This is a genomic window from Saccharopolyspora taberi, assembly GCF_039534165.1.
Classification (GTDB): domain Bacteria; phylum Actinomycetota; class Actinomycetes; order Mycobacteriales; family Pseudonocardiaceae; genus Saccharopolyspora_D; species Saccharopolyspora_D taberi.
In genome coordinates this window covers 1-53,211 of record NZ_BAAAUX010000034.1, presented here as the reverse complement: position 1 = coordinate 53,211, position 53,211 = coordinate 1, and the positions used below count along the sequence as shown (strand labels likewise).

Below are 53,211 nucleotides of genomic sequence, written 5' to 3'. Positions count from 1 at the left end.
GGTGGCGGCGCGGGGTGGCGGCGGTGCGGCGGGGGGCAGCGGCAGCGCGGGGGGTTCGGCGGCGCGGCCGGGGCAGCGGGAGCGCAGGGTCAGCGGCGGCGCAGCAGGAGGTAGGTGGGCAGCAGGACGACCCAGATCCCGGCCAGGGTGCCGCCCACGGGCAGCAGCGAGAGCACGGCGGTGCGGCCCATGACGCGAACCAGGTCCGGGTTCCGCGAGTCGTACTCGACGCGCACCAGCTGCCCCTGCTGGAGGCCGGACGGGTAGAGCACGCCTGCCGGCGGGATGTAGACCCGGCCCTCGGCGTCGGAGAAGCGAACGACCGTTCGCGTCAGCGAGGCGTCGAGCACCTCGGCCACCGCCTGGCCGCGGGACTCCGCGATGGTGCGGTCGTTGATGAAGCAGCCGATGACGATCGACACGCACAGTCCGCTGAGCAGGAGCGCGAGCGCGAGCACGCCCCGCGCGGCCAGAGCGCGCGGGCTGCGGCGGGGCCGCCGAGTGCCCGGTTCGTCACCTTCCGTGCTCGAACCTGTCACCGAGTCGGCCGCGTCCTCGGTCACCGCGTCGCTCGCCACGGTGACCGATTGTAGGTACCGCACCGGCCGTCATCGGCACTGCATCGGTCACCGCCACCCGCACGGACAAGCGCCTTACCCTCCAAGGGTGGCCATTAGCTCGCGTCTGCTGACCGCGCGTACACGAAGAATCCATGCAGGTGATCCCCTGCATGATCGTCGACTGCTCGAACTGCTACCGCCGGGCCCGTCGGTGAGCTGGGTCCGAGCGGGCGACGGGCTCGTCGGCTGGGGCTGCGCGGCCCGGCTGGACACCTCGGGAACCGAGCGGTTCACCGAGGCCGACACCTGGTGGCAGGACTGGGTCGCCCAGGTCGACGTCGACGACGAGGTGGGACTGCCCGGCACCGGCCCGGTGGCCTTCGCCAGCATGGCGTTCGCCGAGCAGCCGGGGCGGTCGGTGGTGATCGTGCCGGAGGTGGTCATCGGCCAGCGCGACGGCGTCCGCTGGCTCACGACCATCGGCGAGCCGCCCGAGGCGGTCGCGCCGGTCGCGGCGGACCCCGGCACGACCCGCGCGGGCAGCCCCGTCGAGCCGCTCGCAGCGGGAGCTGCCGAGCGGCTCGCGGCGGGAGCGGTCGAGCCGGTCCGGCACCCCGGGACCGTCCGCTACAGCGACGGGACGCTCACCGCCACGGGCTACCGGCAGGCGGTGGCCGACGCGGTCCGCCGGATGCGCGAGGTCGGCGACCTGGACAAGATCGTGCTCGCGCACGACCTGCTCGCCACCACGTCCGAACCGCTCGACAGCCGGTTCCTGCTGCGCAACCTCGCGGCCCGCTACGAGAACTGCTGGACGTTCGCCGTCGACGGACTGGTCGGAGCGACCCCGGAACTGCTGCTGGAGCGCAGCGGGCGGCTGGTGCGTTCGCGGGTGCTCGCGGGAACTGTTTGGCCGCGCGGGGATCGCGGCTTCGACGAGCTCGAAGCGGAGCTGCTCATGTCGGGCAAGAACCGCAGCGAGCACGAATACGCGACGCAGTCGCTCGCGGACTCGCTCCGCCCGTTCTGCGACGAGCTGTTCGTCCCCGGCGAGCCCGAAGTGCTGCGGCTGCGCAACGTCATGCACCTGGCGTCGAACGTGACCGGACAGCTCGGCGAGGACCGGGCGACCTTACTGCGGATGACCGAAGCCGTGCACCCCACGGCCGCTGTCGGCGGCACGCCGACGCCGCAGGCGGTCAAGCTGATCGGCGAGCTGGAGGGGATGGACCGGGGCCGCTACGCGGGACCGGTCGGCTGGACGGACAGCCGGGGAGACGGCGAGGTCGGAATCGCCTTGCGCTGCGCGCAGATCCAGCCCGAGGCCGGAGAAAACGGCCAGGTGCGGCTGTTCGCCGGGTGCGGCATCGTCGCCGACTCCGACCCGGACCTGGAGGTGGCCGAGGCGGAGGCGAAGTTCCTGCCGGTGCGCGAAGCGCTCGAGGGGATCGAGTGATCCCGGGTGGTCGTGGAGCTTCCGCGGAACCTCCACGACCACCCGCTGCGGCGGTGATCAGTGCGCGTGCGCGCGCTCGTGCGTGGCGTCGATCTCCGCGACCGCCGGCGGCGGCGTGGCGGACGCGAGGAGCGCGCTCTGCGGAACACCGGTCGCCTCGCCCACGGCGGGCTTTCCGGGCGTGAACAGCCAAGCCTTGAAGAACTCGTCGAGCTGCTTGCCCGACTTCTGTTCCGCCAGCTCGATGAACTGCTCGATCGTCCCGGTCGAGTAGCGCTTCTCGGACACCCAGGTGCGGGTGATGTCCACCAGCGCCTGGTCGCCGATGACGTTGCGCAGCGCGTGCAGCGTCATCGCACCGCGGTCGTAGACCGCGTCGTGGAACACGTTCTCCGCGCCCGGGTCACCCGGGAGCACCTGCCAGAACGGGTCGTCGGCGGGAGTGGCCGAGTAGTAGTGGTCGAACAGCTCCTGCGCGGTGCCGGTCCCCTGCTTCTCCGACCACAGCCACTCGGAGTACGACGCGAAGCCCTCGTTGAGCCAGATGTTGCGCCAGGTGTCCACCGACACCGAGTCGCCGAACCACTGGTGCGCGTTCTCGTGCACCACCACCGAGGTGTTGGCGCCCCGGCTGAAGAACTTGTGGCTGTAGGTCGGCCGGGTCTGGTTCTCCAGCGCGAAGTTCATGCCCTCCGAGGACACGACGCCGCCCTGCGCCTCGAACGGGTACTCGCCGAACAGGCCGCTCAGGAACTCGACGACCTCCGGCGTCCGCTCGACGCTCGCCTTCGCCGCCCCCTCCAGCTCGCCGAGCTGGTCGGAGTAGGCGGTGACGAACGGCTGGCCGTTCGCACCGGTCTTGGTGCTGATCTCGTACTGGCCCAGGGCGAGGAACGCAAGGTAGCTGGCGGTCGGCTTGGTCGTCCGCCACTTCCAGGTGGTCCAGCCCGCCAAGCTCGACGTGCCGGTGTTCACCCCGTTCGACAGCACCTCGGTGCCGTCCGGCACCGCGACGGCGATGTCGAAGGTCGCCTTGTCCCGCGGGTGGTCGTTGCCCGGGAACCACCACGACGAGATCTCCGGCTGGCCGATCGCCAGCGCCCCGTCGGCGGTGCGGATCCACGGGTTGACGCCGCCGACCTCCACCGTGGACGGAACGCCGTCGTACTCGACCACGAACGTCGCCAGGCTGCCCTCCGGCAGCGTTTCCTGTGGGGTGACGGTCAGTTCCAGGCCGTCGTGCTTGACCTCCGCAGGTTTTCCGTTGACCCGCACCGACTTCACGTTCAGCGCGAAGTCCAGGTTGAACGCGGTGAGGTTCTGGGTCGGCTTGGCCACGATCGTCGTGGTGCCGCTCAGGAAATCGTCGTTGGGCTGGTACCGGAGCTGGATGTCGTAGTGCGAGACGTCGTAGCCGCCGTTGCCGTAGCCGGGGAAGTAGTCGTCCCCCGCTCCGGGTGCACCGGGTCCGTCGTTGCCGGCGAGCGCCGGGGTCGCGAGGAAGACTGCCGCACAGCAGGCAGCAGCCGCCACTCGCAGGCCCTGTCGTCGAAACACCTGCTACCTCCTTGGATTGCAGGCCACCAGGCGTGGCCTGCAAGGAGGCTAAGTACGCGGCCTGGCTGCGCGGGGAGGAATCGGCAAACAGGTTTTTCCCATCTCACAAGGAAAAACGGGAAGATCAGCCGTGTAACGCCGATCGTACGGCAGCGTGCAGGCGCTCGTGCACCCCGCGGAGTTCGGCCCGGTCCGCCTGCACCTCGACAACGCGCAGCCCGGGTCTCCACCGCAGCGCTTCGAGGAAGTCGGAGCGCTGCCGGACCAGGGTGTGCGGCACGCCGTGCGCGCCGCAGAGCTGCGCGAGATCGGTACCGTGCGGAGTGCCGAAGACCCGCTCGAACGACGAGCTGTGTTCTGGATTTCCCTGCTCCAGCAAGGAGAATATGCCGCCACCGTCGTCGTTGAGGACCACGATCGTCAGGTCCGGGCGCTCTTCGGCCGGTCCCAGCGCGAGCCCGTTGCTGTCGTGCAGGAAGGTCAGATCGCCGAGCAGCGCGTAGGACGGACCCTCGTGCGCGAGAGCCGAACCGATCGCAGTGGACACCGTGCCGTCGATCCCGGCCACACCGCGGTTTCGGTGCACCGCCACGTCCGGACGGTGGCGCGCGGCGAGCGCGACGTCCCGCGTCGGGTTCGACGAACCGAGCACGAGCAGCGAACTCCGCGGCAGTGCGTCGACGAGGTCACGCGCGATGATCGGGCCGTTCGGCCAGCGTTCGAGGTCGAGCGCCGCGTGCAGCGCTGCCGAGGCCTTGTGGTCGGCCTGCTGCCACCCGAGCAGCCAGTCGTGGTCGGCCGGGCCCGGCGCGGAACCGAAGGTCTCGGCGACCTCTCGCACGTTGTGCGCCGGCGCCGGCCAGTCGACACCGCCGTGCGCGAGCAGCACCTCCACACCGGTGTCGGCCAGCAACCGCTGCACCTGCCGGAACACGGTGTTGCGGCCGACGCAGAGCACCTGCTCGGGACGGTGCCGCCGGACGAACTCCGGCAGGTTCAGCAACCACATGCCGGTGCTGATCGCGGCCTTCCCGGACAGCCCCACACCGCCGGTCTCCGACAGCACCGGCCAGCCGTAGCGCTCGCCCCAGGCGCTCGCGCCCTCGGCGGCCCCGCCGGCGACCAGCACCAGACCCCGGCTCGCCCCCAGCCGCGAGAGCGCGCTGGGACCGTCGCCGAGATCGGACACCTCGGTCCACCGCCCGCCTTCCGGACGACCGGCCAGCGGCTCGCACCAGTCGGCGTCGCCGGTGGGCACCAGCGGCTCCCGGAACGGGAGGTTGAGGTGCACCGGCCCGTTCCCGGCGGCGTCCCACGCACGGCACGCCTGGCTGCGCCAGTAGGCGTTCTGCCCGGGCCGGTTCTCGGCGACCGCCAGCTCGTCGAACAGCCGGGTCTCCGAGCCGTACAGCCGGTACTGGTCGATCGTCTGGTTCGCGCCCGCCGCGCGCAGTTCCGGTGGCCGGTCCGCGGTGAGCACGATCATCGGGATCCCGGAGTGAAAAGCCTCACTCACCGCCGGATGCAGGTTGGTCGCCGCCGTACCGGACGTGCACACCACGACGACCGGACGCTTCGTGCGCGCCGCGACACCCAGTGCGAGGAAACCGGCGCTGCGCTCGTCGATGCGGACGTGCAGCCGCAGCCGGTCCGCTTCGGCGGCGCGGTGCAGCGCGAAGGCCAGGGGTGCGTTGCGGGAACCCGGGGACAACACCGCCTCGCGCAGTCCGTTTCGGACCAGCTCGTCGATGATGACCTCGGCCTGGGCCGTGGACGGATTCAACCCATCACCCCTGAAAAATCGCTTGCGGACCGCGATCAGTGGTCGCCCCGGCCACCGGCTCGGCAGGCGCCGCGGTGGTGCGAACGGCCCGCCCACCCGACGCTTGCTGGGCCTATTGTCCCAGGTGTGCAGAATCCACGTGTCTCTGAGCTGTTCGATCCGGTGATGTGGGAGCCCGTGGACGGCTTCGACTTCACCGACATCACCTACCACCGCTGCGTCGAGGACGGGCCCGGAAAGGGCACCGTACGCATCGCCTTCGACCGGCCGGAAGTCCGCAACGCCTTCCGTCCGCACACGGTGGACGAGCTGTTCCGCGCGCTCGACCACGCCCGGATGACCAGCGATGTCGGGTGCGTGCTGCTCACCGGCAACGGTCCGTCGCCAAAGGACGGCGGCTGGGCCTTCTGCTCCGGCGGTGATCAGCGGATCCGGGGCCGCTCCGGCTACCAGTACGCCAGCGGTGAGACCTCCGACACGGTCGATCCGGCGCGGGCCGGGCGGCTGCACGTCCTGGAGGTGCAGCGGCTGATCCGGTTCATGCCCAAGATCGTGATCGCGGTCGTGCCGGGCTGGGCCGCGGGTGGCGGGCACAGCCTGCACGTGGTGTGCGATCTCACCCTGGCCAGCGCCGAGCACGCCAGGTTCAAGCAGACCGACGCCGACGTCGGCAGCTTCGACGGCGGGTTCGGTTCGGCCTACCTGGCGCGCCAGGTGGGCCAGAAGTTCGCCCGCGAGATCTTCTTCCTGGGCCGTCCCTACAGCGCCGAACAGGCGTTTCGGATGGGCATGGTCAACGAGGCCGTTCCGCACGACGAGCTCGAAGCGACCGCGCTGCAGTGGGCCCGCGAGATCAACGGCAAGTCGCCGACCGCGCAGCGGATGCTCAAGTACGCGTTCAACGCCATCGACGACGGGCTGGTGGGCCAGCAGCTGTTCGCCGGGGAGACGACGCGGCTGGCGTACATGACCGACGAGGCGGTCGAGGGCAGGGACTCGTTCCTGCAGAAGCGGGAACCGGACTGGAGCTCGTTCCCCTGGTACTACTGACCCGGCCCCGCCGCCCTCGGACGACCCGTCGGCGGCGGCTCCGGCCTCGCGGCGGGGTTGCCTGCGCCGGATGACGCGGGCACCCCGCACCGCCGGGACCGGATGCGGCGGGATCCGCAGGGGCACCGGGCGGGGACGCTGCATCGAGCGCGCCGCCCTGGCCTGCACCTGCGCTCTCCACTGGAGCATCAGCAGCCGTGTCCCGCCCGCACGTCGAACGATCCGCAACCGCCACGACGGCCTACGGCTCCGCCAGCGGGCGCTCGCCTGGAAACTGGTCCCGTTCATCATCTGCCTCCTTCAACCGGACTCACGACCACCATCGTCACCCCACTTCGAACACTTGAGCGACGACACTCGAACGTGTGATCGACTTAGTCCACGAAGGTCAGATCCAGGCCCTCCAGCCCGGTGTAGGTGTCGAACGCCGTGATCCGGTCCCCCACGACCTCGAACACCGCGACCGAGATCTCCCGGCCCTTCGACACCGCCACCGCCGCGACCATCCCGTCCACCAGCGCGGGCCGGGTGGACTCGGCCAGCTTCGCGAAGGTGCTCGCGGCCTTCGCCACGGTCTCGGCCCCGCGCAGCACACCGCTCTCGAACCGCACCACGACGTCCGGATCGAGCACGGTCAGCAGCGCCTCGAAGTCACCGCCGCGGGATGCCTCCAGGAAGGCGTCGACGACTTCGCGCTGGTGGACGAGGTCGGCTTCGGAGGGCGGCGAAGCGCCCTGCACCCGGCGACGGGCCCGGCTGGCGAGCTGGCGGGTCGCCGCCGGGGTGCGGCCGACTATCGGGGCGATCTCGTCGAAGGGCACGGCGAACAGGTCGTGCAGGACGAAGGCCAGGCGTTCGGCCGGGCCGAGGGTGTCGAGGACGACCAGCAGTGCCAGGCCGACCGAGTCGCCCAGCACCGCCTGGTCCGCCGGATCAGCGCCGTGCGCAGGGGGTTCGGGCACGTGCTCGCCCAGCGGCTCCTCCCGCCGGGTGGTGCGCGAGCGGAGCATGTTCAGGCACACCCGGCTGACCACGGTGGTCAGCCAGCCGCGCAGGTTCTCCACGTCCTCGGTGTCGGCGCCGCTGAGCCGGATCCAGGTCTCCTGCACCGCGTCGTCGGCCTCGCTCGCCGAGCCGAGCATCCGGTAGGCGACCGCCCGCAGGTGGTCCCGGTGGGCCTCGAACTGCTCGGCGCGAATCGCGTTGTCATCCATCGGTCACGTCCTCCGTCCGACCGTGTCACCGTGATGAACCGCGAAACCCGGCCGATGTGACATCGGCCCACTTTTCCAGGCGCCCCGCGGACCGGCCAGGCCCACCGCGGGTTCGGCCGGGGCGCACAATGCCCGCATGCCGAGCCCACGTCTCCTCCAGCCGCTGGCCGTCCCCGCAGGAAAGCGGGCGCTCGACGTCCTGCCCGCGCTCCGCCGCGCGCTCGACGGCGCCGGCCCGGCGCTGCTTCCGATCCCGGAGGACGCCGCGCCCGCCGACGCGCTCGGCGTCGGGACGCCGGTGGAGGACGATCCGGCCGACCCGACCGCCCTGGTCATCGCCACTTCGGGCTCGACCGGCACTCCCAAGGGCGTGCTGCTGTCCGTCTCGGCGCTGCGCGCCTCCGCCGAGGCGACCCATGCGCACCTCGGCGGTCCGGGCCGCTGGCTGCTGACCATGCCCGCTCAGCACATCGCCGGAATCCAAGTGCTGGTCCGCTCCCTCGTCGCGGGCACCGAGCCGTTGGCCGTCGACACGGCGGACGGCTTCCGCCCCGACCGCTTCGCCGAAGCCGCCGAAGCGCTCGCGACCGCCGGACCGCGCTACACGGCGATGGTGCCGACGCAGTTGAGCCGCCTGCTCGGTGATGCCGGAAAGGGCCTCGCTGAGCTGCGGAAATTCGACGCGGTGCTGCTCGGGGGCGCCGCCACGCCGCCCGCTCTGCTCCGCCGTGCGGTCGACGAAGGCGTGCGCGTCGTCACGACTTACGGCATGAGCGAGACCGCCGGTGGCTGCGTCTACGACGGCGTTCCGCTCCCCGGCGCGCAGGTGCGGATCGACGACGGCAGGATCCTGCTCTCCGGTCCGATGCTGGCGAGGGGCTACCGAGGTCGTCCGGATTCGCCCGCGTTCGCGAATGGCTGGTTTCACACCGGTGACCTCGGGCGATGGGCCGACGGCAGGCTGGAGGTGCTGGGGCGCGCCGACGACGTGATCATCACGGGCGGGGTGAACGTGGCCCCGCTCCCGGTGGAGCGGATCATCGCCGAGCAGGACGGGGTGCGCGAGGTGTGCGTGCTCGGCGTGCCCGATCCCGAGTGGGGGCAGGCCGTGGTTGCCGCCGTGGTCCCGGCGGATCCGGGTCAGCCGCCTTCGGCCGAGGCGCTGCGGGCCGAGGTCCGGCGGCTGGCCGGTGCCGCCGCCACCCCCAAGGACCTGGTCTTCCTCGACGAGCTCCCGCTGCGCGGCCCGGGCAAACCGGACCGCCGCCTGCTCGCCGAGCGCTTCGCCCGCTGAGTCCCGGAGGCCGCGGCCGGTCGGCCATGAGCGAAGATGAAAGTCATGGCGACTGTCGCACAGTGGATCGAAGGCGCACGCATTCGGACTTTCCCGAACGCGATCGCACCCGTCCTGGCCGGGACCGGTGCCGCGGCGGGCATCGACCGGTTCGATCCGGTCGTGGCGGTGCTGGCGCTGGCGGTCGCGCTGCTGCTGATCCTCGGCGTGAACTTCGCCAACGACTACTCCGACGGCATCCGCGGCACCGATACCGACCGGGTCGGGCCGTTCCGCCTGGTCGGGTCGGGTGCGGCGAGGCCGGCGGCGGTGCGGGGGGCGGCGTTCGGCTGCTTCGGACTGGCCGCACTGGCCGGCATCGGCGTGGTCGTCCTCAGCGGACAGTGGTGGATGCTGGCAGTCGGCGCGCTGTGCATCGCCGGGGCGTGGTTCTACACCGGCGGCAGCAAGCCCTACGGGTACGCGGGCCTGGGCGAGATCGCGGTCTTCCTGTTCTTCGGCCTGATCGCGGTGCTCGGCACGCAGTACGTGCAGGCCGGCACGGTGTCCGGGTTCGGCATCGGATCGGCGGTGGCGGTGGGATCGTTCTCCAGCGCGGTGCTGGTCGCCAACAACCTGCGGGACATCCCGACCGACCGCACCACCGGCAAGCGCACGCTCGCGGTCCTGCTCGGCGACCGCGACACCCGCACGCTCTACGTGATGCTGGCGCTGGTGCCGTTCCTGATCACCACGCTGATGGGGTTGCGCAACACCTGGATGCTGCTCGCTTTCCTCGCGCTGCCGCTGCTGATCACGTCGTTGCGCAACATCCTCAGCGGAGCGAAGGGGCGCAGGCTGATCCCGGCGCTGCGCGACACCGGGTTCGCGATGCTGGCCTGGTCGGTCATCACCGCGCTCGCGCTCGCGTTCGGACAGAGCTGAACTCGCGTCGGACAGAGCAAAAGGGCACCGGATCGCGACGATCCGGTGCCCTTTCACCGAGAACTCAGGCGTTCGCCTTCTTCTTGCCCAGCCCGAAGACGAGGACCACGGCGAACGGACCGGCACCGATCACCGCGGCGGCGATCTGGGCGACCCGGTTCTTCGTGGCGAGCTCGTACATCGTGACCTGCGATCCGGTGCGGATGCGGGCCTTCTCCTGGCACGTCACGGTCGCGCTGCCGGAGAACCACGGCTGGATCCGGGTGACGCCGTAGCGCGACTCGGAGCGGTACGAGCTGACGTCCCGCGGTTCACCCCGGTCCGGGGCGACCTTGCAGTGGGCGGTCTTGCCGTTGCGCGCGGCCGGGGTGATCAGCATCGGCTGGCCGTTCCAGCGGTACTGCTCGGTGACGCGGGTGGAGCTGGAGTTCGGGGCGGTCTCGTCGAGCACCGTTCCGCTGAAGATCGCGACGCCGAGGAATACCGCCGCGACCACGCCGACCAGGATCCCCCAGGCGGCCGTGACAGTGATCAGTGCCTTGCGGCTCATGCGTGCTCACTCACCGTTTCCCTCACCGCAGGAACGAATCCGGCGGATCGTCGTCGTAGCTGTCGTCGGAAGGCCGGTTCGGGTCCGCGCTGATGACGGTCGCCACGTCGTGGCCCTCGTCGAGCAGTTCCTTGGCCTTCTGCATGTTCGCCACGCTGGCGCTGAAGGCGGCCTGGACCGACTCGTCGCGCAACGCGGTGCCGTCGGCGACATCGTTCCAGGTGAACTCCCCGGCGTCGATGCGCGCCTGGAGTTCGGTCAGCTCCGCCGGGGCCTTGCCCGCGCGGATGAGCTCCTCGATCTCGCGGATCTTGTCCTCGGTCAGCTTGACCTCCGGCAGCGACGCGCTGAGCCGGTCGGCCTTGTCCAGGGCCTCCTCGACCTTGCGCATCTTCTCCTCGAGCGCGGCCTCCGCGTCCCGGACCGCCTGGGTCTTCCAGTCCTCGCTCACGTCGTTTCCTTCCCGGGGATTCAGAGGGTGCCCGAAGCCAGCGTCTGGTACCCGGACGAGCCGCTGCCCGACGACGCCCCGCCCGAGCCGCTGCCGCCGGAACCGCCGCCGGCACCACCACCGGAACCGCCGGACGCGTTGGACGCGTTGGACGCGTTGGAGAAAGCCGTCCTGGTGTTGTTCGCCGCGTCCCGGACGCCGGTGGCGCTGTCGCGGACCTCGATGGCGTTGTCCTTGAGCTCCATGCCGAGGTTGACCGCGTCGCCGAGGCTGCGCACGTCCTGGATCTTCGACAGGTTGGTGCCCGCGCTCTGCACGCTTTCGACGAGCGCGACCACGGAGTTGTACATCTCCTCCAGCGCCGTGTAGATCTCGTACACGGTGGTCACGATGTCGATGCACCGCTCGACCTGCCGGACCGCGTTCGCCCAGCCCGCGACCGGGATCCAGCCGGTGGCCGCGGTCTCGATCAGCCGGTCGACCAGCTTCTTGATCAGCTCCAGCGCCTTGTCGGTCATCCGCCGCGACATGTCGGCGGCCTTCTGGAAGCCCTGGCCGACCAGCCCGGCCAGCAGCGCGTCGCCTTCCAGCGCGACCGTCCAGGTGCCCACGAGCAGGGTCTCGAAGGCCATCGCGCCCTCGCCGTCCCAGCTCTCCCGGAGTTCGCTGACGCCCGCGTTGAGGTTCTTCCGGACCGACGACAGCGACTCGCCGACCTGGTTCCACGCCTCCGCGTTGGTCTCGATCTTGGAGAAGTCGCCGACGATCGGCGCGATCAGCGCCTCGATCAGGTTCTCGCCGGTGACCTTCTCGTACACCCAGTTGACCGCCTGGACCTGCCAGCCGGCCTCTTCCACCGCCGCCTGGAGGGATTCGGCGTTGCTCTTCGTGGGATCCGCTTCGAGCTTGCTCAGCGGGTCCTCTTCGTCCGCGAACGCGCCCATCAGATCTTCATCTTGTCGAGGTCGGCTTCGATCTTCTTGAGCATCTCGATCGTCTTCTTCTCGCGCTCCTCGTACTCGGCCGAGACGTTGCCGAGTTCGTCCTTCACCTTCATCAGCGCCGAGTGCGCGAAGTCCAGCGTTTCCCCGTACAGCGCGGTGACCGCTTCGACGGCGGGGATCAACGCCATCATCAGGCCGGTGAAACCGCTCGTGTTGGACGCGGTGCTCTCCGCCCATTCATCGATTTTCTTGAAGTAGTTGGCATTCCGTTCGAGGAGCCCTTCGAAACCCTTCAACTCCTCGGGAATGGCCTTGAGGTTCCCGGCCATCGCGCCTCCCGACCGCGTCGCTGTGCATGACGGCCCCCAGTCGGTTCCGCCGACCGTATGACAGCAGGAGGCGTACCAGCGGTTCCGCCGAATGCGGTCACCGTGGCCAACCTGTGATGGTTCGCCGGTAAAACGACCGGAATGCCCAGAAACGTCAGCGCGCGAGTCCACCGAGGACGTACTGTGCGACCGCCTGCGCGGTCTCGCACTGGTCCGAGTCGGACTCCCCGGCGCGGACCGCGATCTGCAGGGTCGCGCCGGGAACTCCGGCGAACACCGTGCAGTCGTTGGCGTGCAGGGTCTGGCTGCCCGGCACCGATCCGAGGCTCACCTCGGTGGTGCCGAGATCGGCGTAGCCCTCGGGCTGGACGCCGACCAGCACCGAGCGGTCGCCGGGGCGGGCGTCGTAGGCGCAGCCGCGGGCGGGCGGGTCGAAGCCGACCTCCCGGGGCCTGCCGGGTTCCACCGGAAAGGCCAGCTGCGCCAGCTCGTCCGGGCTCACCAGCTCGCACAGCCGGTCGGTCGGCACCTCCGCCAACCGCCTGCGCTGCTCCGGCGGCAGGTCACGGGTGATCGACGGGGTCACCGAGGACTCGCTCGTGGTGGCCGTCGTCGGTGAGGGCGGCTCGGTCGGCGGGGCGGGTTCCTGGCCGCCGGGAACGCATCCCGCCAGCAGCAGGGCCAGTCCGAGTCCCAGCGGGGCAACCGCACGACACCGCATCGATCCTCCAGCCGACGACTACCCGGTCAGTCTGCCGGGAACTCGCCGGTGGCGTGGAAGCGGTCCAGGATCCGGTGCGGTTCGTCCAGCTCCAGACCGTGCTCGGCGACCCAGGCGTCGTCGTAGTAGGTGTTGGCGTAGCGCTCGCCGCCGTCGCAGAGCAGCGTGACGATGCTGCCGCGCTCGCCCCGGCGGCGCATCTGCGCCACCAGCCCGAACACGCCCCACAGGTTGGTCCCGGTGGAGCCTCCGACGCGGTGGCCCAGCACCCGCTCGGCGAAGCGGACGGTGGCGACCGACGCCGAGTCCGGCACCTTGATCATCCGGTCGATGGCCTGGCCGATGAACGACGGCTCCACCCGCGGCCTGCCGATGCCCTCGATCAGCGAACCGCGCTCGCCGGTGCGGGCCGCGTCACCGTCGCACCACGCGTCGAAGAACACCGAGTGCGTCGGGTCGACGACCGCCAGCCTGGTCTGCTGCCTGCGGTAGCGGACGTAGCGGCCGATCGTCGCGCTGGTGCCGCCGGTGCCCGCCCCGACGACGATCCAGGCCGGTTCCGGGTGCGGTTCCATCCCCATCTGCTCGAAGATCGACTCGGCGATGTTGTTGTTGCCGCGCCAGTCGGTCGCGCGCTCGGCGTGGGTGAACTGGTCCATGAAGTGGCCGTCGAGCTCGGCGGCGAGCCTGCGGGACTCGTCGTAGATCGCGCCCGGCACGTCCACGAAGTGGCAGCGACCGCCCTGCCGCTCGATCAGCGCGACCTTCTCCCGGCTGGTCGACTTCGGCATGACCGCGATGAACGGCAGCCCCAGCAACCGGGCGAAGTACGCCTCGGAAACCGCCGTCGAACCGGACGACGCCTCGATCACGGGCGTGTTCTCGGTCACCCAGCCGTTGCAGATGGCGTAGAGGAACAGCGATCGGGCCAGCCGGTGCTTGAGCGAACCGGTCGGATGTGTTGACTCGTCCTTGAGGTAGAGGTCGACGCCCCACTCCGGCGGCAGCGGGTACCGGAGGAGGTGGGTGTCGGCGCTGCGGTTGGCGTCGGCCTCGATGATCCGGATGGCTTCGTTGGTCCAGCGCCGGGTCCGCTCCGACGAGCGGTCCACGCTGCTACCGGTCACTGCTCGTCCTCGCGGTCGCCGCGCAGCTGCGCGCGCAGCTCCTCGCGGCGGGCCCGCCGCTCGGCGGCGCGCTCGGCCATCCCGACCGCTACCCGGCGGCGCAGCGTCCCGAACACCAGCATCGACAGCGGCATCACCAGCACCACCGCGACCGCCGCCGCGACCAGCAACGGGACGCCGAACAGCATCAACGCCCCGGTGGCCGCGACCAGCATGGCGAGCCTGGCCACCGTGTACAGGGCCACGTCCCTGGCCAGGGTGGAGCCCGCGGTCACCTGGTCCTCTTGCTGTTCCAGCACGTCAACAGCGTAGAGCACCGCCCGCCCGATCTTCGGCGCGGTCGCCGGGGCCGCGCCGGTTTCGTCCCTTACCTTCCCTTTACCTAAAGCCAAATGTTCGAGTACCTGACCTCCCTGGTGCCAGGATGCGACCGGAATGCCCGAAACCGTCCTCACAACGTGGAGGCCCCTGTGACCGCGACGCCCCAGCCGACCCGCCAGCCCGGCCAGGAGCAGCTGCTGACCCCCGGTGAGGTCGCCTCGCTGTTCCGCGTCGACCCGAAGACCGTGACCCGCTGGGCGACCGCGGGCCGCATCGGCTCCATCCGCACCCCGGGCGGGCACCGCCGCTTCCGGGAGTCGGAGGTCCGCGCGCTGCTCGCCGAGCTGACCAACGACGTCAGCCGCAGCGCCTGACCCCGCTGCCCCGGATGCCCGATTTTGGCTAACCTCGACGGTGGAGAGCGGAGGTGGCCAAGATGATCTACGTGCTGGCTGCGATCGGTGCGCTGACCGTCGCGGTGCTGCTGTGGAAGGCGTTCGGGCCGGACACCACGGCGACGCGCGAGAAGCCGCAGGTCGCGCCCGACGACGACCCCGAGTTCCTGCGGCGGCTCGGCGAGCAGCAGCGCAAGCAGGGCGACGAGGGCTGAGTCAGCGCCGGAGTCCGAGCGCGCAACCGGCGGCGACGACAGCGGTCCCGAGCACCGAAGCCGCGGTCGGCCGCTGCGCGCCGAGCAGCAGCGAGACCGCGAACCCGGACACCGGCATCAGCCCGATCAGCACCCCGACGCGGTCGGCGCCCAGCACTGACAGGCCGTGATACCAGAGGCAGAACGCTACCGCTGTCACCACGACCGCCATCACCAGCAGCGCGAGGAGTTCGGCCGGTCCTGGCATCCGCCAGCCGTCGACCGCGGTACCTGCGGCGAGGCCGATGCCACCCGCGAGCAGGCAGGCCCAGGTGGACGCGGCCAGCCCGCCGAGCCGCGCGACCACGCCGACCGCGAACAGCGTGAACGACGTCTCGCACAGCAGCGTCAGCACCGAGAGCACGAGCCCCGGGCCGTGCCAGGCGCCGCCGCCGGAGAGCACCGCGATCCCGGCCAGGACCAGGACCGCGCCCAGCAGGACGGCGGGCCGGGGGCGGCGCCGGTCGAGCAGCGGAGCGGCGAGCCCGAGCAGCAGCGGGCTGGCGCCGATCACGGCGGCGACGAAGCCGGGATCGGCGTGGCGCTGCGCGTGGATCTGGAGGAGGGCGAAGCCCAGCATTCCCGCGAGGGCGAGCACCGCGAGCGCGGGCAGGTCGCGCGGCCGGGGCGGTGGCAGCCGCTTCCCGCGGCAGCGGGCCCAGCCGAGCAGCAGGAGGCCGGCCAGGGCGTAGCGGAGGCCCTGGGCCGTCCACATCGGATAGTCCCGCAGCAGGCCGTTGACCGGTACCGATCCGCCTACCGCGATCGCCCCCAGGGCGGCTGCCGCGATGGCGCCGCGTTCCGTCCGAGTGATGAGCACGCGGCCATCGTCGATCGCGACCGGACCAGGGTTAAGCGCCATTCGACGGCCTGAGTTCTGGTCCACTTCCGCCGTCCGGTACGCCGAATCCCGTTGCGGCGGACCGGACGTAGGCTGGGGTGCGATGGCTCACGAGTGGTCCACCCTGCACGAGCTGCTGCTGCCCGCGGTGTCGGACGCGACGCGGGGCAAGCGCGGCAGGGCGGTGGAGAACGAGCTGCGCCGGGCGATCCGCGACGGCAGGCTGGCGCCCGGCAGCCGGGTGCCGTCCAGCCGCGATCTCGCCGGTCAGCTCGGCCTCGCGCGCGGCACCGTCTCGGCCGCGTACGCGCAGCTCGTCGGCGAGGGCTACCTGGTCGCCGAGCGCGGTTCCGGAACCCGCGTCGCCAACCGCGTCGGCCGTGCGCAGACCACCCCGCCGCCCCGGCGTACCCGGGTCGACCTGCATCCGGGGCTGCCGTCGCTGAGCTCGTTCCCGCGCGCCGAGTGGCTGGCCGCGCACCGCGCGGCGCTCGCAGACCTCCCGCACGAGGCGCTGGGCTACCCGGACCCGGCCGGGCTGACCTCGCTGCGCGGTGAGCTCGCCGGCTACCTCGGCCGGGTCCGGGCGGCGCAGGTCGATCCGGAATCGCTGGTGATCACCAACGGCGCGGCCGAGGGGCTGGCGCTGATCGCCAGGGAGCTGCACCGGCGCGGGCACCGCACGGTCGCCGTCGAGGACCCCAGCCACCTGGGCCAGGCCGAACTGCTCGCCTCGCACGGCCTCCGCCCGGTCCCGGTGCCGGTCGACGACCACGGCATCCGCGTCGACCGGCTCGCCGCGTCCGGCAGCCGGGCGGTGCTGGTCACCGCGGCGCACCAGTTCCCGCTCGGGGTCGTGCTGCACCCGGACCGGCGGCACCGGCTGCTGGACTGGGCGGGCGAGCACGACGGCCTGGTTATCGAGGACGACTACGACGCCGAACACCGCTACGACCGGCCCGCGCTCGGTGCGATGCAGGCGCTCGACCCGGCGCGGGTGATCTACCAGGGCAGCGTGAGCAAGGTGCTCGCCCCCGCGCTGCGGCTGGGCTGGCTGGTGCTACCGCCCGCGCTGCTGCCGGAGGTCGTCGAGCGCAAGCGGCTCGACGACCTCGGCTCGGCCACGCTGCCGCAGGCGGCGTTCGCCCAGCTGCTGCGCAGCGGCGGCTACGACCGGCACCTGCGGCGCACCCGGGCGCTGTACCGGCGGCGACGGGACGCGCTGCTCGCCGGTCTGGCCACAGTGGACGGTTGCGAGCCGGTGGGGATCGCCGCCGGGCTGCACGTGGTGCTGCGGCTGCCCGCCGGGACCGACGACCGGCAGGTGCAGCGGATGCTCGCCGACGAGGGCGTGTCCGCGCCGGCGCTGTCCGGCTACGCGCACGCGGCGACGACGTTCCCGGGCCTGGTCATCGGCTACGCCGCGCTGACCACCGAGCAGATCGACGACGCCGTAACAGCCCTGGCCCGGGTTCTGACGTCCGTAGCCACCCGTCCTTGAAGCGGCGAAGCCGCTTAGCCCACCAAAGCAACCGGCACCGCCACCCGCACCGCCAAGCAAAACGACCATGCAGGGGCCGCAGAGATCAGCCCTGTTGCTGGCGGCTGACTGCGTGCGGAAAGTCATCGGCCACGACCGCGGCCAACTCCAGCAGCGCCAAGCGGGTCGGCGCCGCGAGCTGGTCCAGCTCGACCTCGGCGCCCTCCTCCAGGTGCGGGTCGAACGGGATCCGCGACACCGCGCGGCAGCGCGAGCCGAAGTGCGCGATCAGCTTGTCCACATCGACCTTGCCCGAGCCCGGCCGCACCGAGTTGATCACCGCGACGGAGCGGGCGACCAGCGCGCCGTACCCGTGGGCGTCGAGCCAGTCCAGGGTGGCCGAGGCGCTGCGGGCGCCGTCGATCGAGCTGGACGAGACGATCACCAGCGAGTCCGCGAGGTCGAGGACGCCCTTCATCGCCGAGTGCATCAGGCCGGTGCCGCAGTCGGTGAGCACGATGTTGTAGAAGTGCTCCAGCAGCGTCACGGTGCGGCGGTAGTCCTCCTCGCTGAACGCCTCCGAGACCGCCGGATCCTGTTCGCTGGCAAGGATTTCCAGCCTGCTCGGACCCTGCGAGGTGTACGAGCGCACGTCGCTGTACTTGCGGATGCGCTGGGAGTCGCGCAGCAGGTGCCGGACCGTCGCCGTGGTCTCCAGCGGGATCTTCTGGCTCAGCGTGCCGCGGTCGGGATTCGCGTCGACCGCGATCACCCGGTCACCGCGCAGCGAGGAGAACGTCGAGCCCAGGGTCGCGGTGGTCGTCGTCTTGCCGACCCCGCCCTTGAGGCTGAGCATCGCGATCTTGTAGCAGCCCTGCAGCGGCTGGTTGATCCGGGAGATCAGCTCCCGCCTGCGCAGGTCGGCCGTGCTCTCGCCGAGGTTGATCGACCGGCCGCTGACGTTGTAGAGCGCCTTGCGCCAGCCGGACTGCGGGGGCCGCTTGGACTGGCGGAGCAGCTGGGCCGACGACAGGTCGGTGGGGTGCTGCGGCTGCTGCTGGTTCGGCGCGGGCTGCTGCGGGTACGGGGGCTGTCCATTCTGGACGGTGTAGGGGCCGGACTGCTGGCCCTGCGCCGGGTAGGGCCCCTGTGGCTGCCCCTGGACCGTGTACGGACCGGATTGCTGACCCTGCACCGTGTACGGCCCCGATTGCTGACCTTGCACCGTGTACGGCCCGGACTGCTGACCCGAAACCGGGTACGGGCCCGACTGCTGACCGGGAGCCGGGTACGGCCCGGACTGCTGGCCGGACACCGGATAAGGGCCGGATTGCTGTCCCTGCACCGAATGCGGGCCGGACTGCTGACCCGACACCGGATGAGGCCCCGATTGCTGGCCCTGCACCGGATGCGGACCGGACTGCTGACCCGACACCGGTCCCGCCGGCTGGACCTGCTGCGGCCCGGAAGGATCGCTGAACTGCTGCGGGAACTGCTGCGCCTCCGGACCCGGCTGCGGGGACGGTCCGCTCGGGTAGTACGGCCGCGGTGCTTCCCCCGCCTGCGATGGATCCACGTACGACGGCGTGGGATGTCCCGGCGACGGGCGCGCCTGCGCCGCCGGGTCGGAAAAGGCGTCCTGCTGCGCCGAGTCCCCGTAATCGGGCGTGGCGTGCTCGATCGCCGCGCTGTCGGCCGGACCTGCGGCGCCCGTGTCTCGCTGCGTGTCGGGCTCTTCGTACCGTCCGGTCACCGTTGCCGTCCCTCCAAGACTTGAATCGACCCGTCCAGGACCGAATCGAGACCTCCGACCCCGCCTGGGACCGTAGTCCCCGGAATCCCCCCACGTCATCGGGGGTGGCGGTCGGCACCGGTCCGCCCGACCGCGGCTGTCGGTCCCGCGCGCGAACGGTGGGTGAAGGTCACCGGAGGCCGATCACGCGCTCACAGCCCAGCGTACGAGTGAAGTCCGGCGACGACGATGTTGATGAAGAACAAGTTGAAGATCATCACCGCCAGGCCGAAGATGTTGATCCACGCCGCGCGCACGCCCCGCCAGCCCGCGGTCGCGCGGGCGTGCAGGTAGGCGGCGTAGACGATCCAGGCGATGAACGAGCAGGTCTCCTTCGGGTCCCAGCCCCAGAACCGGCCCCACGCGGCCTCGGCCCAGATCGCGCCCGCGATGATCGCGAACGTCCACACCGGGAAGATGATCACCGTGGCGCGGTAGGCCATCCGGTCCAGCGCCTGCGTCGTCGGCAGCCGGGCGCCCAGCCGCGCCAGCTTCAGCGGGTTGTTCTCGTGCCGGGCCCGCAGCATGTAGAGCACGCTGGCGACGCCGGCGAACAGCAGCACACCGCTGGAGACGATCGCGGCCGAGACGTGGATGACGATCCAGTACGACTGCAGGGACGGCTGGAGCGGCGCGGCCTGCGCGTAGAGCACGGTGCCGGACAGGAACAGCAGCAGGATCGTCGGCAGCAGCACGAAACCGCCGAGGCCGCGCAGCTGCGCGGGGGTGGCGTCCCGCCGCGCGGCGCGCAGCTGGCGCACCACCACGACGAGCCAGGCGACGACCGCGGCGAGGCAGATGGCCGAGCCGAACTCGTACATGTTGCCCCACGGCACGCGACCGGTGGCGAACCCGCGCAGCGCCAGCGAAGCCGCGTGCACCAGCGCGCCGAGCACCGTCATCGACACCGCCATGCCGCCGAAGCGCTCCGACAGCGGGCGCTTCGCGGGCTGCTCCACCCGTCCGACCGCGGGCGCGTCACCGGCGGCGCCCACCAGCGCCGACTCGCGCTTGACCGCGGCCTTCGCCGGGCGGTAGGCGAATTCGGCGAAGTAGAGCAACATCGCGAGGATGTAGACCACCACGGAGGTGGCGTAGGCCATGTCGCTGTAGCTCGACAGCGTTTCGTTGACCGGCATCAGCTCTTCCTTCCGCGCACCGGACCGCTGTCCGTGCGTGCTTGCCCTGCGGGCTCGCCGGAACCGGCGAGCAGGTCGGCGGCCAGCCTGGTGAACTCCTCGCCGTAGCCGGCCTGGTCGGTGCGGGCGAGACCACCGAGCTCGACCAGGGTCCCATCGCCCTGCGGGCGCACCCGCACCCACACCCGGCGCCGCCGGATGGCCAGCGAGGAACCGATCCCGAAGATCACCGCGATCGAGAAGCCCAGCACCCACGGCTGGAACGGGTCGTGCGACACCTGCAGGTTGGCCCAGCGCTCGACGCCGTCGAAGTGGACCGTGGTGCCGTCGTCGAGGCGGATCTCCTCACCCACGCGCAGGTTCTGCCGGGCCACCCGGTTCAGCCTGCCCTGGTCGACCATCCCCTGGTCGACGCCGAAGATCGACTGCCCGCGGCCGGAGTCCAGCCCGAGGTCACCGCGCATCACGTCGACCGCGGCGGTCGGGTCGAGGGTGTCCGGGAACCGCGACGACAGCAGGGAACCGTCGAACGCCGCGGTGGGCGCGAACAGGCCGGTGATCGCCAGCTGGTTCTGCCGCCGCTGCACCTCGTCGGTAACCCCTGGGCGGTCGAACTTGGTCGCGCCCTGCGACAGCATCGTCAGGACGTCCATCGGCTGCCACTGGGTCACGCCGGTGCGCTTCTGCCCGTCCGGGAAGGTCACGGTGAACTTCGGCGCGTACCCGTTGCCGGTCAGGTAGACCCGGTCGCCCGCGGTCCGCAGCGGGTGGTTGACCTCCAGGATGTGCGGCTTCCAGGCGCCGGTTTCGAGGTCGTCCTCGGACTGGTACTCCAGGTCCACCCGGAAGCTGTCCACCTGGCCGGTGTGCAGGTACTTCACGTCGAAGTCGTTGACCCGCACGCAGAACGGCGACAGCTGAGTCCCGTCGACGGTCAGGCCCGCGGTGAACGAGTCGTAGTTGTAGGTGCCGGAGTTGCAGAACTCCGAACCGTCGGCGACCACGATGACCTGGCCCTCGTAGCCGTAGAGCTTGCCGCCCGCGACCCCGATCAGCAGGCCCACCAGTCCGAAGTGGAACAGCAGGTTGCCCACCTCGCGCAGGTAACCGCGCTCGGCGCTGATCGAGCGGACGCCCTTGCCCTCGTCCCGCTCCTCGATCCGCCAGCCGCGCAACCGCTTCCGCGCGCTCGCCAGCACCTCGTCGGGGGAGGCGTCCAGCTCGCCCTTGTCGTGGTGCGGCATCCGGGCCAGGTTGCGCGGGGTGCGGACCGGGCGGGCGCGCACCTGCCGGTAGTACTCCAGGCAGCGCGGCAGCAGGCAGCCGATCAGCGAGACGAACAGCAGCACGTAGATCGAGGCGAACCACACCGAGGCGAACACCTCGAACGCGCCGACCTTGTCCAGCAGCGGCGCCAGCGTCGGGTACTCGGCGAAGTACTTGTCCACCTCGCGCTGGTTCAGCGACCGCTGCGGGATCAGCGCGCCCGGCAGCGCGGCCATCGCCAGCAGGAACAGCAGCACCAGCGCGGTGCGCATCGACGTCAGCCCGCGCCAGGTGTTGCGCAGGAAGGCGAGGGTCGTCTTGACGGGACCAGGCATCACAGCAGCGTCTCAAATCCTGAGATCGGCCCGCGCAGGACCGCGATCAACTCACCCCAGAGGCCCGTGACCAGCAGCAGGCCCACCAACACCAGCAACGCGCCTCCGGCCAGCTGGATAGCCCGGCCGCGCTCGCGCAGCCATCCGGTGCTGCGGATCGCCCAGCGCGCTCCGAGCGCGAGCACGACGAACGGGAGCCCCAGGCCCAGGCAGTAGGCCGCGACGAGCAGGATCCCCCGGACCGCTGTCCCGCCGTCGACGTCCGTGCCCGCGGCGACGGAGATGACGCCGATCAGCGTCGGGCCCAGGCAGGGCGTCCAGCCCAGGCCGAATACCGCGCCCAGCAGCGGCGCGCCCCAGACGCCCGCCTTCGGCACCCGGTGCACCCGCACGTCCCGCTGCAACGCGGGCACGAAGCCGAGGAACACCAGGCCCATCGCCACGGTGATCACGCCGCCGACGCGTTGCAGCAGCAGCTCGTTGGCCAGCAGCACGTCGGACAGGCCGAGCAGGAGCAGCGCACCGGCGGAGAAGACGACGGTGAACCCGGCCACGAACAGCAGCGCGGCTCCGGCGACCCGCCAGCGGCCCCGGCGGGCCTCCCGGGCCTCGGCCTCGTCCACCGCAGGGGCCTCGGCGCCGACGACACCGGCCAGGTAGGCCAGGTAGCCCGGGACCAGCGGCACCACGCAGGGGGAAGCGAAGCTGAAGGCCCCGGCGAGCACGGCGACACCGGCCGCGAGCAGCAGCGGGCCGGACGCGGCGAGCTCTGTGGGGTCCACGCTTCGAGGGTAGGGAAGCCTCAGCGGTCACCCGTCACCGGGCCTGGTGAGACCGACCACAGTCGCCGCAGGTGAGACCGCGTGCCGCGATTCCCGGACGGTGGACCAGTGCCATAGGTCCCGAGAAGATCAGGACCCTGCCGGACTTGCCCGGCGGTGATCAGGGCTTCGGCGGACGGGGGTGCGATCAGACCCGGGCGGTGGTGATCAGCGGCGCGCGGGGCGCGGCGGCTGTGATCAGCAGCTCGGCGCGGTGGTCCGGATCCGCTGGATGCGGACCGCGGTGGTCCGGACCCGGCGGACACGGACCGCTGTGAGCAGGATCCGCTGGACGTGGACCGCTGTGGTCCGGACCCGGCAGACGTGCGGTGCGCGGTCCAAGACTCCGGAGGCGGCTCGCCGCCTCCGGCTCCGTAGGCGGCTAGCCGCCTACGGCAGCTCAGCGGCGATCTTCTGCACCTCCGGCAGCAGGTCGCCTTCCAGCAGCTCGGTCAGGTAGATCGCGGCGACCCGGTGCTGCCGGTCCAGCACGATCGTGGCCGGGACCGTGCTGCGCGGGAAGTTCTTCAGCGCCAGCAGGGAGCGCCCGGACGGGTCGAAGATCGACGGGTAGGACAGCCCCCGGTCGGAGTGGAAGTCCGCGGCGGCCGAGCGGCTGTCCCGCACGTTGATGCCGAGCAGCTGGACGCCCTGGGCGGCCGTCTTGTCCTGCACCGCCTGGAGGTCGTCGGACTCCGAGCGGCACGGCCCGCACCACGAGCCCCAGATGTTGAGCACCACGACCTTGCCCTGGAAGTCGTCCAGGCCGACGCGCTTGCCCTCCGACACCAGGTCATCGCCGGACAGGCCGGTGACCCGGCCGCGCTCTTCGGGCGGGTAGAAGATGCGGGTCTGCCCGCCGGGGGAGACGAACGAGAACTCCCCGCCCTTGCTCACCGCCTGGTCACCGGCCGTCGCGCAGCCGCCGACGAGCAGCAGCGCCGAGGCGGCCACCGCCGCGAACAGCCGCCTCATGCCCCGGTCACCCTCGGGTCGGTGCCGCCTGCCGGCTCGACGTAGGCGACCTTGACCAGCTGCTCGCCCCGGAAGACCAGGCTGGTCAGCGACGCCAGCGCGCACTGCCTGCGACGGGGGTCGTGCCACATCGGCTTGCCCTCCACGAATCGGCGCAACGTCCAGATCGGCAGCTGGTGCGACACGCACACCGCTTCCCGGCCCTCCGCCGCGGCGCGGGCGCGGTGCGCCGCTGCCAGCATCCGGTGCGCGATCTCCAGGTACGGCTCGCCCCAGGAGGGGCGGAACGGGTTCCAAAGCTTCGGCCAGTGCCGCGGTGAGCGCAGCGCGCCGTCGCCGACCGAGACCTTCAGGCCCTCGAAGCGGTTGTCGGCCTCGATCAGCCGGTCGTCGGTGGCGACGTCGAGGTGGAACATCGAGCCGATCGGCTCCGCGGTCTGCTGCGCCCGCTGCAACGGCGAGGCCACCACGTGCGCGACCCCGCGACCGGCGAGGAACTCGGCGACCAGCTTCGCCTGCTGCTCGCCACGGTCGGAGAGCCGGTAGCCGGGCAGCCTGCCATAGAGCACGCCCTCCGGGTTGTGGACCTCGCCGTGCCGCAGGAAATGCACGACCGTCCTGGTGTCGCTCATGACGCCTCCGCCGCGGCGGCGGCCTTCGCCGCGTGCGGCGCCGCCTCGGCGATCACCTCGAACGCGGCCTCGTCCATCGCGGCGTTGACGAACCACGACTCGAACGCGCTCGGCGGCGGGTAGACCCCGCGCTGGAGCAGCGCGTGGAAGAAGGCCGGGAAGCGCCACGACTGCTGGGCCTGCGCCTCGGCGTAGTTCCGCACCGGGGTCTCGGAGAAGAACACGCTCACCAGGTTCCCGGCGAAGGCCACCTGGTGCGGGACGCCCTCGGCGGTCAGCGCCGCGCCCAGCAGCTCGCCGAGGCGGCCGGCGTTGCGGTCCAGCGCCGCGTACACCTCGGCGTCGGCGGCGCGCAGGTTCGCCAGGCCCGCCGCGACCGCGACCGGGTTCCCGGACAGGGTGCCCGCCTGGTACACCGGGCCGGACGGCGCGAGCCGCTCCATGACCTCGGCCCGGCCGCCGAAGGCCGCCGCGGGCAGACCGCCGGACATGACCTTGCCGAAGGTGTAGAGGTCGCCGGCGACGCCGTCGACGCCGTACCAGCCCGCCGACGAGACGCGGAAGCCGGTCATCACCTCGTCCATGATCAGCAGTGCCCCCGCCGCGCTGGTGATCTCGCGCAGGCCGGCGTTGAAGCCCGGCTGCGGGGCGACCGCTCCCATGTTGCCCGCCGCAGCCTCGGTGATCACGCAGGCGATCTCGTCGCCGAGCTCGGCGAAGGTCGCGCGGACCGCTTCCAGGTCGTTGTAGGGCAGGACGATCGTGTCGGCCGCCTGCGCGCCGGTGACACCGGGCGTGGTGGGCAGGCCGAGGGTGGCGACGCCGGAACCCGCGCTGGCCAGCAGCGAGTCGACGTGGCCGTGGTAGCAGCCCGCGAACTTGACGACCTTGCGGCGGCCGGTGAACCCGCGCGCGAGCCGCACCGCGCTCATCGTCGCCTCGGTGCCGGAGTTGACCAGGCGGACCTGCTCGACCGGCCCCACCCGGTCGATGATCTCCTGCGCGAGCTCGACCTCGCCCTCGCCGGGCGTGCCGAACGACAGCCCGCCGCTCGCCGCCTCCTGCACCGCCCGCACGACGTCCGGGTGCGCGTGCCCGTTGATCATCGGCCCCCACGACGACACCAGGTCGACGTAGCGGTTGTCGTCGGCGTCCCAGAGGAAGGCGCCCTGGCCGCGGACCATGAACCGCGGGGTGCCGCCGACCGAGTGGAACGCGCGCACCGGCGAGTTGACGCCGCCGGGGGTCACCGCGAGTGCGCGGTCGAACAGCTCACGCGAACGCGGAGCGGGATCCGGAGTCGATGCGGAGTTCGCAGCAGTCACGAGCCCAGTCTGACAGGCATCGGCGGGTGTCCGGCGTCACCCCGGGATCAGCGCCGGGTGCGCGCGGCCAGCACCGCCTGCCGGATCGCGTCGATCGCGAGCAGCCCGGCGAGGGCCACCGCGGCGACCGACAGCGCCAGCCTGCTGCCCACCAGCCGGTAGGTCGGATCGGCGCCGGGCACGTGGATCGGCTCGTGCCCGATCCCCCACAACCACCACGCGGTCAGCGCCAGCACCGCCACGACCACCACTTCGACACCGGCGACCGCGGCGCGCCACGCCTGGTTCAGCGGGGCCGGGTCGGACGCCGCCTCCAGTTCGTCCTCGGTGAACTTGGGGCCGTCCGCGGGCCAGGGTTCCGCAACCGTCACGGCGAAAGGCTCTCACGAACCGGCCGCCGGTCTCACTCCCCGGTCGGGTCCTCGCGGAGCAGGCGGCGCAGGGCGGCAGCGAGGGCTTCGGGATCGCGGGCCCAGGCCAGGACCACCTTGTCGTCGGTCAGCCGCAGCGGGACCTCGCCGCAGCCCTTCGGCGCGGTCCAGCCGCCGCCGAGGACGCGGGCGCCGACCGGGGCGCCGACGTCGGTGGCCGTGCCGATCCGCTCGACCTCCAGCGACTCCCGGCCCACGGACAGCGTCGACGGCGTCAGCCGCACCGCGCACACCTTGCGCCTGCCGTAGACCCACACGGTCGCCGCGACCGCGAGCGCGCCCGCCACCAGCGCCCAGGAGACCAGGTGCTTCGGCCCTGGGGTCAGCAGTTCGACGCCGATGCCGAGCAGGGCGAACGCCGGGCCCCACAGGACCGGCCACCAGCTCGCGCCGGGTTCGGAGTACAGGACCGGTTCAGCCATGCTCACCCGCGATCCACCGGCTGCTCGCGGGCCACCAGGTGAGCACCAGCGCGAGCACCAGGACGGCCGCCAGCAGGAAGTTCGACGTGCCCGCACCCATCGTCCGGACCAGGTCCAGCAGGCCGAACGCGGTCAGCACCATCCGGGCCCACGGGAGGCGGCGGTAGGTCAGCACGCTCATCGCGAAGTACGCGAGGGCGACGAGCGCGTCGAGCGAGGTGTTGAGCACCAGCAGCGACTGCGCCCTGGACTCGGCGTCCGGCCGGGAAGCGCCCTGCTCGACGAGCAGCCCGACCAGGCCGTCCCTGCTCGTCCACATCGCGACCACGTGCAGCGCCGCCAGCACGGCCGCCGCCCACCACGCGCACACCGCGGCGAGCAGCTGCCGCGGCGGCCGGTCGGGTCCGGCGGATGAATCCATGCCCATTCCTTACCAGTGCCGCTGACGGCGGCGGCGCGGCGGTTCGGCGAACCACCGCGCCGCGTGCGACCGGCTCAGTACCGGTACTTGGCCGCCTGGAAGAAGTTGTTCGACGGTTTGAGGAACACCAGCGTGATGAAACCGGCCATCGCCAGCAGGCCGAGCCCGGAGTTCACGTACCCCAGCACCAGGTAGCTGGACGGGATGTTCATGCCCTCCAGGCTGCTGCCGGTGGACACGTTGCCGGTGCCGGTGGCCAGCCCGCTGATCGACGACAGCAACCAGATCCCGGCGAAAACGGTCAGCGTGACGCGCGCCCAGTTGCGGCCCGCGCGCATCTTGAACCCGAACAGGATCCACAGCGCGGAAAGGATCGCGTACAGGATCGCGGTGCCGATGAAGATCGCCATGATGAATCCGGTGGCGAAGCTGCGCATCGAATCGTTGAACTCCGGCCCCAGTTCCTCGTCCTGCGGCAGGCTTGTGTTGATCAGGTCGTTGATCGAGCTGTTGAGCACGAGGAACATCACGACCGTGAGCACCGTCGTGAGCAACGGCATGACCATCGCGATCCAGAACGCGGTGTTGACCGTCTGCGGTGCGGCGGGCGGTCCCGCGAGTTCGTGCGCAGGCACCTGCGGCGCGGCGTAGGGATTGCCGTACCCCTGCGGCTGGTTTGATGCCGGGAATCCGCCAGACGGCGTCCCGAACTGCTGTCCCCCTTGCGGATACTGCTGGTATCCGCCCTGCTGCCAAGGATCCTGCGGAGTTGTCACCCGGCGACAGTAGGAATGGCGCGTCACCGTTGTCCACCGGATTGGGTCAACCGTTATGGCGGTGGCGAGAAATGTGCATCCGTCAACGCCGGCCCGCCGCGAAGTACTCATTGGACGGTGCGAGGAATGCGGCCACGACCGTCGCACCGATTGCCGCCAACTGGACCAGTGCGAGCAGCACGACCACCGGGCCGCCCTGGACCGCCGGAACGGTGAGCGCGAACCAGGCCACGCCGACCGCGGTGATGACGATCCGCGCCCAGTTCCGCCCGGAGCGCATGAAGAACAGGAACATGATCCACAAAGCCGCCACGACCGCCATCACGCCGAACGTCGCGACCACGACCACGGAGTAGAGCGCGCGCACGTCCTGCTCGGTCAGCTGCTGCCCCTGCGCCCGCAGCGAGTCGGCGACCATCCGCACGTCGTCGTCTCCGCCGACCGCGAACGACACCGCCAGCAGCGCGAAACCGACCACGACGCTGGCGATCCCCGTCCAGAACGACAGGGTCACCGAGTCCGGCCGCCGGGGCGCGCCTTCCGGCGGTGGCATGTTCGGAGTGGTCACACCCCAACGGTAGGAACCCCCGCCACCGGCGCAAACGGATCAACGGCCGCGCAGCTGGCGGACCTCGCGCAGGTAGCGGTTCGACTCCGGGTGGAACATCGCGGCGATCGCTGCCGCCTCGATCAGCGTGACCACCACCGAGAACACCGCCTCCCAGCCGGTCAGGGCGGTCCGGGCGACCCGGTTGATCAGCTCCAGCCCGATCGTGCCCATCAGGAGCAGCAGGAGCACGGTGCCGAGCGCGTTCAGGCCGCCGAGCACCGTCAGCACGATGCGCGCCCAGTTCCGGCCCTGCAGCACCCGCGTCGACAGCAGCAGGTAGAGCCCGAGACCGAGCAGCGACATCAGCACCGACGACATGATGCTGTCGCTGACCGTCGAGTCGACCTGGTCCTGCCGGAGCTCCGGCAGGCGCTGCCGCAGCTGCTCGCTCAGGCCCGCCCGGTCGCTGAGCATGATCAGCGAGTGCGCGAAGTTCACCAGCACCCCGGCCATCCACAGCCGCCGGGCCAGGTACAGCCACCGCGGGGCGGTCGGCGCCTCCGGCTGCACCGGGCGGCCGAAGGCGTCGACCCGCGGCTCGGTCACCGGTGCCCGGCCCGGAGCCAGCGGGCCGCCTCGACCGCCCAGTAGGTGAGCACGACGTCGGCGCCCGCGCGCCGGATCGAGGTCAGCGTCTCCAGCACGGTGCGCTGCCGGTCCAGCCAGCCGTTGGCGGCCGCGGCCTCGACCATCGCGTACTCGCCCGAGACCTGGTAGGCCGCGACCGGGACGTCGGCGACACCGGCGATGTCGCGCACCACGTCGAGGTAGGACAGGGCGGGCTTGACCATGACCATGTCCGCGCCCTCGGCGAGGTCGAGGTCGGCCTCCCGCAGCGACTCGCGGCCGTTGGCCGGGTCCTGCTGGTAGGTCTTGCGGTCGCCCTTCAGCTGCGAGTCGACGGCCTCGCGGAACGGGCCGAAGAACGCCGAGGCGTACTTCGCCGAGTAGGCCAGGATCGAGGTGTCGGCGAAGCCGGTCGCGTCCAGTGACTCGCGGATGACGCCGACCTGGCCGTCCATCATGCCGCTGGGGCCGACGACGTCGGCGCCGGACTCGGCCTGCACCACCGCCATCTCGCCGTAGATCTGGAGCGTGCGGTCGTTGTCGACCGAGCCGTCCTCGTCCAGCACGCCGCAGTGGCCGTGGTCGGTGAACTCGTCGAGGCACAGGTCGGCCATCAGGACGGTGTCGGACCCGACCTCGGAGGACAGGTCGCGCAGCGCCACGTTCAGGATGCCGTCGGGGTCGGTCGCGCCGGAGCCGACGGCGTCGTGCTTGTCCGGAACGCCGAAGAGCATCAGCCCGCCGACGCCCGCCTCGACGGCCTCCACGGCCGCCTTGCGCAGCGAGTCGCGGCTGTGCTGCACCACGCCCGGCATCGAGGCGATCGGCGCCGGCTCGGTGATGCCTTCCCGGACGAACATCGGCAGCACGAGGTGCCGCGGTTCCACGGAGGTCTCCGCCACCAGACGGCGCAGCGCGGGGTTGCGGCGGAGCCGGCGCGGACGGTGCGAGGGATACATGAGGACTGCTCCCCAAACAGACTCGGCGGGGTGACACCCCGAGCCTAGCCACTCGCCTCGACCGGCCGGGGCGGGGTTCAGGAGTGGAGGAACGCGAAGTGCCCCCGGCCCTGTGGGGGCGGGGGCACTTCGGCGGGGCGCGTCCGCGGGGGCGCGGCTTTCAGGCGCGTCCGCGGGGGATGTTCCTTCAAGGCGCATCCGGAGGGGATGCGGCTCTAGGACGCATCCGCGCGAGCGCGGATGGTGCTTCGCACCCTCTTAAGGTCCATCTGGACCTTAAGAACGCCGAGCCCGCTTGGCCTTCTTCGGCGGCGGCAGCGCGCCCTCGGCGCGGAGCCGGGCCGCGTGCTCGGCCAGTGCGTCCACCAGGACCGGGATCTGCGGGACCTCGGGCTGGACGTCCACCCGCAAGCCGAACTCCCTGGCGGTCTCGGCCGTGCTCGGCCCGATGCAGGCGACCAGGGTCCGGGCGTGCGGCTTGCCCGCGATGCCGACCAGGTTGCGCACCGTCGAGGCGGAGGTGAAGCAGACCGCGTCGAACCCGCCGGTCTTGATCATCTCGCGGGTCTCGGCCGGCGGCGGGGCGGCGCGGACGGTCCGGTAGGCCGTCACGTCGTCGATCTCCCAGCCGCGTTCGCGCAGCCCGGCCGCCAGCGTCTCGGTGGCGATGTCGGCGCGCGGCAGCAGCACCCGGTCGACCGGGTCCAGGATGTCGTCGTGCGGCGGGAAGTCCTGCAGCAGCCCCTCGCTGGACTGCTCCCCGGAGGGCACCAGCTCGGGGTTGATGCCGAACGAGCGGACCTTCTCCGCGGTCGCCTCGCCGACGCACGCGATCTTGACGCCGGAGAACGCCCGGGCGTCCAGGCCGAACTCGCGGAACTTCTCCCACACCGCGCGGACGGCGTTGGTCGAGGTGAACACCACCCACTGGTAGCGGCCGTCGACCAGGCCCTTGACCGCGCGCTCCATCTGCGCCGGGCTGCGCGGTGGCTCGACGGAGATCGTCGGCACCTCGTGCGAGACCGCGCCGTGCGACCAGAGCCGCTCGCTCATCGAGCCGGCCTGCTCCTTGGTGCGCGGCACCAGGACCTTCCAGCCGTACAGCGCGCGCGACTCCCACCAGGACAGGCCGCTGCGCTCCGACACCACGTCGCCGATCGTGACGACCAGGTGGCCCTGCAGCTCACCGGCGTCGGCGGCCAGCGAAGCCAGCGTGGTGTCGATGGTGCGCTGCTGGACCGTGGTGCCCGAAGCGGTCACCGCGACCGGGGTCTGCGCGGCCATGCCGTGCTCGACCAGCGCCGAGGCGGCCTCGGCCAGGTGGCTGCCCGCGGTGTGCAGGACCAGCGCGCCGGGCACCTTGGCCAGCGACGCCCAGTCCACGTCACCCCGGACGTCGACCTCGGCGTGCACCGCGCCCAGCGCGACACCCGCGTAGGCGGGCACCGCGGAGCCGGCCGGAACGCCGGGGATGACGTCGAAGGCGACGTCGGTCTTGGCCACCGACTGCACCTCGCGGACCACCGCGTCGGCGGTCAGCGGGTCGCCGGCGACCAGGCGGACGACCGAACGGCCGGTCCCGGCCTCGTTGGCCAGGTCCTGCGCCACGTCGGCCGGATCCCCGACCGCCGGGCGCACCTCGGCGCCGTCGGCCGCCAGGCCGACGATGTCGGCGGGAACGTCGGGATCGGTGACCACCAGCGATGCGCCGGTGATCACGTGCTTGGCCCGGACGGTGAGCAGTCCAGCATCACCGGGGCCTGAGCCCACGAAAGCAATCCGTCCGGGGGTCTTGCGTGCTCGGGTCATCAGGGCACTCCCCATCAACTACTGCCCAGGGCCGCTGAGCAGGGCGGCCCTGGCATCGAGCAGCTGGGCGGCCAGATCGCGGCCCAGCTGTTCAGCGGCGGTCGTCTCACCAGTGACGGAGGCACGCAGCAACTCACCATCGTCGGTTGCCACCACCCCGCGCACGAACAGCCGCTGCGCCACGCGACCGTCTGCGTCGAGGTCCTCCACCACTTCGGCCAGCGCGCCGACAGGCGCATTGCAGCCCGCTTCGAGCGCGGCCAGCATGGCGCGCTCGGCGGCCACCGCGACGCGGCTGGCCTCATCGTCCAGAACGGACTGCAGCAGGTGCTCGGTGTCCACGTCTGCGACGCGGCATTCCACTGCCAGCGCGCCCTGGGCGGGCGCGGGCAGCATCTGCAGTGGATCGAGCGTTTCCGTGATCACCGCGAGCCGGCCCACGCGGGCCAGGCCGGCGCGGGCGAGGACGACGGCGTCCAGCTCGCCGTCGGTCACCTTGCGCATACGGGTGTCCACGTTGCCGCGGATGTCGCGCACCTCCAGCCCGAGGCCCAGGGCCCTGAGCTGGCTGGCACGACGCGGCGAACCGGTTCCCACGAGGGAGCCCGGGGGTAGTTCGCCGAGGGTCAGACCGTCGCGGGCCACCAGGGCGTCCCGCGGGTCCTCGCGAACCGGGACCGCGGCAAGCGACAGCCGCGGGTCCGGTGCGGTCGGCAGGTCCTTGTAGGAGTGCACCGCGACGTCGACCTCGTCGTCGGCGAGCGCCTCGCGCAACGCGGAGGTGAAGACGCCGACGCCGATCTCGGCGATCGGTGCCATCGAGCGGTCACCGGGCGTGGTGACCTGCACCAGCTCGGTGCGGTACCCGGCCTGCTCCAGCTGCTCGGCCACCCATCCCGTCTGCGCCATCGCCAGGGCGCTGCCTCGGGTGCCGATGCGGAGGGTCTTGTTCAACGGTGCTCACCGTCCTGTTCCGGTCGGTCGCGCAGCGCTTCGCGGCCGGTCTGGGGCAGCCGGGCCTGCGACACCTGGGCGGAGCCGCCCTGCCTGCTGTCGCCTGCGGCGGGCGCACCCAGCACCGCGGTGGTCTGCGGATCGAGTTCGAAGAGTTCGCGGAGGGCGTCGGCGTAGCCGGATCCGCCCGGCGTCGACGCGAGTTGCTTGACCCGGACCGTCGGCGCGTGCAGCAGCTTGTCGACGACGCGGCGCACGGTGCGCGCGAGCTCGTCGCGCACGTCGCCCTCCAGCTCGGGCAGCTTGGAGTCGAGCCGGAGCAGCTCGGCGTCGACGACCTCGGCGGCGCGCCTGCGCAGCGCGGTCACCGTCGGGGTCACCTCGGCGGAGCGCTGCGCGGCGAGGTAGCCGCGCACCTCCTCCGCGACGATCCTCGCGGCGCGCTCGGACTCGCCGCCGCCCTGCTGCTCGGAGAGCCTGCGCTGGAGGGTTTCCAGGTCGACCACGGTCACGCCGGGCAGCTCGGCCACCTCGGGCGCGGTGTCGCGGGGCAGACCGAGGTCGCAGAACACCAGCGGGCCGCGGTCGGCGGTGTCGACCAGGTCGGCGGTGACCACGGCGCCGATCGCGCCGGTGCAGGTCACCACCAGGTCAGCGGCGGAGATCGCCGACCGCAGGCCGGAGAGGTCGACCGCGCTCGCGGTGACGCCTTCGGTGCGCAGCGACTCGGCGAGCCGTTCGCCGTTGGTCGCGGTGCGGTTGGCGATCACGACCTCGCCGATCCCGGCGCGGCGCAGCTGCGCGGCGGCCAGGCCGCCCATCGAGCCCGCGCCGACCAGCAGCGCGCTGCGGCCCGCCAGGCCGCCCAGCGCGGCCTCGGCGTCGGCGAGCCCTTCGGAGACCACCGAAGCGCCCTCGGCGTCGATGCCGGTCTCGGCGTGCACCCGCTTGCCGACGCGCAGGGCCTGCTGCGCCAGCTCGTGCAGCGTCCTGCCGACGGTGCCCGACTCGTCGGCGACGCCGTAGGACTGGCGGATCTGGCCGAGGATCTGCGCCTCGCCGACCACCATCGAGTCCAGCCCGGCGGCGACCGAGAACAGGTGCTCGACGGCGGCGCCTGCGTAGTAGACGTACAGGTGGTCGGTGAGGTCGGCGACCTCGGAACCGGAGTGCCGGGCCAGCACGGAGGTCACGTCGTCGAGTCCACCGTGGAACGTTTCGGCGACCGCGTGGACCTCCACGCGGTTGCAGGTGGACACCACGAAGGCTTCGGCGACGTGGTCGCGCTGGATGAGCTCGTGCAGGACCTTGCCGAGTTCGTCCGCGCCGACGGCCACCCGTTCCAGCACCCGCACCGGGGCGCTGTGGTGCGACAGCCCGACAGTGAGCAGGTTCACAGCCGTTCCACCATCCCGTTCATCGGGTCGATCTCCTTGCCCCCAGAACCGGTTGCCCCGGCCCCGCCCGAACCGTTGCGCCCCGACGCGTCGAGCGCCCGCGCGCCGACGCCGTCGACCGCGGCAGCCTCCTGCTGCCTGCGGGCGACGTGGAAGGACAGGATCTGCATCTCCACCGCCAGGTCGACCTTGCGCACCTCGACCTCCTCCGGCACCTGGAGGACGACGGGCGCGAAGTTCAGGATGCACGTAACGCCCCCTGCGACCAAACGATCACAGACGTCCTGGGCGCCCTGCACCGGCGTGGCGATCACCCCGATCGTCACCTCCCGCTCGGAGCACACCTCGGCGATGTCGTCGACGTGGCTGACCGGGATTCCTCCGACCGGAATGCCCACCAGATCCGGGTCGAGGTCGAACAGCGCGGAGACCGGAAATCCACGGCTCGGGAAGCCCCCGTAGTTGGCCAGCGCGTGACCAAGATTACCTATTCCGACCACCGCGACGCTGTGCTTGCGGGTGAGCCCGAGGATCCGCTCGATCTGGCCGACGAGGACCGAGACCTCGTAGCCGACACCGCGGGTGCCGTAGGAGCCGATGTAGGAGAGGTCCTTGCGGAGCTTGGCGGAGTTGACGCCGGCCGCGGCGGCGAGCTCCTCGCTGGAGACCGTGCTCACGCCCTGGTCTCCGAGCCCCGACAGCGCCCGCAGGTACACCGCCAGCCGCGCCACCGCGGCCTCCGGGATCGCCCTGGCCCGCTCCCGGGCCGCGGGCACCTCGATGTCGGACGTCTGGCTGGGCCGGGACGCACCGTCGCTCCCGGCACCGTCCCGCACGCCCTCTTCGTGGGCCGTCACTGGCTCTCCCTTGCCCTGCCTGCGTTCCACTGCGGCGCGTCCGGACGGGCGCGCGGCCGGGTCCGCCCGGACCCGGATCAGCCGCGCCGGAACACCCGGTACACCCCGGGTGGTTCCACTGCCGATTGCACGCTGCCCGCGCACTCGACGGCTGCCCGGGATCCGTCCGGAGCACCGCCGACGCGCTGTTCGGCTGCACGACCCCCTACACCGTAGCCATTTGTGAACGCATGCACAAAGTCACCGGCGAAGGGGCGCAGGCAGCCCGCAGCCTCCCCCGACATCATCGCCGATCGCCCCCCGACGTGCCAAAACGTGTGGTGGCGGGCACGTCCGGGGTCAGCGGGACAGCGCCGCGCGCAGCCGCGGCTCCTCGACCTTCCAGTACCCGTGCTCGACGTTATCGATCAAGATCACCGGCACCCGGTCGCCGTACTCGGCGCGCAGCTCCGGGTCGGAGTCGACGTCCTCGGACGTCCACCGGACGCCGAGCTCGCCGCAGATCCGGTCCACGTCGGCGACCGCCTGCTCGCAGGCGTGGCAGTCCTCCCGGACCATCACGGTGACGGTCCGCCCGGACGTCGCGGTCATTGCTGCGCCTCCACGGTTTCCCGGCTCCGGCGGCCGGATGGGTCCATTAAACGCCGCGCGTGTTCACGAGCGGAGGGAGCGGCGGGCGAGCTTGCCGGTGGGCGAGTGCGGGAGCGAGTCGGCGAACTCCACGACCGTCGGGATCTTGAACCGGGCCAGCCTGCCCGCGCAGTGCGCGCGGACGGCGTCCGCGGTCGGGCCGGTGCCCGGCTCGGCGACCAGCACCGCCTTGACCGCCTCGCCGGTGGTCTCGTCCGGGATGCCGACCACGGCGGCCTCGGCGACGCCGTCGAGTTCCAGCAGGGCGCGCTCGACCTCGTGCGGGTAGACGTTGAAGCCGTTGACGATGATCAGGTCGGTCGCGCGGTCGACCAGGTGCAGGTCGCCGTCCGCGTCGAGGTAGCCGACGTCGCCGGTGCGGAACCAGCCGTCGGCGTCCGGGCCGTGGTCGCCGTCGGGCCAGTAGCCGCTGAACAGGTTCGGGCCGCGCACCGCGACCCGGCCGGTGTCGCCCTCGTCCTCGTCGGCCAGCGGCGTGCCGTCCGAGTCGACCAGCCGGAGCTCGACGCCGGGCAGCGGCCTGCCGACCGAGCCGGGCTTGGCGACACCGCCGGCGAGCGTGGTGGTCAGCACCGGGCCGGTCTCGGTCAGGCCGTAGCCCTCGAACACGTCCAGGCCGGTCGCCGCGCGCACCGCGGCCGACACCTCGCCGCCCAGCGGGGCCGCACCGGACGTGAGCAGCCGGACGGTGGCCATGCCCTCGCGCAGCCGCGCGGGCGGCAGCCGCAGCCAGGCGCTGTACATCGGCGGCACGCCGACCACGGTCGTGACCCGCAGCCGGGCGATCGCGTCGAGCGCCTCCTCCGGGTCGAAGCGCGGCAGCAGCACCGCGGTCGCTCCGACGGCCGCGACCTGGAGCAGGCCGGGTCCGAGGCCGTAGACGTGGAACAGCGGCAGCGCGAGCAGCACCCGGTCGGCAGCGTTGACCGGCATCGGGCGCAGCCGCGCGCACTGGCGGACGTTTGCCAGCAGCGCGCCGTGCGGCAGCATCGCCGCGCGCGGCGGCCCGGAGGTTCCCGAGGTGTAGGACAGGATCGCCAGCTCGCTCCCGCCGGTGCGCGGGAGCACCGGATCCGGTTTGGCACTGGGTGTCAGTTCAGGCGCGGGCAGGACGCTCACATCCGCGGACACCGGCACCCCGCCGTCGGCCACCAGGACCCGGGAACCGCTGTCGGCGATGATCCGCTCCAGCTCCGCGGGCGGCGACGAGGTCGGCAGCGGGACCGCCGCGCCGCCCGCGCGCAGCGCGCCGAACAGCGCGACGCAGAAAGCCGCTCCGGTCGGCAGGTGCACGGCCACCCGGTCGCCCGGCCCGACCCCGGCGTCGACCAGCCTGTGCGCTTCGGCGTCCACCGCCGCGTCAAGCTCCGACCAGGTCAGCTGTTGCGCGGTGGGACCGTCGACGAGCGCGGGGTGCTGCGCGCCGCGCTGGGCGGCCGACCGCACGAGGTCGGCGACGTTGCCCGCCTCGGCCCTGGACCCGCCTGCGGCGTCACCGCTCGCGGCCGGGGACGTCTTCGCCGACATGACGACCTCCTCGCATCCAGCCGTGCTGTCGGCCGCAGTCTTCCACGAGTGTCCGAAATCACCCAGCGATCCGGCCGGATCCGGCGCACCCGATGGCCCTCGGTGCCGAACCGATCCGCTCCGCGCACTACCTACTTATGAGTAGCAACACGTATGCTGCTCCTCCAACGCCCCCACAACTGACGTCGGCAAGGCCAGCAAGGCCGCCACCGGAGACGCCTCTCGGTGCCCGCACCGAGACCGGACCGAAACGCCCCCACGGCAGGAGGTCGGTCGAGACATGAGCAGCACGAACACGCTCGAACCCCCGGTCAAGCACGTTGCGGCCCGGCACGCCACCCCGGTCCGCCCACCGCGCCGCGCGGTCACCGCGCCCGAAACCCCGAACGAGTCGTGGGCCTACGTCGACGCCGCGCAGCACGGCGACAGCGACGCCTTCGGCCGCCTCTACGACGAGTACTCCCAGGTCGTCTACCGCTACGTGCTGTTCCGGGTCAGCGACCACTGCCTGGCGGAGGACATCACCAGCGAGACGTTCCTGCGCGCGCTGCGCCGGATCGCCACCGTCAGCTACCAGGGCCGGGACGTGGCGGCCTGGTTCATCACGATCGCCAAGAACCTGATCCTCGACCACATCAAGTCGAGCCGGAACCGGCTGGAGGTGCCGACCCCGGACCTGGCCGACAGCACGATGTCGGCCCGCCCGCAGCAGTCCGGGCCGGAGCACCACGTGCTCACCGCGGTCACCCACCGCGAGCTGCTGCGCTGCGTCCGCGAGCTGAACCAGGACCAGCGCGAGTGCATCCGGCTCCGGTTCTTCCAGGGGTTGTCGGTGACCGAGACCGCGGCCCGGATGGACCGGAACGAAGGCGCGATCAAGGCGCTCCAGCACCGCGCGATCCGCAGGCTCGCCCAGCTGCTGCCCGACGACGTCCGCTAGCGCCGCGGACCTCCCGGTTCCGGTCGAGCGGACTCGTGCGGCCTCGGCGAACCGCTCGACCACAGGCTTTAAGCTAGGACCCTGCCGATTCGGGACCTGCCCCGAATCCCAGCCCTGGAAGTTCCAGGACGACACGGACACACCGGAGGACCCCGGGAGGCGCGGCGGTGCCGACACGTCAGGGCTCAGCCGATGGCGCGAGCCACGACGGCGAGCAGGGTCTTCGCGTGCCCGATCCCGTCGACAGCGCCAAGCTCGCGGGCCGCGCCTCGGCGGAGGCTGCGGTCGCCGCGGCCGGGGGCAGCGACGGGTCGCTGTCGGCGCCTCCGGACCTGACCGCCGCCGCGTTCTTCGACGTCGACAACACGATGATGATGGGCGCGTCGCTGTTCCACTTCGCCCGCGGGATGGCCGCCCGCAAGTTCCTCACCGCCTCGGACCTGGCCGGGTTCGCCTGGCAGCAGCTGAAGTTCCGGGTAGGCGGCCGGGAGAACCCGCAGGACGTCCAGGCCAGCCGGGAGCAGGCGCTGTCGTTCGTGGCCGGCCGGCCGGTGCAGGAGCTGGTCGAGCTCAGCGAGGAGATCTACGACGAGCTGATGGCCGACCGGATCTGGGCGGGCACCCGGGCGCTGGCGCAGATGCACCTCGACGCCGGGCAGCGGGTCTGGCTGGTCACCGCGACCCCGGTCCAGCTGGCGCAGATCATCGCCCGCAGGCTCGGCCTGACCGGCGCGCTGGGCACGGTCGCCGAGAGCGAGCACGGCGTGTTCACCGGGCGGCTGGTCGGCGAGATGCTGCACGGCCGGGCCAAGGCGCACGCGGTGCGCGCGCTCGCCGCCAGCGAGGGCCTGGACCTGCGGCGCTGCACGGCGTACTCGGACTCCTCCAACGACGTGCCGATGCTCTCGGCGGTCGGCACCGCGGTCGCGGTCAACCCGGACCAGGGGCTGCGCGACATCGCGCGCACCCGGGGCTGGGAGATCCGGGACTTCCGCACCGGGCGCAAGGCCGCCAAGATCGGGCTGAACTCGATCATGGGCGCCAGCGCGATCGCGGGCGCCATCGCCGCCGGGCTGGCCTACCGCCGCCGCGACCGCTCCTGATCACGCGAGCCGCCTGCGGACCTGGATCGCGGTGACGATCTCCACGACGCCGAGCACGAACAGCCAGACCCCGCCGAAGACCACCAGCAGCCCCACCGAGGCGATCGGCGAGACGATCAGCACGATCCCGGCCAGCGCCGTGACGATCCCGAGGAAGACCTGCCAGCCGCGGGCGGGCATGTCCCGGTCGGACATGGCGGCCGTGGTCTGGGTGACGCCGCGGAACAGCCAGCCGATCCCGATCCACAGGCCGAGCAGCACGATCGACTGCAGCTCGCCGCGGAAGCACAGCAGCCCCAGCAGGATCGACAGGGCGCCGCTGACGAAGGCCAGCACCCGCAGCCCGGTCGAGACGTGCGCGCCGAACGCGGCCACGATCTGCAGGATGCCGCTGACCAGCAGGTAGATCCCGAACAGGACGCCGACGACGATGAGCGTCGCCTTCGGCCAGACCAGTGCGAGCACGCCGAGGACGAGCGAGCTGACGCCGACCGCGAGGGTCGCTTGCCAGGCCATCCGCGCGAGAGGGGAGCCCGGGCTCCGGATGTGAGAAGTCATGTCCCATGCTCAGCGCGGTCCGGTGGTTCCTGCCACTCGTGCCCCCGATGTCGGCCGTATCAGCGAAGATCTTTCGTGTGATGGAGTGATCCACCCGAGCCCGCGACGCCGACGGAGGAAGCCCGTGGAGCGGTTCCCGCCACCGAGCGACTGGCGCTTCGCTCACCTGGACGAGTCGTCATCGGTCCACAACCGGCAGCGGATCTACGCCATCGCGGCCGTGCTCTCCACCGAGGGGCAGCACGCTGAGCTCAAGGAACGGCTCCGATCGGCCCTGCTGCCCGGCCAGGACCACCTGCACTGGAACGCCGACCGGTCACTGGCACGCAGGCTCGAACTCGCCCACCTGATCGCCGAGTGCGAGATCGAGGGCGTGCTGGTGGTGAGCAGCACGACCACGAACAAGCAGCAGGAACACGCGCGCAAGAAGATCCTGGGCGTGATGCTGCCCGAGTTGCAGCACCGCGAGGCGGCCAGCCACGTGATCATCGAATCGCGCTTCCACGGCGACACCCATGACCGCAGGACGGTTGGCTGGCTTCGGCAGCAGCACGTCATCAGCTCGCAGATGCTGGTCGACCATGTGCCCAAGCGCGAGGACGAACGGCTGTGGCTGGCCGACGCGCTGGTGAGCAGCTACATGACCGCCACCGTGCACGGCCAGACCGGCCCTTGGGACGTCATCAACTCCGGCCAGCGCGTGGCGGTGCTGGAACTGGGCTGAACGCCGGAGCGGACCGGGCCGGATGTCGGACCGCGGGGCTAGGTTCCGGACATGGCAGATGTGCGTGATGTCCAGGTGACCTTCGACTGCGCTGACCCGCGAGCACTGGGGATGTTCTGGAACCAGGTGCTCGGCTACGAGGTGCCGCCACCACCGCCGGGCTTCGACTCCTGGGACGCGTTCGCGGCGACGCTGCCCCCGGAGCAGCGCAACGAGCGGTGGGCCGCGGTGGACCCGAAGGGCGTCGGCCCGCGGTTGTTCTTCCAGCGGGTGCCCGAGCCCAAGACCGTCAAGAACCGGCTGCACCTCGACGTCCGGGCCGCGCCCGGGCTCCAGGGCGACGAGCGGATGGCCGCGCTGGAGGCGGAGTGCGAGCGGCTGGTGGCGCTGGGGGCGAGCAGGCAGCGCCGCGTCGACCCCGCGCCGCCGATGGAGGCCGGGTTCATCGTGCTCACCGACCCGGAGGGCAACGAGTTCTGCCTCGACTGACCCAGGACAGCGGCCCCGGACAGCGCGAAGGGCTTGGTCCCGTCGCAGAACGGGTTCCAAGCCCTCACTTCCAGTCGCGTCCGCGGACCGACTGGCTCCGCGGACAGGATAGTCCAAGTCGCCCGATCAGGTAAACGCCGTCCGGCGGGAGATCGTCCCGGCGGCCAAGGTGAGAAGCGCGTTCTCGGCACGGGGGAAGGCGAAACTGATGCGGCGCAAGCTCACGATCGGCGTCATCGCGGCGCGCACCGGACGGCTGTCGAGGCTCGGTGCCCCGCCGCTGTTCGCGATGGACCTGCTCGAACCGCACCTGCGCCGGATCAGCAACTCCGGCCGCGCGCACGAGGTCCGCCTGGTGAGCCGGGACAGCGGCTCCGAGCCCGCGCAGGCGCGCCGAGGAACCGAAGAACTGATCCGCGACGAGCACGCCGACGTGGTCCTCACGCTCGCGGGCACCCACGTGCTGCCCGCGGTGGCCGACACCTGCGAGGAAATGGCGACTCCGTGCGTTTCCAGCACGTTCCCCTGGCAGGTCTACTACTACGGCCGGGGCGCGACCGACGACCGTCCTTTCCGGTGGACCTACCACTTCGCCTGGGGCCTGGACGACATCGCGTCGACGTTCGCCGAGATGTGGGAGGCCCTCGGCCCGGGTCAGCGCGTCGGCTGCGTGTGGAACGACGGGCCGCAGGGGAACTGGTCCCGCGACCGGTTCGCCCCGGTGGCTGAGGACCGCGGTCACGACCTCGTCGACCCCGGCGGATACCGGGAGCCCGCGGCCGATTTCTCCCCGCACATCGGCGAATTCCTCGGCGCGGACGTGGAGGTCGTGACGAGCACGGCGACCAGCGCGGACCTCGCCCTCTTCTACGAGCAGGCGGCCGAGCGCGGCCTGCGCCCCAGGCTGATCACCTGCTCGCGCTGGCTCGCGTACCCGTTCCAGGGCGCGCTGGCCGACGCGAAGGTGGCGACGCTCGTCTACTGGACGCCCCGGCACCCGTACCGCTCGTCCTTCGACGGGATGCGCGCGGACGAGCTGGCCGACGCCTACGAGCAGCGCACCGGGCAGCAGTGGCTCCAGCCCCTGGGCCTGGCACACGCGCTGTTCGAGGTCGCGGCCCACGCGCTGTCGACCGCCGGCGACCCCACCGACCGCGAGTCGGTCGCCGCGGCGATCGGCTCGGCCCGGCTGGAGACGATGGCCGGCCCGCTGGACTGGACCCGCGGGCCGGTGCCCAACGTCGCGACGGTCCCGCTCGTCGGCGGGCAGTGGAAGCCGGGCGGACGCCACCTCCGCGACCTCGCCGTCGTGAGCAACCGGCGCCACCCGGAGATCCCGGTCGAGGCGGAGCTGGAACCGCTGCGCTGAACGGGCTCAGCCGCCCGGGCTGGCCTCCGGCCGGGCCAGGGCGCAGACGAGCTCGCCGTCCTCCACCGAGGCCAGCACGGTGTCGCCGGACTGCACCTCGCCGCTGAGCAGCAGCCGGGAGATCCGGTTGTCCAGCTCCGACTGGATGGTCCGGCGCAGCGGGCGAGCGCCGAACTCCGGCGCGTAGCCGGTCCCGACCAGCCAGCGCTTGGCCTCGTCGGTGATCTCCAGGTCGACGTCCTGGGAGCGCAGCAGCCTGCGGCTGCGGTCCAGCAGCAGGTCGACCACGCCGGTCAGGTGCTCCTGGGTGAGCCCGTGGAAGATGATGATCTCGTCGATGCGGTTGAGGAACTCCGGCTGGAACCGGCCGTGCAGGTCGTCCATCAGCTGCTCGCGGATGTCGGCCACCGAGCCGCGGTGGGCCAGGATCCGCTGGGCACCGATGTTGCTGGTCATGATCACCACGGTGTTGCGGAAGTCGACCGTGCGGCCCTTGGAGTCGGTGAGCCTGCCGTCGTCGAGCACCTGGAGCAGCGTGTTGAAGACGTCCGGGTGGGCCTTCTCCACCTCGTCGAACAGCAGCACGCTGTAGGGCTGGCGGCGCACCTTCTCGGTCAGCTGACCGGCCTCCTCGTGCCCGACGTACCCGGGCGGCGCGCCGACCAGCCGGGAGACGGTGTGCTTCTCCTGGAACTCGCTCATGTCGAACCGGACCAGCCGGTTCTCGTCGCCGAACAGCAGCCCGGCCAGCGCCTTGGCCAGCTCGGTCTTGCCGACCCCGGTCGGCCCGAGGAACAGGAACGACCCGACCGGCCGCTCCGGATCGCCCATCCCGGCCCGGCTGCGCCGCACCGCCTCGGACACGGCGGTGACCGCCTCGTCCTGGCCGACGACCCGCTCGTGCAGCGCGTCCTCCAGCTTGAGCAGCCGCTCCTTCTCGCTCTGGGTGAGCTGCGAGACGGGGATGCCGGTGCGCCGCGACAGGACCTCGGCGATGTCGTGCGCGGTGACGTCGGAAACGCCTTCCCGCCGCTCGGAGATCCCGGCGAGCTCGCCCTCCACGACCTCGATCCGGTGCTTGAGCTCGGCGGCCCGCTCGTACTGCTCGCCGGAGACCGCCTCGTCCTTCTCCCGGCGCAGCTTGGCGAGCTTGTCCTGGCGCTCGCGGACGCCGGTGCTGCGGTGCAGCGAGCGCAGCCGCACCCGGGCCCCGGTCTGGTCCACCAGGTCGATCGCCTTGTCCGGCAGGAACCGGTCGCTGAGGTAGCGGTCGGAGAGCACGGCGGCGGCGCCGAGCGCCTCATCGGTGAACCGCACGCCGTGGTGCGCCTCGTAGGAGTCGCGCAGCCCTTCGAGGATCTGCACGGTCTCGTCGACGCTCGGCTCGGGGATCATGACCGGCTGGAACCGGCGTTCCAGCGCCGCGTCGGACTCCACGTGCCTGCGGTACTCGTCGATCGTGGTGGCCCCGATGACGTGCAGTTCTCCCCTGGCCAGCGCGGGTTTGAGGATGTTGCCCGCGTCCATCCCGCCCTCGCTCGCCCCGGCGCCGACCACGGTGTGCAGCTCGTCGACGAACAGCACGACCTCGCCCTCGGCCGCGCGCACCTCGTCGATGACCTTCTTCAGCCGCTCCTCGAACTCGCCCCGGTACTTCGAGCCTGCGACCAGGCCGGTCAGGTCCAGCATCACGACCCGCTTGTCCTCCAGCGTCTCCGGCACGTCACCGGCCACGATCCGCTGCGCGATGCCCTCCACGATCGCGGTCTTGCCGACGCCCGGCTCGCCGATGAGCACCGGGTTGTTCTTGGTGCGGCGGGACAGGATCTCGACGGTCTGCTCGATCTCCTCGGCCCGCCCGACCACGATGTCCAGCCTGCCCGCGTGCGCGTCCGCTGTGAGGTCGCGGCCGTACTCGTCCAGCGTCGGGGTGTCGCTCTCCGCGGTGTTGGCGGGCAGCCCCTCCGCGCTGGCGGCGCGGTCCACCCGGTCGCGCAGCAGGCCGGTGTTGATCTCCTGCGAGCGCAGCATCTTCGTGGCCGCCGCGTCCGGGTCGTCCAGCAGCGCGCCGAGGAGGTGCTCCGGGCCGATGTAGGACACGCCCGCCGCGCGGGAGCGGGCGTGCGCGTTGATCAGCACCCGCTTCGCGGCGGGGGTCAGGCCCGGGTTCGCCGACGGCGTGCCGCTCTCGCCGGGCAGGATCTCGGCGATCCGCTCGGCGAGGTGGTCCGGCTCGGCGCCCGCCCTGGCCAGCAGCTCGCGGGTGGGGGCGAGCCGGGTCGCCGCCCACAGCAGGTGCTCGGTGTCCAGGTCCGGGCTGCCGTCCTGCTTGGCCCGGTCGGAGGCGGTCCGGAGGAGCTCGGTCGCCGACTCGGTCAGCAGCCGCCCGATCGGCACCCGCTGCACCGCGGGCGGCGACGACGTCGGCGACATGCCGAAGAACCGGTTGAGCAGGTCGGTGAACGGGTCTTGCGAGCCGAACGCGGTCATCGTGCCTCCCCCGGACTTGGCCACCTCGTCCTCCGGGGTACCCAGAACGAACCCGCGACGCGCCCGCGGTTCCGGCCGAAATCGCGGGCGTGTCGGACGCTCAGCCCAGGAAGACGTTCTGCCGCTGGGCCAGCAGGCGGTAGAGGGTCTGCTGGATGATCTCGCGGACCTGGTCGGCGATGCCGAACACCAGCATCGGGTCGTCGGCCGCGCCCTCCGGGTGGCCGCTGGTCTCGATCGGCTCGCCGAACTCGATGTACCACTTCGACGGCAGCGGGATCGCCCCGATCGGGCCGAGGTGCGGGAAGAACGGGGTCACCGGGAAGTACGGCAGGCCCAGCAGCCGCGCCAGCGGCTTGATGTCGGCCAGCTTCGGGTAGATCTCCTCGGCACCGACGATCGAGCAGGGCACGATCGGCACGCCGGTGCGCAGCGCGGCCGAGACGAACCCGCCGCGGCCGAACCGCTGGAGCTTGTAGCGGTCGCGGAACGGCTTGCCGATGCCCTTGAAGCCCTCCGGCCACACCCCGACCAGCTCACCGCCGCTGAGCAGCCGCTCCGCGTCCGGGCTGCACGCCAGCGTGTGCCCGGCCTTGCGGGCGAGCGCGCCGACCACCGGCAGCCGGAACACCAGGTCCGCGCCGAGCATCCGCAGGTGGCGGCCCGCCGGGTGGTGGTCGCGCAGCGCGACGGTCGTCATCATCGCGTCCCACGGCAGCGTCCCGGAGTGGTTCGCGACGACCAGCGCGCCGGAGTCGTCGGGCACGTTGTGCAGGCCGATCGCCTCGACCCGGAACCACTTCTCGTAGAACGGCCGCAGCGGCGGGACGAACAGCTGGTCGGTCAGCTCGGGGTCGAAGCCGAAGTCGTCGACCTTGTAGTCGCCGAGCAGCCTGCGGCGGGCGAACGCCAGCGCCTCGACGACGGCTTCCTCCCAGTCCCCGCCGGGCCCGCCCTGGGGCGGGGGCACGTCGGCGGGCACGTCGTCGACCGGCGGCGGCGCGGTCCGCCGACCGGTGCCCCTCCGCCGATCCGATGCGTGCAGCGGGATCACCCGTGCTTCCGCCATTACCCCTCCCTCTGGCTGTCGTGCCTCAACGCAGTCGCGCGATCAGGTTCCCGACACCGCGCTCCACCTCGCGGATGCGCTCCGGGTCGATCACCGGGCGCAGGTCGCGCCCGTGGACGAAGTCGTCGAACGCCTGCTGGGTCGTCCAGCGCGGGGTGAACCCGAAGCGCTCCCGCAGCCGCGTGGTGTCCAGCACGCGGCCGAAGTTCAGATACCGGAGCTGCTCCGGCGAGAAGTCCACCAGCCTGGTGCTCCGGAAGAACCGGCTCACCGGCGACAGCGCGCTGCGCGGCACCGGCATCGGCAGCCGCCCGGCCCGCCGGATCGCCTGCGACAGCATCAGCACGCCCGCGCCCGCGACGTTGTAGACCCCGGGCGGCGCGTCCAGCGTCGCCCGCTCCAGGACGGCGAGCGCGTCCTCGGAGTGCAGCAGCTGCAGGCGCGCGTCGAAGCCGAAGACGGTGGGCACCACGGGCAGCTCGAAGTACCTGGTGAGCACCGCGTCGATGCGCGGCCCGATCAGGTTGCTGAACCGCAGGGTGGTGACGTCGACGTCCGGCCGCCTGCGGCCGAACCCGCGGACGTAGCCCTCGATCTCCACCGCGTCCTTGGAGTAACCCGACGACGGCAGATCCCTGGGCTCCATGTCCTCGGTGAACACCGCGGGGTCGCGCGGGCTGGACCCGTAGACCGCGCTGGTCGAGCGGACCACCATCCGGCGCACCAGCGGCGACTTCTGGCAGGCCGCCAGCAGCTGCATGGTGCCGATGACGTTCATTTCCTTCATCGTGGCGCGGCCGTCCGGCCCGGAGTGCGAGTTGACCGACGCGTGCACCACGGTGTCGACCCTGGCCGCGGTGATGACCTTCGCGATCAGCGGGTTGCGGATGTCGGCGCGGACGAACTCGGTGCGGCCCATCCGGCGCAGCAGGTCGCGGCCGGGCTGCACGGTGTCCACGCCCAGCACGCGTTCGACGGCGGGGTTGGCGGCCAGGCGGGCGGCGAGCTGCCCGCCGAGGAACCGGCTGACCCCGGTCACCAGCACGACGTTGGGCACGATGTGCCTCCAAGCAGAGTGGTGTGCCGACTCCGGCAGTGCTCCGATACGGCCAGACTGCCGATGCTACCGCCGCAATCTTCCACCACATGGGGCAGCGAGGTAACGACGCAGGGTCCAGGTCGCCACCACCAGGTTTCACCCTGCCACCCGTTCGGCCCAGCGCGACCCTCGGTTGCCCAGCGCCATCCGGTCGAGGCGGCGCCGCGGGAAAAACTACCGCCGCCGACCCGATGCGGCCGACGGCGGTGGTGGCACTGAGCGGGAGCCCGTCCTAGGAGAGGCGGGCCCGATGGCTCACTTGCCCAACTTGCGACGCTGGACGCGGGTCCGGCGGAGAAGCTTGCGGTGCTTCTTCTTGGACATGCGCTTGCGGCGCTTTTTGATGACCGAGCCCATGCGGAATCCTTAGCTGTCGTCGGTAATCGATGTCATCACGTGCCTGCGCCGGCCCACCGAGGCCGCTCCGCGGGAGCGCCGGTCTCTGGAAGCACCGGTCTCTCGGAGCACTGGTCTCTGGCAGCACTGGTACCAGGCACGACCGGCTTGACAGCTTACCCGGCCCGGAACCCCGGCCTGACGACGCGGGGTCCGTCGAGCACGTGACCACCTCATCCCGCGTTGTAGTAGGCGTGCTCCAGGTACGCGTGCACGTCCTTCTCCGCGACGCGGAACGAGCGGCCGACGCGGGCCGCGGGCAGCTCACCCGCGTGCACCAGCCGGTAGACGGTCATCTTCGAGACTCGCATCAGCTTGGCGACCTCGGCCACGGTGAGGAACTGCACCTGACCGACCGAGGGCGGCGCCTGCTGGCTGGGTTCGGAGTTCGCAGACATGGTTCACCCCGTCCTCCGCACGCGTCGCGCCGTCGGCTTCCCCTCCGACGGAACCTCACGCACGTGCTCTGTCGAGAGTAACGGGACTGATGAGCAACCTGCGACGGATCGTTTTTGGCCTTTGGGGTTTGGGGCTGGTTTGCGCGGGTGGTCGCCTGGTCAGTCTGCTTTGTGGGCCTGGCCCAGTTCCACGGAGCGGTCGCGGGCGGCTTCGATGGCGTCGATCAGGGCCGCGCGGACGCCGTGCTTCTCCAGTTCGCGGATGCCCGCGATAGTCGTGCCCGCCGGGGACGTGACCGCCTCCCGCAGCATCACCGGGTGGCCTTCGTCGGAGCGCAGCATCGCCGCCGCGCCGACCGCCGACTGCACGATCAGGTCGGCGGCCACCGCGCGCGGGATGCCCAGCAGGATCCCGGCGTCGATCATGGCTTCGACCAGGTAGAAGAAGTACGCCGGGCCCGAGCCCGACAGGGCCGTCACCGCGTCCTGCTGGGTCTCCGGCACCCGCACGACCTTGCCGACGCTGCCCAGCAGCTCCTCGACCAGCCGCAGGTGCTCGTCGTCGGCGTGCGCGCCGCCGGAGACCGCGCTCATCGCCTCGCCGACCAGCATCGGCGTGTTCGGCATGACCCGGACGACCGGCGTGCCCGCGGGCAGGCGCCGCTCGAACAACTCGGTCGGCAGGCCCGCGCACAGGGACACGACCAGCTTGCTCGCGGGCAGGTCGGCCGCCATCGCGTCCAGCAGCGGCTCGATGTCCTGCGGCTTGACCGCTATGACGATGACGTCCGCCCGGCGCACCGCGTCCGCGACGTCGACGTGCACGACGCCGTAGCGCTCGGTCAGCTCCCGCGCCCGCTCCGGATACCGCTCGGTGAACAGCAGGTCCTGCGGGGACCTCCCGGCGTGCAGCAGCCCCGAGATCAGGGACTCGCCGATCTTGCCCGCTCCGAGTACCGCGATGGTCGTCATGCCGAGCAGCCTGCCAGAACACGGACGGTGCATCCGTCTCCCCCTCCCGGCCGCCCACCTCGGTCGTTAGTGTGGCTGCGACCACAGAACCGCCCCGCCACGCACCGGTTCGAAGGAGCTGATGATCTCGATGTTGAGCACCATGCAGGACGGCGCGTTGTCGATCTCCCGGATCCTCGCGCAGGGCAGCGGCCCGCACGGGACCGCCGAGGTCCGGACCTGGACCGGCGACGGGGTGCGCCGTGAGGACTACGCGCGCACCGGGCGGCGGGTGGCCCAGCTCGCGCACGCGCTGCGCGGTCTCGGCGTGACCGGCGACCAGCGCGTGGCCACCTTCATGTGGAACAACGCCGAACACCTGGAGGCGTACTTCGCGGTGCCCGCGATGGGGGCGGTGCTGCACACGCTGAACATCCGGCTGTTCCCCGAGCAGATCGTCTACATCGCCGACCACGCCGAGGACCGGGTGGTCGTCGTCGACGCGACGCTGCTGCCGCTGTTCGGCAAGATCCTGCCGCAGCTGCGGACCGTGCGGCACGTGATCGTCGTGGGCGAGGGGACGCTGGAGCCGCCCACGGGCGTCGAGGTGCACGCCTACGAGGACCTGCTGGCCGGGCAGCCGGAGGAGTTCCCGTGGCCCTCCGTGGACGAGCGCAGCGCCGCCGCGATGTGCTACACGTCCGGCACCACCGGCAACCCCAAGGGCGTCGTCTACTCGCACCGCTCGATCTACCTGCACTCGATGCAGGTGTGCATGACCGACGGCATGCGGTTGTCGCAGGCGGACACGGCGCTCGCGGTGGTCCCGATGTTCCACGCGATGTCGTGGGGGCTGCCGTACGCGGCGTTCATGGTCGGCGCGTCGCTGGTCATGCCGGACCGGTTCCTCCAGCCGGAGCCGCTGGTGAACATGATCGCCACCGAGCGGCCCACCTTCGCCGCCGCGGTGCCCACGATCTGGCAGGGCGTGCTCCAGCACCTGGACGCCGCTCCGCAGGACATCTCCTCGCTCCAGGAGGTCGTCGTCGGCGGTTCGGCCTGCCCGCCCGCGCTGATGCGGACCTTCCAGGAGCGCTACGGCATCCCGATCCTGCACGCCTGGGGCATGACCGAAACCTCGCCGCTGGGCACCGTCGCCCGCCCGCCCGCGGGCGCGACCGGTGAACAGCTGTGGGCCTACCGCGCCAGCCAGGGCAGGCTGCCCGCCGGCGTGGAGGGGCGGCTGATCGGTGACGGCGAAGCGGTGCTGCCGTGGGACGGCGAGAGCGTCGGCGAGCTGGAGGTCCGCGGTCCGTGGATCGCCGCGTCCTACTACCGCGACGACGACCCGGAGAAGTTCCACGACGGCTGGCTGCGCACCGGCGACGTCGGGCACATCTCCCCGGAGGGCTTCCTGCGGCTGACCGACCGGGCCAAGGACGTGATCAAGTCCGGCGGCGAGTGGATCTCCTCGGTGGACCTGGAGAACCACGTGATGGCGCACCCGGCGGTGGCCGAGGCGGTGGTCATCGGCGTCCCGGACGAGAAGTGGGACGAGCGGCCGCTGGTCGCGGTCGTGCTCCGCGAGGGCCACCAGGCCACCGCCGACGAGCTCCGCGACTTCCTGGCCGAGCGCGTCGCCAAGTGGCAGCTGCCCGAGCACTGGACCTTCGTCGCCGAAACCCCCAAGACCAGCGTCGGCAAGTTCGACAAGAAGCGCCTCCGCCAACAGCACTCCGAAGGCCACCTGAACGTAACCACCTTCAGCTGACCCACCCGGCAGCCGGTTCCGCGCCCCACGCGCGGAACCGCCACCCCAACCCAGCCATCGTCCTCAAGCGGCGAAGCCGCTTAGCCCAAGCACGCAACCGGCACCGCCGCGGGTTCTCAGGCGTTCGCTGGCGAGGACAGCTTTTTCCGTCGTATTGGCATACGTCGGAAAAAGATCCCGCAGCCAGCGGACGCCTGAGGTTCCGCTACCTGACCCGCCACGCAAACCGGTTTCTTCACACTTCCCTCACCCGCTGATGGCGAGTTGGCGGGCTTGACAGACAATCCTGCCCGTCGAATCCACCACCGTCGTGTCCTCGTCGAACCAGCGGCCGTGCACGGCCTTGGCCTCGACGAACAACCGCAGCCAGCCGTTGGCCGGACGGGCCCGCATCAGCGCGGTCAGCTGCACCGTCGGCGACCAGCCGAACCGGCCCAGGTTGAACGTCACCGGCATCGTCAGGTCCCCGGCCACCAGGCCGAACAGCAGGTCCGGCTGCGCGCCGCGCGGCTTGGCCCACAGCCGCAGCCGGGGCGGGCTGTCGATGTCGCCGTCGAGGAACCCGGCGCCCTCCCGGTCCAGCCGCACGTCGCAGGTCTTGGCCAGGTGGAAGAACTTCGCGGCGTCCGAGGTGCTCAGGTCCAGCGCCTCCGGCGGCGGGTTGACCGGCATCTCGGGCACGTCCGACCAGGCGGGCTCGTCGGCGGGGATCTCGCCCAGGCCCAGCGTCGCGTCCACGCAGACCTGCCCGCGCTGCTCCAGCGTCGCGCGGACGACCGTCACGGTGCGGCCGGTCTTGAGCGTCTGGGTGCGGATCAGCACCGGGCCGGTCTGCGGCGGGCGCAGGTACTGCGCGCTGACCGACAGCGGCGCCAGCGAGTCGCCCTCGGTGGCGGCCCTGGTCATCATCGCCAGCAGGTACCCGCCGTGCGGGCGGTCCCCGACCGCCCAGTCCGGGTGCAGGTCGGCGACGAAGCTGCCGTCGCCGAGGGGGCGCACTGCGGTGGCCGTGGCGAACACGTCGGGCAGGTCGTTCACGCCGGCCCCACCGGGCAGCCGCCCGCACCGGCGGGAACAGCGCGGAATCGAATCATGGTCACGATTCTACGGACTAGGCCGCTTCTTGATCACTTCGCGGGGTCGCCGGGATCACGAACGCAGCGGTTCCAGGTGCAGCCTGGCGAACAGCAGGGCCTCGGCGAGCAGGGCCGCGCGCTGCCGCGCGTTGCGGGCCTTGCGGGTGTTGATCTCCAGCACGACCGAGCCGTCGAACCCGTCGGCGGCCAGCGCCTCGCACACCTCCGCGCAGGGCTGGTTGCCCTGCCCGGGGATGAGGTGCTCGTCGCGCGGCGCCCCGGTGCCGTCGGCGAGGTGGACGTGGGCCAGCCCGCCGCCCATCCGCTTGAGCAGGTCGATCGCGTCCACGTGCGCGGCGGCGGCGTGCGAGAGGTCGAGCGTGTAGTTGCGGTACCCGACGTCGGTGGGGTCCGGCGAGGGCTTGAACGCCGAAAGGCCCGAGGACTTCCCGCCGCGGAGCCGGTTCCAGGAGTTCGGCGGTCGCACCGGGAACATGTTCTCCACCGCGATCCGGATGCCGCTGGCTTCCTCGAGTTCCCCGACCAGCTCGCCGAAACCCTCGGCGTAGCGGCGCTGCCAGCGGAACGGCGGGTGCACGACGACCGTCGACGCCCCGAGATCGCTCGCGGCCACCACCGAGCGCCGCAACCGCTCCTCCGGCTCCGGCGACCACACCCGCTGCGTGATCAGCAGGCACGGCGCGTGCACCGCCAGGACCGGCACCCCGTGGCGGTCGGACAATCGGCGCAGCGCGGCCACGTCCTGGCTCACCGCGTCCGCCCACACCATGACCTCGACACCGTCGAAACCCAGGTCGGAGGCCATCTCGAAGGCGGCACGCGCGGGCTGCGGCCACACGGACGCGCTGGAGAGCCCCACGGGGATGTGCGCTTCCTCGATGTGCTCGGGAACTCGTTCCGATGTCATGTCCTGCCCAGCATGCCCGAAGGTTCGCGGTGTGGGTACCGAAGCCGGATCAGTGTGACAGCAGCACCAACGCCGCCGGGGACACCGTGCACGCCAGACCGACCACGACAGCCAGCAGGATGGTGTTCAGATCGTCGCCGCGCAAGAACTTCCGGGCGACGAACACAAGGCACGCGGTGACCACCAGCGCGGCGCCCAGCGCGGCGAGCGAGAACTGCACCCACAGCCAGTGGAAGCCGAACCACACGCCGACACCGCTGACCACGCCGACACCGCTCTGCAGCAGCAGCGTGCCCCACTCCCGGCCCGGCGAGCGCTCCTCTTCCTCGTCGTCGTCGGACAGGTAGTCGTCGGCGTCCAGACCGGCGGGCGCCTCCGAGTCGTAGTCGTCGTCCGCGGACTCGCCGGTGCGGCCGAAGTCCTCGTCCGGATCGTCGTCGTAGGCGTCGAAGTCGTACGGGTCGTCCTGCGGTTTCTCCGCCTGCTGCGGGTAGGCGAGCATCTCGGTGCCGTCCTCGTCGGCCCCGGGGTAGGCCATCATCGCCGTGCCTTCCGGCTCGGCGGCCTTCGGCGGGTAGGCCATCATCGCGGTGCCCTCCGGCTCCGCGGCGGGCGGCGGCGGGTACGGCATCATCGCCGTGCCCCCGGCTTCGCCGTAATTGGCCGCTTCGCCGTAATTGGCGGCTTCGGCGGACTTGGCCTCCGCCTCCACGCGCGGCAGCTGCTCGGTCGCGCCCTCCACCGGCTGCGGCGGAGCGGGCTGGGGCCGCGGGTGCGGCGAAGGCCGGCGCGGCAGCGCGGGCTGCTGGATCGTCGCCTCGGCGTCGGCGACCGGTTCCGGAGCCGGCGGCTCCGGTGGCGCGGGCTTGCCCGCGGACCCCAGGCGCTGCGCCCAGAAGCTGCCGCCGCTCTTGCGCGGCGGGCGCGGGGGCT

At 71.7% G+C, this 53,211-nt stretch carries 54 protein-coding genes and 1 pseudogene; 13 read left to right on the top strand and 42 right to left on the bottom strand.

Annotation, left to right across the window (positions count from 1 at the left end):
- Positions 1-89: 89 nt before the first annotated feature.
- Positions 90-578, bottom strand: coding sequence for a DUF3592 domain-containing protein (locus tag ABD691_RS31310; RefSeq protein WP_344685923.1), 489 nt, complete (start codon positions 576-578; stop codon positions 90-92).
- A 193-nt stretch (positions 579-771) separates the two neighbouring features.
- Here ABD691_RS31310 and ABD691_RS31305 point away from each other — a divergent pair, with 193 nt between their 5' ends.
- Positions 772-2,016, top strand: a complete 1,245-nt coding sequence (locus tag ABD691_RS31305) for an isochorismate synthase (protein ID WP_344685921.1) — start codon at positions 772-774, stop codon at positions 2,014-2,016.
- Between the two features lie 57 nt (positions 2,017-2,073).
- Here the strand turns inward: ABD691_RS31305 and ABD691_RS31300 are convergent, their stop codons facing one another.
- Both ABD691_RS31300 and menD read right to left on the bottom strand, forming a co-directional pair.
- Entirely contained in the window at positions 2,074-3,573 is a 1,500-nt protein-coding gene (locus ABD691_RS31300; RefSeq protein ID WP_344685919.1) for a M1 family metallopeptidase, read from the bottom strand.
- Between the two features lie 124 nt (positions 3,574-3,697).
- Complete coding sequence (gene menD, locus ABD691_RS31295) at positions 3,698-5,356, bottom strand: 2-succinyl-5-enolpyruvyl-6-hydroxy-3-cyclohexene-1-carboxylic-acid synthase (protein ID WP_344685917.1); 1,659 nt, start codon at positions 5,354-5,356, stop codon at positions 3,698-3,700.
- 126 nt (positions 5,357-5,482) lie between these two features.
- On the opposite strand from menD, the gene ABD691_RS31290 reads away from it, so the two are divergent.
- Complete coding sequence (locus ABD691_RS31290) at positions 5,483-6,406, top strand: 1,4-dihydroxy-2-naphthoyl-CoA synthase (RefSeq protein ID WP_344685915.1); 924 nt, start codon at positions 5,483-5,485, stop codon at positions 6,404-6,406.
- A gap of 374 nt (positions 6,407-6,780) precedes the next feature.
- On the opposite strand, the gene ABD691_RS31285 is transcribed toward ABD691_RS31290, so the two are convergent.
- Positions 6,781-7,620 (bottom strand): sigma-70 family RNA polymerase sigma factor, encoded by an 840-nt coding sequence (locus tag ABD691_RS31285; RefSeq protein WP_344685914.1) that lies wholly within the window; start codon positions 7,618-7,620, stop codon positions 6,781-6,783.
- A gap of 136 nt (positions 7,621-7,756) precedes the next feature.
- On the opposite strand from ABD691_RS31285, the gene menE reads away from it, so the two are divergent.
- Together menE and ABD691_RS31275 are read left to right on the top strand one after the other, a co-directional pair.
- The gene (menE, locus tag ABD691_RS31280) at positions 7,757-8,914 is read left to right on the top strand and encodes an o-succinylbenzoate--CoA ligase (RefSeq protein ID WP_344685913.1); all 1,158 of its coding nucleotides are present in this window, start codon (positions 7,757-7,759) and stop codon (positions 8,912-8,914) included.
- A gap of 45 nt (positions 8,915-8,959) precedes the next feature.
- Positions 8,960-9,838, top strand: a complete 879-nt coding sequence (locus ABD691_RS31275) for a 1,4-dihydroxy-2-naphthoate polyprenyltransferase (protein WP_344685911.1) — start codon at positions 8,960-8,962, stop codon at positions 9,836-9,838.
- Positions 9,839-9,902: 64 nt separating this feature from the next.
- Here the strand turns inward: ABD691_RS31275 and ABD691_RS31270 are convergent, their stop codons facing one another.
- From ABD691_RS31270 to ABD691_RS31240, 7 genes are all read right to left on the bottom strand, one after another.
- Positions 9,903-10,388 carry a hypothetical protein gene (locus ABD691_RS31270; protein WP_344685909.1) on the bottom strand — a complete coding sequence of 162 codons (486 nt, stop codon included), beginning with the start codon at positions 10,386-10,388 and terminating at the stop codon, positions 9,903-9,905.
- Between the two features lie 22 nt (positions 10,389-10,410).
- Positions 10,411-10,839 carry a hypothetical protein gene (locus tag ABD691_RS31265; RefSeq protein WP_344685907.1) on the bottom strand — a complete coding sequence of 143 codons (429 nt, stop codon included), beginning with the start codon at positions 10,837-10,839 and terminating at the stop codon, positions 10,411-10,413.
- Between the two features lie 20 nt (positions 10,840-10,859).
- The gene (locus ABD691_RS31260; protein WP_344685905.1) at positions 10,860-11,783 is read right to left on the bottom strand and encodes a WXG100 family type VII secretion target; all 924 of its coding nucleotides are present in this window, start codon (positions 11,781-11,783) and stop codon (positions 10,860-10,862) included.
- Positions 11,783-12,112 carry a hypothetical protein gene (locus tag ABD691_RS31255; RefSeq protein WP_344685903.1) on the bottom strand — a complete coding sequence of 110 codons (330 nt, stop codon included), beginning with the start codon at positions 12,110-12,112 and terminating at the stop codon, positions 11,783-11,785. The genes ABD691_RS31260 and ABD691_RS31255 overlap by 1 nt, the downstream gene beginning before the upstream one ends.
- Positions 12,113-12,266: 154 nt before the next feature.
- Positions 12,267-12,833 (bottom strand): DUF3558 family protein, encoded by a 567-nt coding sequence (locus tag ABD691_RS31250; protein WP_344685901.1) that lies wholly within the window; start codon positions 12,831-12,833, stop codon positions 12,267-12,269.
- 26 nt (positions 12,834-12,859) lie between these two features.
- Positions 12,860-13,960 (bottom strand): L-cysteine desulfhydrase Cds1, encoded by a 1,101-nt coding sequence (cds1, locus tag ABD691_RS31245; protein ID WP_344685899.1) that lies wholly within the window; start codon positions 13,958-13,960, stop codon positions 12,860-12,862.
- A complete protein-coding gene (locus ABD691_RS31240) occupies positions 13,957-14,259 on the bottom strand; it encodes a DUF4229 domain-containing protein (protein WP_344685897.1) in 303 nt (100 codons plus the stop codon). The genes cds1 and ABD691_RS31240 overlap by 4 nt, the downstream gene beginning before the upstream one ends.
- A gap of 171 nt (positions 14,260-14,430) precedes the next feature.
- Between ABD691_RS31240 and ABD691_RS31235 the strand changes: the two genes are divergently transcribed.
- Together ABD691_RS31235 and ABD691_RS31230 are read left to right on the top strand one after the other, a co-directional pair.
- Positions 14,431-14,655 (top strand): BldC family transcriptional regulator, encoded by a 225-nt coding sequence (locus ABD691_RS31235; protein ID WP_344685895.1) that lies wholly within the window; start codon positions 14,431-14,433, stop codon positions 14,653-14,655.
- Between the two features lie 53 nt (positions 14,656-14,708).
- The gene (locus tag ABD691_RS31230) at positions 14,709-14,891 is read left to right on the top strand and encodes a hypothetical protein (RefSeq protein ID WP_344685932.1); all 183 of its coding nucleotides are present in this window, start codon (positions 14,709-14,711) and stop codon (positions 14,889-14,891) included.
- Between the two features lies 1 nt (position 14,892).
- On the opposite strand, the gene ABD691_RS31225 is transcribed toward ABD691_RS31230, so the two are convergent.
- Positions 14,893-15,750, bottom strand: a complete 858-nt coding sequence (locus tag ABD691_RS31225) for a DMT family transporter (RefSeq protein ID WP_344685893.1) — start codon at positions 15,748-15,750, stop codon at positions 14,893-14,895.
- Positions 15,751-15,874: 124 nt separating this feature from the next.
- On the opposite strand from ABD691_RS31225, the gene pdxR reads away from it, so the two are divergent.
- Positions 15,875-17,272 (top strand): MocR-like pyridoxine biosynthesis transcription factor PdxR, encoded by a 1,398-nt coding sequence (pdxR, locus tag ABD691_RS31220; protein ID WP_344685891.1) that lies wholly within the window; start codon positions 15,875-15,877, stop codon positions 17,270-17,272.
- Positions 17,273-17,357: 85 nt separating this feature from the next.
- Here the strand turns inward: pdxR and ABD691_RS31215 are convergent, their stop codons facing one another.
- The 20 genes from ABD691_RS31215 to ABD691_RS31120 all read right to left on the bottom strand — a co-directional run bounded on the left by ABD691_RS31215 (position 17,358) and on the right by ABD691_RS31120 (position 36,917).
- On the bottom strand, positions 17,358-19,004 hold the full coding sequence (locus ABD691_RS31215) for a MinD/ParA family ATP-binding protein (protein WP_344685889.1): 1,647 nt from the start codon (positions 19,002-19,004) through the stop codon (positions 17,358-17,360).
- A gap of 191 nt (positions 19,005-19,195) precedes the next feature.
- Positions 19,196-20,182 (bottom strand): c-type cytochrome biogenesis protein CcsB, encoded by a 987-nt coding sequence (gene ccsB / locus ABD691_RS31210; RefSeq protein WP_344685887.1) that lies wholly within the window; start codon positions 20,180-20,182, stop codon positions 19,196-19,198.
- Positions 20,182-21,783, bottom strand: a complete 1,602-nt coding sequence (resB, locus tag ABD691_RS31205; RefSeq protein ID WP_344685885.1) for a cytochrome c biogenesis protein ResB — start codon at positions 21,781-21,783, stop codon at positions 20,182-20,184. Before resB ends, ccsB begins: the two co-directional genes overlap by 1 nt.
- Entirely contained in the window at positions 21,783-22,565 is a 783-nt protein-coding gene (locus tag ABD691_RS31200; RefSeq protein WP_344685883.1) for a cytochrome c biogenesis CcdA family protein, read from the bottom strand. The genes resB and ABD691_RS31200 overlap by 1 nt, the downstream gene beginning before the upstream one ends.
- A gap of 429 nt (positions 22,566-22,994) precedes the next feature.
- Complete coding sequence (locus ABD691_RS31195) at positions 22,995-23,579, bottom strand: TlpA disulfide reductase family protein (RefSeq protein ID WP_344685881.1); 585 nt, start codon at positions 23,577-23,579, stop codon at positions 22,995-22,997.
- Positions 23,576-24,211 (bottom strand): histidine phosphatase family protein, encoded by a 636-nt coding sequence (locus tag ABD691_RS31190; protein ID WP_344685880.1) that lies wholly within the window; start codon positions 24,209-24,211, stop codon positions 23,576-23,578. The genes ABD691_RS31195 and ABD691_RS31190 overlap by 4 nt, the downstream gene beginning before the upstream one ends.
- The gene (gene hemL, locus ABD691_RS31185; RefSeq protein ID WP_344685878.1) at positions 24,208-25,536 is read right to left on the bottom strand and encodes a glutamate-1-semialdehyde 2,1-aminomutase; all 1,329 of its coding nucleotides are present in this window, start codon (positions 25,534-25,536) and stop codon (positions 24,208-24,210) included. Before hemL ends, ABD691_RS31190 begins: the two co-directional genes overlap by 4 nt.
- Before the next feature lie 47 nt (positions 25,537-25,583).
- Positions 25,584-25,907, bottom strand: coding sequence for a hypothetical protein (locus ABD691_RS31180; protein WP_344685877.1), 324 nt, complete (start codon positions 25,905-25,907; stop codon positions 25,584-25,586).
- Between the two features lie 32 nt (positions 25,908-25,939).
- Positions 25,940-26,389: a hypothetical protein gene (locus ABD691_RS31175; protein WP_344685876.1), complete on the bottom strand. Its 450-nt coding sequence runs from the start codon at positions 26,387-26,389 to the stop codon at positions 25,940-25,942.
- A complete protein-coding gene (locus ABD691_RS31170) occupies positions 26,382-26,810 on the bottom strand; it encodes a hypothetical protein (RefSeq protein WP_344685874.1) in 429 nt (142 codons plus the stop codon). Before ABD691_RS31170 ends, ABD691_RS31175 begins: the two co-directional genes overlap by 8 nt.
- Positions 26,811-26,884: 74 nt before the next feature.
- Positions 26,885-27,586, bottom strand: a complete 702-nt coding sequence (locus ABD691_RS31165; RefSeq protein ID WP_344685872.1) for a hypothetical protein — start codon at positions 27,584-27,586, stop codon at positions 26,885-26,887.
- 82 nt (positions 27,587-27,668) lie between these two features.
- Positions 27,669-28,154, bottom strand: coding sequence for a hypothetical protein (locus ABD691_RS31160; protein ID WP_344685870.1), 486 nt, complete (start codon positions 28,152-28,154; stop codon positions 27,669-27,671).
- A 39-nt stretch (positions 28,155-28,193) separates the two neighbouring features.
- Complete coding sequence (locus tag ABD691_RS31155; protein ID WP_344685868.1) at positions 28,194-28,742, bottom strand: hypothetical protein; 549 nt, start codon at positions 28,740-28,742, stop codon at positions 28,194-28,196.
- The gene (gene hemB / locus ABD691_RS31150) at positions 28,739-29,722 is read right to left on the bottom strand and encodes a porphobilinogen synthase (RefSeq protein WP_344685866.1); all 984 of its coding nucleotides are present in this window, start codon (positions 29,720-29,722) and stop codon (positions 28,739-28,741) included. The genes ABD691_RS31155 and hemB overlap by 4 nt, the downstream gene beginning before the upstream one ends.
- 276 nt (positions 29,723-29,998) lie before the next feature.
- Positions 29,999-31,531, bottom strand: a complete 1,533-nt coding sequence (locus tag ABD691_RS31145; RefSeq protein ID WP_344685864.1) for a bifunctional uroporphyrinogen-III C-methyltransferase/uroporphyrinogen-III synthase — start codon at positions 31,529-31,531, stop codon at positions 29,999-30,001.
- Between the two features lie 18 nt (positions 31,532-31,549).
- Complete coding sequence (hemC, locus tag ABD691_RS31140) at positions 31,550-32,485, bottom strand: hydroxymethylbilane synthase (protein WP_344685862.1); 936 nt, start codon at positions 32,483-32,485, stop codon at positions 31,550-31,552.
- On the bottom strand, positions 32,482-33,882 hold the full coding sequence (locus ABD691_RS31135) for a glutamyl-tRNA reductase (RefSeq protein WP_344685860.1): 1,401 nt from the start codon (positions 33,880-33,882) through the stop codon (positions 32,482-32,484). The genes hemC and ABD691_RS31135 overlap by 4 nt, the downstream gene beginning before the upstream one ends.
- Positions 33,879-34,739: a redox-sensing transcriptional repressor Rex gene (locus ABD691_RS31130; RefSeq protein ID WP_425565201.1), complete on the bottom strand. Its 861-nt coding sequence runs from the start codon at positions 34,737-34,739 to the stop codon at positions 33,879-33,881. Before ABD691_RS31130 ends, ABD691_RS31135 begins: the two co-directional genes overlap by 4 nt.
- A gap of 339 nt (positions 34,740-35,078) precedes the next feature.
- Positions 35,079-35,330, bottom strand: coding sequence for a glutaredoxin family protein (locus ABD691_RS31125; protein ID WP_344685858.1), 252 nt, complete (start codon positions 35,328-35,330; stop codon positions 35,079-35,081).
- Between the two features lie 63 nt (positions 35,331-35,393).
- Positions 35,394-36,917 (bottom strand): AMP-binding protein, encoded by a 1,524-nt coding sequence (locus tag ABD691_RS31120; RefSeq protein WP_344685856.1) that lies wholly within the window; start codon positions 36,915-36,917, stop codon positions 35,394-35,396.
- A gap of 280 nt (positions 36,918-37,197) precedes the next feature.
- On the opposite strand from ABD691_RS31120, the gene ABD691_RS31115 reads away from it, so the two are divergent.
- Both ABD691_RS31115 and ABD691_RS31110 read left to right on the top strand, forming a co-directional pair.
- Positions 37,198-37,857 carry a sigma-70 family RNA polymerase sigma factor gene (locus tag ABD691_RS31115; RefSeq protein WP_344685854.1) on the top strand — a complete coding sequence of 220 codons (660 nt, stop codon included), beginning with the start codon at positions 37,198-37,200 and terminating at the stop codon, positions 37,855-37,857.
- Positions 37,858-38,084: 227 nt separating this feature from the next.
- The gene (locus ABD691_RS31110) at positions 38,085-38,960 is read left to right on the top strand and encodes an HAD family hydrolase (protein WP_344685852.1); all 876 of its coding nucleotides are present in this window, start codon (positions 38,085-38,087) and stop codon (positions 38,958-38,960) included.
- On the opposite strand, the gene ABD691_RS31105 is transcribed toward ABD691_RS31110, so the two are convergent.
- Positions 38,961-39,476: an HdeD family acid-resistance protein gene (locus ABD691_RS31105; protein ID WP_344685850.1), complete on the bottom strand. Its 516-nt coding sequence runs from the start codon at positions 39,474-39,476 to the stop codon at positions 38,961-38,963.
- A 166-nt stretch (positions 39,477-39,642) separates the two neighbouring features.
- On the opposite strand from ABD691_RS31105, the gene ABD691_RS31100 reads away from it, so the two are divergent.
- From ABD691_RS31100 to ABD691_RS31090, 3 genes are all read left to right on the top strand, one after another.
- On the top strand, positions 39,643-40,242 hold the full coding sequence (locus tag ABD691_RS31100) for a hypothetical protein (protein ID WP_344685848.1): 600 nt from the start codon (positions 39,643-39,645) through the stop codon (positions 40,240-40,242).
- A 51-nt stretch (positions 40,243-40,293) separates the two neighbouring features.
- Positions 40,294-40,731 carry a VOC family protein gene (locus ABD691_RS31095; protein WP_344685846.1) on the top strand — a complete coding sequence of 146 codons (438 nt, stop codon included), beginning with the start codon at positions 40,294-40,296 and terminating at the stop codon, positions 40,729-40,731.
- Between the two features lie 208 nt (positions 40,732-40,939).
- Positions 40,940-42,100 (top strand): ABC transporter substrate-binding protein, encoded by a 1,161-nt coding sequence (locus ABD691_RS31090; RefSeq protein ID WP_344685844.1) that lies wholly within the window; start codon positions 40,940-40,942, stop codon positions 42,098-42,100.
- A 6-nt stretch (positions 42,101-42,106) separates the two neighbouring features.
- On the opposite strand, the gene ABD691_RS31085 is transcribed toward ABD691_RS31090, so the two are convergent.
- From ABD691_RS31085 to proC, 6 genes are all read right to left on the bottom strand, one after another.
- Positions 42,107-44,590: an ATP-dependent Clp protease ATP-binding subunit gene (locus tag ABD691_RS31085; protein WP_425565200.1), complete on the bottom strand. Its 2,484-nt coding sequence runs from the start codon at positions 44,588-44,590 to the stop codon at positions 42,107-42,109.
- A 100-nt stretch (positions 44,591-44,690) separates the two neighbouring features.
- On the bottom strand, positions 44,691-45,659 hold the full coding sequence (locus ABD691_RS31080) for a lysophospholipid acyltransferase family protein (RefSeq protein ID WP_344685842.1): 969 nt from the start codon (positions 45,657-45,659) through the stop codon (positions 44,691-44,693).
- A 25-nt stretch (positions 45,660-45,684) separates the two neighbouring features.
- Positions 45,685-46,719: an NAD-dependent epimerase/dehydratase family protein gene (locus ABD691_RS31075; RefSeq protein WP_344685927.1), complete on the bottom strand. Its 1,035-nt coding sequence runs from the start codon at positions 46,717-46,719 to the stop codon at positions 45,685-45,687.
- A gap of 294 nt (positions 46,720-47,013) precedes the next feature.
- Positions 47,014-47,115 carry a 30S ribosomal protein bS22 gene (locus tag ABD691_RS31070; RefSeq protein ID WP_003402602.1) on the bottom strand — a complete coding sequence of 34 codons (102 nt, stop codon included), beginning with the start codon at positions 47,113-47,115 and terminating at the stop codon, positions 47,014-47,016.
- Positions 47,116-47,327: 212 nt separating this feature from the next.
- Entirely contained in the window at positions 47,328-47,552 is a 225-nt protein-coding gene (locus tag ABD691_RS31065) for a helix-turn-helix domain-containing protein (RefSeq protein ID WP_344685837.1), read from the bottom strand.
- Positions 47,553-47,711: 159 nt separating this feature from the next.
- Positions 47,712-48,524, bottom strand: a complete 813-nt coding sequence (gene proC, locus ABD691_RS31060) for a pyrroline-5-carboxylate reductase (protein ID WP_344685836.1) — start codon at positions 48,522-48,524, stop codon at positions 47,712-47,714.
- 130 nt (positions 48,525-48,654) lie between these two features.
- Here proC and ABD691_RS31055 point away from each other — a divergent pair, with 130 nt between their 5' ends.
- Positions 48,655-50,274 (top strand): long-chain fatty acid--CoA ligase, encoded by a 1,620-nt coding sequence (locus tag ABD691_RS31055; protein ID WP_344685925.1) that lies wholly within the window; start codon positions 48,655-48,657, stop codon positions 50,272-50,274.
- A gap of 246 nt (positions 50,275-50,520) precedes the next feature.
- Here the strand turns inward: ABD691_RS31055 and ABD691_RS31050 are convergent, their stop codons facing one another.
- From ABD691_RS31050 to ABD691_RS31040, 3 genes and pseudogenes are all read right to left on the bottom strand, one after another.
- On the bottom strand, positions 50,521-51,312 hold the full coding sequence (locus ABD691_RS31050) for a thioesterase family protein (RefSeq protein WP_344685834.1): 792 nt from the start codon (positions 51,310-51,312) through the stop codon (positions 50,521-50,523).
- Between the two features lie 111 nt (positions 51,313-51,423).
- Positions 51,424-52,278, bottom strand: a complete 855-nt coding sequence (locus tag ABD691_RS31045; RefSeq protein ID WP_344685832.1) for a sugar phosphate isomerase/epimerase family protein — start codon at positions 52,276-52,278, stop codon at positions 51,424-51,426.
- A 49-nt stretch (positions 52,279-52,327) separates the two neighbouring features.
- Positions 52,328-53,211 (bottom strand): annotated as a pseudogene (locus ABD691_RS31040) (hypothetical protein); the annotation flags it as partial.

What these genes read in the sequence shown, in the direction of transcription:
- ABD691_RS31285 (WP_344685914.1), bottom strand. Translation starts at nt 7,620, where the DNA reads ATGGATGACAACGCGATTCGCGCCGAGCAGTTCGAGGCCCACCGGGAC.
- menE (WP_344685913.1), top strand. Translation starts at nt 7,757, where the DNA reads ATGCCGAGCCCACGTCTCCTCCAGCCGCTGGCCGTCCCCGCAGGAAAG.
- ABD691_RS31275 (WP_344685911.1), top strand. Translation starts at nt 8,960, where the DNA reads ATGGCGACTGTCGCACAGTGGATCGAAGGCGCACGCATTCGGACTTTC.
- ABD691_RS31270 (WP_344685909.1), bottom strand. Translation starts at nt 10,388, where the DNA reads ATGAGCCGCAAGGCACTGATCACTGTCACGGCCGCCTGGGGGATCCTG.
- ABD691_RS31260 (WP_344685905.1), bottom strand. Translation starts at nt 11,783, where the DNA reads ATGGGCGCGTTCGCGGACGAAGAGGACCCGCTGAGCAAGCTCGAAGCG.
- ABD691_RS31255 (WP_344685903.1), bottom strand. Translation starts at nt 12,112, where the DNA reads ATGGCCGGGAACCTCAAGGCCATTCCCGAGGAGTTGAAGGGTTTCGAA.
- ABD691_RS31250 (WP_344685901.1), bottom strand. Translation starts at nt 12,833, where the DNA reads ATGCGGTGTCGTGCGGTTGCCCCGCTGGGACTCGGACTGGCCCTGCTG.
- pdxR (WP_344685891.1), top strand. Translation starts at nt 15,875, where the DNA reads ATGGCTCACGAGTGGTCCACCCTGCACGAGCTGCTGCTGCCCGCGGTG.
- ccsB (WP_344685887.1), bottom strand. Translation starts at nt 20,182, where the DNA reads ATGCCGGTCAACGAAACGCTGTCGAGCTACAGCGACATGGCCTACGCC.
- resB (WP_344685885.1), bottom strand. Translation starts at nt 21,783, where the DNA reads ATGCCTGGTCCCGTCAAGACGACCCTCGCCTTCCTGCGCAACACCTGG.
- ABD691_RS31195 (WP_344685881.1), bottom strand. Translation starts at nt 23,579, where the DNA reads ATGAGGCGGCTGTTCGCGGCGGTGGCCGCCTCGGCGCTGCTGCTCGTC.
- ABD691_RS31190 (WP_344685880.1), bottom strand. Translation starts at nt 24,211, where the DNA reads ATGAGCGACACCAGGACGGTCGTGCATTTCCTGCGGCACGGCGAGGTC.
- ABD691_RS31175 (WP_344685876.1), bottom strand. Translation starts at nt 26,389, where the DNA reads ATGGCTGAACCGGTCCTGTACTCCGAACCCGGCGCGAGCTGGTGGCCG.
- ABD691_RS31170 (WP_344685874.1), bottom strand. Translation starts at nt 26,810, where the DNA reads ATGGATTCATCCGCCGGACCCGACCGGCCGCCGCGGCAGCTGCTCGCC.
- hemB (WP_344685866.1), bottom strand. Translation starts at nt 29,722, where the DNA reads ATGTATCCCTCGCACCGTCCGCGCCGGCTCCGCCGCAACCCCGCGCTG.
- ABD691_RS31145 (WP_344685864.1), bottom strand. Translation starts at nt 31,531, where the DNA reads ATGACCCGAGCACGCAAGACCCCCGGACGGATTGCTTTCGTGGGCTCA.
- ABD691_RS31125 (WP_344685858.1), bottom strand. Translation starts at nt 35,330, where the DNA reads ATGACCGCGACGTCCGGGCGGACCGTCACCGTGATGGTCCGGGAGGAC.
- ABD691_RS31120 (WP_344685856.1), bottom strand. Translation starts at nt 36,917, where the DNA reads ATGTCGGCGAAGACGTCCCCGGCCGCGAGCGGTGACGCCGCAGGCGGG.
- ABD691_RS31115 (WP_344685854.1), top strand. Translation starts at nt 37,198, where the DNA reads ATGAGCAGCACGAACACGCTCGAACCCCCGGTCAAGCACGTTGCGGCC.
- ABD691_RS31105 (WP_344685850.1), bottom strand. Translation starts at nt 39,476, where the DNA reads ATGGCCTGGCAAGCGACCCTCGCGGTCGGCGTCAGCTCGCTCGTCCTC.
- ABD691_RS31095 (WP_344685846.1), top strand. Translation starts at nt 40,294, where the DNA reads ATGGCAGATGTGCGTGATGTCCAGGTGACCTTCGACTGCGCTGACCCG.
- ABD691_RS31090 (WP_344685844.1), top strand. Translation starts at nt 40,940, where the DNA reads ATGCGGCGCAAGCTCACGATCGGCGTCATCGCGGCGCGCACCGGACGG.
- ABD691_RS31085 (WP_425565200.1), bottom strand. Translation starts at nt 44,590, where the DNA reads ATGACCGCGTTCGGCTCGCAAGACCCGTTCACCGACCTGCTCAACCGG.
- ABD691_RS31080 (WP_344685842.1), bottom strand. Translation starts at nt 45,659, where the DNA reads ATGGCGGAAGCACGGGTGATCCCGCTGCACGCATCGGATCGGCGGAGG.
- ABD691_RS31070 (WP_003402602.1), bottom strand. Translation starts at nt 47,115, where the DNA reads ATGGGCTCGGTCATCAAAAAGCGCCGCAAGCGCATGTCCAAGAAGAAG.
- ABD691_RS31065 (WP_344685837.1), bottom strand. Translation starts at nt 47,552, where the DNA reads ATGTCTGCGAACTCCGAACCCAGCCAGCAGGCGCCGCCCTCGGTCGGT.
- proC (WP_344685836.1), bottom strand. Translation starts at nt 48,524, where the DNA reads ATGACGACCATCGCGGTACTCGGAGCGGGCAAGATCGGCGAGTCCCTG.
- ABD691_RS31055 (WP_344685925.1), top strand. Translation starts at nt 48,655, where the DNA reads ATGTTGAGCACCATGCAGGACGGCGCGTTGTCGATCTCCCGGATCCTC.
- ABD691_RS31045 (WP_344685832.1), bottom strand. Translation starts at nt 52,278, where the DNA reads ATGACATCGGAACGAGTTCCCGAGCACATCGAGGAAGCGCACATCCCC.